The organism is Candidatus Bipolaricaulota bacterium (genome assembly GCA_035528115.1).
In the GTDB taxonomy this organism is placed as follows: domain Bacteria; phylum Patescibacteriota; class Patescibacteriia; order UBA11705; family DATKZF01; genus DATKZF01.
The window spans coordinates 1-57,671 of sequence record DATKZF010000001.1; the positions used below are offsets into that span (position 1 = coordinate 1).

Consider the following 57,671-nt stretch of genomic DNA (forward strand, 5'->3'; position numbering starts at 1 on the left):
CTCATGATTTTCCTTGGTCATCCACGGACTCCAAATCCGAAGAAGAATAACACTACAAGCAGATCCTCAACCCAGGACCGTTGGTAACCCCGACGGTCTTTTTCTATGGTAGCAAAAAAATTAAAAAATATTTCACATAACATCGGGATTAGAAGAAGTTTTGTTCGTAGAACAAAATTTGGAGAAATGCCGAGCTGAGGCATTTCTCTTCTAAGCGCTGTTATATGTCCCGAATGGAGCGAAGCGGAATGAGAGCGCAGCGTGGTCGAGCGTAACGAAGTGGAGCGAAGAAGTCGGACGAAGGCGGGCGTCAATCAATCGGAAAATCCAGCTGTTCTTTTGGAATTCCTAAAGATAAACCATATTCAACAACAGGTTTCCATGTAGATTTATCATCAAAATTGAACTCAAATTTTTTATCCTTAAAAATTGCAATAACATTTCGACCTTTCCAAAAGTGCATATACCATTTTTGTTTGATATTTTTGGAAAGTCGAACAATATCCTCTTTGGAAACCTGAACAGTATAAAGATGCCATCTGTCAGCTGGATTTTCTTCTTTTGATATTCTAAATTCAATAATTTTAAAATCGTTGAGAATTCTATTGTCCTCTAAACTTTCTTCAACGATTACTCCTTTATATTCACTCATAGTATCATTAAAATTATTGGTATTAATAAAATTATCTAATTAGCCCGCTGTAGTCCGATTACATATAACTCGTTTTTATGTGTTTAATAGTGTTGATAAAAACGAGTTATGGTCTTTTATGCGAATATTTGGTAATATGTAAATAAGCAATCTCACATAAATAATATCATTTCCCAAAACATTATGCAAAAATATTTGGATGATGTTAAAAACGAGCTGAGGCTGAGAAATTATAGCCTGAAAACCATTAAAAGCTATCTTTTGTGCCTGAAAGATTTTTTTAATTATCTCCAAAAAGATTTTGAGAAAGTGGATATTGATAGGATAAAAGAATATCTTTTAAGAAAGCAGGAAAAAGGTTATTCGCCCCAGACCATTAATCTACACCTCAATTCAATCAAATTTTTTTATCGCGATATCATTAAATCCCCGCAAAAGATTGACCTCAAGTTCGCCAAAAGGTCAAAAAAACTGCCGATTGTTTTATCGAGACAAGAGATTAATAAGCTGATAAATCCGATTTCCAATGCCAAGCACCGGCTGTTAATTTCATTATCATACGGCGCCGGATTGAGGGTGAGCGAAGCGATCAGCTTGAAAGTCAAGGATATGGATTTTGATAATTTAACCATCCACCTAAAGCAGGCAAAGGGAAGAAAAGACCGCATAACGATCTTTCCCGAGAAAATGAAAAATGATCTGCTGAATTTAACCGCCGGAAAAGGAAAAGACGACTTGGTTTTTGAAAGCGAAAGGGGAGGGAAGCTATCCGAACGCAGCGCGCAGAAAGTATTTGAAAACGCTTTGAAAAAATCAGAAATAAAAAAAGACGCCACTTTTCATTCTCTGCGTCACAGCTTTGCCACGCATCTTTTGGAAAACGGTGTCAGCATTCGCTACGTTCAGGAGCTTTTGGGACATCAAAATATCAGAACAACGCAGATTTACACTCAAGTAACTTCCACTAATTTGAGAAATATTAAAAGCCCGTTTGATTTTTGAAATTTCCGGATTTAATTTTAAAAACAGCCGAATTGGCTGTTTTTAGGTTATATTGATAATTGATTTATTGTATCGTCACCATCACATCATTGCTATAAACCCCGCAACTGCCGCCCAAATATTGGCAGACGCGGAAATGATAAGTTTTGCCGATTTCAAGGTCTGACCAAATGTCGGATTTGACCGTTTTGTCGGAAATGTAGTGATATTGATTGCCCGGATAAACGGGATTTGCCGTGTCTGCGAACACGACTTTGTAGCCGTTGTCGAAATTCAGATTGCCGCTGGTCGACCAGCTCAAATTCGCCTTGCCGTTCGAGGAAGATCCCGATAGGGAAATGGAGCCCGATTCTTGGACTTCATCGCCGGTGATGGTGACAGTCGCGTCATTGCTGTACGCGCCGCAACCCGAACCCGTGTATTCGCAGACGCGGAAATGATAAGTGCCGGCCGGCAAATTCATCCAGGTAAAAGATGAGCCGGAAACAAGCTGCGCGTCATTGCCCGGATACGTCGGATTGGCGGTAGAGCCTTTGACCACTTTGAATCCTTTGGCCGCGTCAAGTCCGCTGGTTGCCCAGGTCAGGCCCGCGCCGTTGCCGTCCGCCACCGCGGTTAAAGAAATCGAGCCGGTGGTCGTCGGTTTTTGCTCGGCAATGGTGACGGTCACGTCATTGCTGTACGCGCCGCAGCCCGAGCCCGTGTATTCGCAGACGCGGAAATGATAAGTGCCGGCGGAAAGATTGGTCCATGAATAACTTCTGGTATTTTTATCGGATAAATATTGAGCGTCATTGCCCGGATACGTCGGATTGGCGTTTGACCCTTTGGCCACTTTGAAACCTTTGCTGGCGTCAAGATCGCTCGTTGTCCAGCTGAGCTTGGCCGTGGTTCCATCGGCGGAACCGGTCAGAGAAATAGAGCCGGTTTTCGTTTCTTCTTTTACGATCGCGGCCGAAGCGTCATTGGTGTAATTTTCGCATTTGCCGTCGCTTTGATAAACGCAGACGCGAAAATGATACGTGCCTTCGCCAATGTCCGTCCATGTATATGTTCGCGCGTCGCTTTGGGTGATATATTTATTTTCGTCAGCCGGAAAGGCCGGATTTTCTTTCGAGCTTTTGACTATTTTAAAACCTTTGTCAGTGTCTTTGTCCGCGATCGTCCATGTTAATTTGACGCTATCGTCATTGACCGAGGTCGAGAGCTTGAATTCTCCGATTTCGTCTTTGGCTTCTTTATCGTAAGTTATGGTAATGGTTTGTTTTGTCTCTTCGCCGTCGAGCTCCGCGGTCAATTCTATTTCATTTTTTCCTTCGGAAAGGGAAACCTCATGCTCGAATTGCTCATCTTCATGAGAGACGGCGACGCCGGAGATTTTCAAGGTGGCGTCTTTATCGACTTCGCCTTTGATCAAATACGAGTCTTCATCAGTGGTCGTTTCCGCGTCGCTCGGCTCGGTGACTTTTAATTTGATATCATCTTCGAAAAATCCCAAGCTCAATTCTTTGGCCGAGTCCTCGTCCTTGTTCCAGCTGAACCAGTCGTTTTCCAAAAGCGCTTTTTTGTCCGCGTCTTTGGTTTCCACCATGTTCTCTTCCGACTTTGTTTTGTCAATGACGCAGAGTTTGCCCGACTCCACGTTTTTCATGTTCACCAAAAGACTGTCTTTGTAAACTTTCACTTTCACTTTGCTTTCAATGACCGTGATTTTGGTCAAATCTTTATTTTCATTGTAAGTGTTGAAAGCCGTGCCCAAAGCCGTGACCTCGTCGCCGTTGATGAAAACTTGGTAAATGGCCGTGCTGTCCGGATTGACGCGATGATAGGCGTTGCCCGCGATATGATTGATGATTATGTCCGCGGCGTTGAATTCTTGAACGGTTAAAGCCGAGTTTTCATCCAACCGCACCAAACTGCCGTCGGAGAAAGTCAATTCCAGCTTGCTGTTTGATTTGGTTCGAATTGAAGTTCCTTTTTCGACTTTTTGAGTGAAACTCAAATTTTGCCACGGCTGATCGGCCGCGGTCTGATATTCGGCTTCTCCGCGCAAATAATTGATCACCGCTTGGTATTCGGTAGCGGATTCCTCGTCGTTTGAAATGATATTGGTCTGGACCGCCGCCGGTTCTTTGGCGATCGACCAGATCACGAATCCGCCGACAAAGGCGACCACGACCAAAGCGATGTAGAAGATTTTTAATTTGTAAAACGGTTTTTTGTAGTAATTGTTTTCTTTCGAGGAATAAGATGAGTAGACTTTTGGCATATTTTTTTTATGTTAAGAAGTAATGAGTAATGGGTAATTGAAACCGGAAAATAGAACTTGGGGGCTACGAAACTACGAATATTCTACTAATCCTACTAAAACATGGCTCTTGGAGGCTACGAATATTATCGTTTCTCTGTTTTTCTGTCTCATATTCTTTTGTTTCATGATTCATGAAAAAAAGCTACTTCAACTTTTTTGACATATAGTTGCCCGCCAACCGATAGCCGAGCTTGCGATAATAAGCCCGCACGCCGATGCCGGAGATCACTGCCATTTTATCATATCCTAGCACTTTCGCAATTTTTTCAGCCTCGAAAATCAATTTTTTGCCCAAACCTAGGTGCTGAGCGGCTTTTTTTGACTTTTCATCGATCGGCACCATTTGCCCGTAAGTGTGGACTTCGCGGATTAGAGCCGCCTCGCTCAATTCTTTGATGAAATGCTCATTTTTTTCCGGCAGTCGCAATCTTAAAAAAGCGTACAAAGTTTTTTTGTTTGAAGAAGCGTATTGCAAAAAATATTCTTCTCCCTTTGAAGCTTTGTATTTTTTGACGAAATATTTGGCGTTTTTTACGGCTGAAGTTTTCTCCCGCGCTTCTCGGCAACGAATGCATTTGCAGGCCGCTCCGCGCTTTTTCATTTCTTCGATCAAATACTGACGCAAGTTGCTGATTCTATTGCCCGCCTCAATGCTTTCCGCCGGAATGTCCCTGATCAATCTGATGACGCGGACATATTCCGGAATCAGTTTTTTTATTTCGCACAAAAGATCAATTAATTGCGAGGTAGAATAAGGTTTGAATTTCCCTTTTTTCCACCAATCGTAAAGCAAAGAGCCTTTGACCACCACGCAAGGATAAATTTTAATCATGTCCGGCGCAAAATCCGGATTGGAAAAAATTTCCTTGAACACGCCAAGGTCTTTTTTTAAAGTCGAGCCGGGCAAGTTCGGCATCATGTGATAAACCACCTTAAAGCCCGCGTTTTTGAGCAGTTTGGTGGCTTCAATGATTTCTTTTCGGCCATGGCCGCGTTTATTTTTTTTTAAAACATCGTCGAAAACGGATTGAACGCCCATTTCCACTTTGGTGCAACCGAGTTCGCGAAATCTTTTTATTTCTTTTTCATCAATCAAGTCCGGCCGCGTTTCCAGTGTTAGACCAATGATGCGATGCTTGGCTTTTTCGTTTGATTTCTGCGCGTCCGCCAAGTCAGCGGAGACTTTGCCGTTGGCCGCGTCAAAACAGCGTCTGATAAATCGCGTTTGATAATTTTTTTTCAAACAAGACCAAGTGCCGCCCATGACGATCAATTCGATTTTGTCCGTTTCATGGCCGTTGTTTTCCAAAGCTTTGATTCGGACTTTGACTTGTCTAAACGGGTCGAACTTCACGGCAATGGCGCGCATGACCGCGGGTTCGTTAGATAAATAGCTTTTCGGCATGTCTTTTTCTTTCGGACAATAAGCGCATTCGCCCGGGCATTTTTCGGATTTGGTCAAAACCGCGACCGGCGCCACGCCGGAGAGCGTGCGAATGGCTCTTTTTTTCAAAAGAGCGAGCAGTGTTGAATCTTTGGAGAGTTCCTTTTTTACGAGGAGATTTTGATAATAATTCAAAACTTCGGCGTTGGTGAACAAGTCGCTGATTCGATGGTCGCGCGCGAATTTTCTTTTGATTTTGTTGAGTTTGGCGTGAGTTTTCGGTTTTTTCTCAAGCAAAATTCGCAATAAGTTGTTCAATAAATCTTTTGACATCAGGTTAATTTTATGGTAATTTTAGTTAAAAGTCAATAAAAGGTTACGAGATGTACCTGCCTGCCGGCCGGCAGGCAGGTGCATCTCGTAACTAAAATATGCAGGGATATAAAAACATTGCCTCGGAATTTTCAGCCACGCGTCAATATTTGTGGCCGGAATTATTGATTTTTAAAAAATACTTAAAGAACGGACAAAAAATTCTTGATTTGGGTTGCGGTAACGGGCGTTTGGTTAAATTGTTTGACGGTTTTAATGTCGATTACCTCGGCCTTGACGTCAATGAAGAATTGATCAAATTGGCCAAAGAACAAAATTCCGATAAAAATTTCGCGACAGCTGACATTTTAAGTTTTGACGCCAATGAAAAATTCGATCTGATTTTCATGGTCGCGGTGTTGAATCATTTCAATAAAGCCGAGAGAAAAATCGTTTTGGATAAAGTTTATTCAGCGCTAAAGCCCGGAGGTTATTTATTAATGACCAATTGGAACATGCTGAATTTGAAAAACAAAAAATCTTGGTGGCGCTCAAAACATGATCATGACGCGGTCATCACGAATTGGGGGGAAGCGGCCGAATTGGTTTATTATGTTTTTTCGAAAAGAACCGCGCGAGCCGAGTTGAAAGATTTTAATTTGGAGCTGAACTTGTATTTTTCAAAAGGCCAGCGAACCAATTTTTTATTCGGCAATAATTTGGTAACCGTCGCCAGAAAAGTGGAAGTCAAATCATTCGTGGAAAAAGAATCGCGGCAAACCGCGGCCGCGGCCACTTAAATTTTTGTCAATCCGGAATTTTCCTGCTAATATTTCATTATGGAAATCGATCTGAATAAAATAAAAAAAGTGTATTTGACCGGCATCGGCGGCATCGGCGTGTCCGCTCTGGCTCGTTATTTTTTGAATTTGAAAAAAGAAGTCGTCGGCTCGGATTTGGTGTCTTCGGAAATCACCGCGGAATTGGAGACAAGAGGAGTATCGATAAATTACGATCAAAAAGTTGAGAATATTTCCGCCGGCATTGATTTGTTGATTCATTCCGCCGCGGTCAAACAAGATAATCCGGAGCGGCAAAAAGCCATTGAGCTTAATATCCCTCAAATGGGCTACAATGAATTTTTGGGTCTGCTGTCTTTGCGATACAAAACGATCGCCGTTTCCGGCACCAACGGCAAGACCACGACCACGGCCATGTTATCCGGCGCTTTGCTGGCCGGAGGCCTGGATCCGACCGTGATTTTGGGTTCGCTTTCTCCGGCGTTGGACGGCAATTTTCGCGCCGGCCAATCCGACTTTTTGGTGGTCGAAGCCTGCGAGTATCGATCTCATTTTTTGACCTTAAATCCGTTTGCCATAGTTTTAACCAACATCGAAGAAGATCATCTGGATTATTTTCGCGATATCAATCATATCTTGTCCGTTTTTCAGCAGTATATCAATAAATTAAAAAACAAAGATGATATTCTGGTTATAAATAAAGACGATGAAAACCAAAAGAAATTGGCCATGCCCGAGTGCCAAGTCATTTCCTACGGGTTCAGCGAAGACGCGGACGTGGTCGCCAAAGATTGCAGAATCGAAGGAGGCAAGCAGGTTTTTCGCGTGGAGTTCAACGGCAATGATTTGGGAGATTTTGAATTGAAAGTGCCGGGCAGATTTAACATTTCCAACGCCTTGGCGGTCATCGCGCTTTGTCTGAAATTGAATCTGAGCATCATGAAGATAAAAGAGGCATTGGCCGGATTTTCAGGGACTTGGCGCCGTCTGGAAATCGTCGGTCGCGATCCATTGGTTATTTCCGATTACGCGCATCATCCGACGGCTGTTGAAGTTACGCGCCAGGCCGTGGAAGATTTTTATCCGGGGAAAAATAAAATAATAGTGTTTCAGCCGCATCAGCATAACCGAACCAAAAAGTTGTTCGACGATTTCGTGGCCAGCTTGTTGCCCAAAGACAGAAATGAAACCATTATCATCAATGAAATTTTCGATGTGACGGGCAGAGATGAATCTGACAATGACATCAGTTCCGAAGATCTGGTCGAAGCGGTCAATAAACGAAAAATTTCCGAATTTAAAGATGTTCTTTATTCCGGAGATTTGGAAACGACTTTGAAATTGATCAAGCAAAATATTGATGACGATTCCGTGGTTTTGATCATGGGCGCCGGGGATATTTATAAAATAGCCGGGCGCATTGCACATAACACGTAACACGTATCACATAACATGAATCATTGTTACGAATTACAATAACCCGGTAGGCCGATTAATATATGTTACAAATTACATTCACCTATAGCTTTAATCCTGAGTATCTTGTAATACGTAACAAATAACCTAAAAGCTAAATAGAATATTGTAATTCGTAACAAATAACATGAAAGCTAAATAGAATTTTGTAATTAGTAACAATGAAACAATATATTAATCACCGATCACATGAACAACATAAAAGAATTACTGCCGGATATAGAAATTTTGGAAAATGAGCCCATGTCGCGGCACACGACTTTTAAGGTCGGCGGACCGGCTGAGTATTTTTGCGAAGTCAATAATAAGGCGGATTTGCATAAAGTACTGTCGGCCGCGAAAAAAGCTCATTTGCCGTTTTTCATTTTCGGCGGCGGCTCCAATCTCTTGGTTTCCGACAGCGGCATCAAAGGTTTGGTGATAAAAATGACCGAAGGCGATATTGAAATTTTTGAAAATCAAGTCAGGGTTTTTGCGGGCAATAATCTGCGCGCCATGATCGGCCAAGCGATCTCGAGCGGTTTGGCCGGCTTGGAATTCGCGGCCAATATTCCGGGCACGGTCGGCGGAGCCATTAGAGGCAATGCCGGAGCTTACGGCCAAGGCGCGGGAGATTTCGTTTATCAAGTTGAGGCGTTGAACGTTGACGGCGCTGAAGTTTCTTTGGAATTGTTATCCAAAGGAGATTGCGAATTTTCTTATCGCGACAGTGTTTTTAAAAAAAGACCTGAATTGATTATCGCCGAAGGCGTTTTCAAATTGCTGTCCAGCCGAGGCGACATCAAGGAGCGGCAAGAGGCGGTCAAAAAAGAGTTGGCCGACCGTCTGGCCAAACAGCCGTATGAATGTCCGAGCGCCGGTTGCACTTTCAAAAATGCCATTTTTGACGATAAATTTGAAGAATTGAAAGCCTGGGAAGTTCACGGGAAACTGCCCGCCGCGCGCCTCATTCAGGAAGCCGGACTGATGGGCAGCTCGATCGGCGGAGCCAAAGTTTCCGAAAAACACGCCAACTTCATCTACAATAGCCAGGATGCCACGGCTCGTGATATAATGGAATTGATGGAGATGGTGAAGAAGGAAGTTAAGGAAAAATTCGGAGTCGAGCTTGAAGAAGAAGTGCAGAAAGTCGGGGAATTCATGGATCACGTATCACGTAACACATAGCACATAACACGTATCACATATCATGGAGCATTGTTATGAATTACATTTACCTATAGCTTTAATCCTGAGAATCTTGTAATTCCTGCCTGCCGGTCTTCGACTCCCGTTCGGCCACGAGCTCACGGCCGAGTGGCGAGGTCGCTCCCTTCGAGGGCCTGAGCGGCCCCTCAGGGCCGTCGAAGGCAGACTCGAGGAGCAGGCAGGCGTAACAAATAACCTAAAAGCCAAATAGGCGATTGTAATTCGTAACAGATAACCTAGAAGCTTAATAGCGGATTGTAATTCGTAACGTGAACGTATTTGTAATTATTCGTAATAAATACAACGCCAAGGCTAGCCAATTAGAATTAATAATTCGTAACGTGAACGTAAATGTATTTGTAATCATTCGTAATAAAAACATAAACAATAAACCAAGGCTAGCATAATAGCCGCAATAATTCGTAACGTATATGCATATCAATATCAAATCGACCCACATGGACTTAACCCCGGCGATCAAAGACTACGTTTTTGACAAAGTCGGTTCGCTCGATAAGTTTTTCGACCGCGTCGACCAGGCTGACGTGGAGGTGGGCAAAACCACCAATCACCACCAAAAAGGGGATGTGTTTTTTTGCGAAATAAATTTGAGCGTGCCGAAAACTTTGCTGAGAGCCAGAGAAGAGCTTGATGATTTGTATAAAGCCATCAATAAGGCCAAAGACAGAATGCAAAGAGAATTGAAAAAATATAAAGGGAAGATGAATGTTTAACAAATTATTCTTTTAAGACGCCGTGAGGCGTCTTTTTTTTGACAGCAGTAAATTTTAAATGATATTTTTGTTGTGTGATTCGAAGCTCGGAACTTGAAAGGGGGAGTGTCATGGAAGAGTCCATTAAGATTTCGATGTCCGATGACGTTGCCGATGGTCCCGGAGGTCAGAGCGTCAGCAAGCGTCTCTGTCGATTCTGGGATGACTTTTGCGATAGGGGGATTGAACACGCGGTTCGTTTCATCTATCCATTACAGTTTCTCTCCACGGACGAGCGAGCCCTGGCCGATTACATGATACGTCGGGTCAGAACGCCATACTCCATTTTGTTGGATCCGATGTTCATCGTCTATATGTCTGAACATTCGTCTGGCCAGTTTACTTGGCGTCCGTTCGACGGCGCGAGGAAAAAAGGAAAGAAGCTGGAATTGGAGATGATCTTTGAGTGTGACGTTGTAATGATAGCTATCATTTTGCAGGAGTTAGCGGTCCAGGTGTATTCCTTGAATTGCCGTTATGCGCCGCCAAAGGATGTTGAAAAATCCTTGGTTGCGATGGCCAGAGAAAGTCTGTACAGACGAAACGCAAAAGCGGCGATTGATGGAGAAGTGCTGGCCTGCATGGAGGCGGAGACCCCCTTGCTTAGGATCGCGCACAGCGGCCCGCGCATGGTTCTGTTTTTCGCAAACAGAGAAATCAAAAACGCCCTCGAGATGAATCACTATTTCGAGTGGCTCCGCAGCGAGAAATGGGTGTTCTAAAGCGGTCTCACATGACTGCTTTTTTGAATTACTTCGCTGTTTTTTGTTGAGATAGGAATCGATTGAATAATTCAATTTTTTTGTTATACTGGCAATTATATGGATGACATAATTATTATAGGCGCGAGCTTTGCGGGTCTGAGTCTGGCTCATCATTTACCCGAGGATTATAAAATTTTAATTATAGAGAGAAAAGCTTCGCTTCGTTCCAATTTTGAATCGACTGGATTGATCACGCAAGCGACCAGGGACCATTTGGCCGGTTTTGTTGACGTTGATAAATTCATACCGAATAAAATCACCACAATCGGCGTCTTCTCGCCGGATTATGATAAACATTTTTTTTCCAGCAATGACCGGCCTTGGATTTATTCGACGGACACGCCCTCGTTGATTTCCGAAATGGCTGAAACCGTTCCCGACAACGCGCGGATCGAAAAGGCCGCTGTTTTTTCTTCATTTTCGATCAAGAACGATTCAAAATATCCGGTTGAGGTGGAATATGAAAAGGACGGACAAAGATACAAGGTCGCGGCCAAATTTTTGGTCGGCGCCGATGGCGCGAATTCCAGAGTCGCCGCCGGAGACGCCCGTCTCTCGCAAAACAAGAAATTTTTAGCCGGCTTGGAAAAAGTATTTTACGGGAATATATGCTTCGGTCCTAATCCGCAAGCCACCGTTTATCATTTTTGGTTCGGCGCGTTTTCGTTGGGATATGGCGGCTGGCTGTCGCCGACAATCATCGACGGCCGTCCCGCTTTCCGAGTTGGCCTGGCCAAGCTGGAAAAAGATATCAAAGATTTGAAAAAGCTGGACGCTTTTATTGAGATTTTAAAAAATAAAGGAATTGTCAAAGCGGAAAGCGAGGCGATTTCCACTTTCGGCAGTTTGATTCCAATTGGCGGAGTTCTGCCTGAAATATTTACCGAACATGTTTTACTTTTGGGAGACGCGGCTGGATTTTGCGGCGCTTTCGCCGCCGATGGCATTAAGGGCGCCGTGTTATCGGGCAAGGTGGCGGCCAAGTTGTTGCCCCCGCATTTGAATGGCAATAAAACCAGTTTGTTGAAATTCAAAGATGAAATGCAAAAGTTTAATAAATTGATGACTTATTACAAGAAACAGAAATTTTATCGCTGGCTATGGAATAGAATGAAAAGGGATCGGACATTTCATTCAATGTATGATTTGATAGCCGAACATAAAGATGATTTTCTCGCCCACTTTTGCGACAGCAAAGACAATGCCAAAAGTCTTGCGAGAATAGCGATTACGCCGAAAAATTTCACCAAGGCCGCCAAATACGCTCTGTATGTGTTGATGGATATTATTTATTAAAAAAAGCGTTTTTTTTATCAAAAGCGGCACTACAGTTAAAATAAAAACATTGACTTTCTTTTTGACCATTGGTAGCATAAAATTAATTGTTCGCATGAAATAATTTGTAACCATTCCTGCCTGCTCCTCGAGTCTGAGTGACGAGGTTGTCAGACCTCCGTTCGGCCCGAGCTCACGGCCGAGGGCGGAGTCGAAGACCTGCCGGCAGGTGTAATAATATAACTCCAAGGCTAGCTAATTTAGAAGTAATTATTTGTAACGTGTATGAAGAAAATATTTTTAATTATTTCATTCTTGTTCATTTTAACCGCCTGCGGCAATCAGTCCGACAATGGCATGGCCGGCGCTACCGAGCGCGAGATTAAAGCCTGCGAATTGGTGAAAGAATTCGTGGTTTTCGAAAGTCCGGACACGGAAAATGTTTCTTGTGTGCAATGTTTTTTGAAAGATCCGACCGTCTATGTCCCCGCTGATACCGTTTGGGTCGCTTTGGATCCGAAGCCGTCCGCCGAGCATCCCAATTACGAAAATTATTTGCGAAACAAAGAATACAAAGAACAAAATAACATTGAAACGCCGGCCACGACATTATTGGTCGATCCCGACAATAATATTGTGCTGGACCCCAACATTGGCGGACAATTATCCATATTGTTTTTCGAAAAAACGGACAGCAGTTTTGTTCGCGTCACCGATGACAGCCGCTTGGTTGAGCTTTACGGAGAGGATATATTAAAATAGAACGTTTTATTGCAGGCGCTTATAGTGAAATATAAACTGAGTTATGATTTTTCCATTTTTTCGAGAACAATCAGCAGAAGAGCCAATGCCTTCAATGCCGAAAAAAGAGAATCCTTTGGCTGAACGTCAGCAAACTCACCAAGAGTTTTTGGATCAGGCGCTGGAAAGGGGTCAGACAGAGTACGTGCAATTTTTGCTGGATTGTCCGTGGGTTGAATTGAAGAAACAGTTAACGATCGGAGAATTCCAATTCAACGTTTCCAAAGTTTTGCGTTCGAAGCGAGCCAATCGTTTAATGACCGTGATATTATCGGATAAGGGAGACGGAAAATTGATACCCAGATTTGTTTACAAATCGAGTTCCAATAAATCGTGGTGCGCGGCAACGGGGCTGGAGGAAAAAGAAAAGTCTTACAGGTATAAAAAGGGAAAGCATGGCGCCACTTATGGATATGAAAATAAGCTCGTGCCCGAATTGCAAAAAGTTCTAGACGAGCTGGAGACCGAGCCCGAAGATATTTTTGCCGATATTATTGGAAGATTTCATTCAGATGATATCAGGAAAAGCATGGGCGATGACTTCAGCGACGATACCTACGAAAAGGAAATCGAAAATATTGAAATGGAAAGCTTGCGGCCGTTTCTAAAAGAAGGTTATTTGCCGGGCAGCTTAACAGCGGAGGATGCCGGCGATTATTTCGAATCCTTGGACGACGATTTCCCCGGCTCCTTTGTGCCTGATTTTAAAAAAATTCCCACGAGCGTGCGCGAATCAGATGATGTTACTTATGAAACGTATCCGGCGCTGCTCGAGGGGAGTTCGATTGAATGGGAGATGGCCTATAATAAAGAAGGCAGAGTTTGGATTGAGAGGATAGCGCTTCTTCCGATTGAGGTCAGCAGTTACGGCACTCAACGAAATGTTTTGGTGGTTGGTCTGCTTGGCCATAAGCCCTTTGATTACGCTTCACAGGCCGGCGGTCTGGAAAAAGGAGAATATGAGGAATTATCGGCTTCTCAAAAAGATGATCCGCGGCGAATCATCGATATTACTCCGCTTTTAAATAAACTTAAACCGATTCGTCAGTTTAAAAAACAGCTAAAGTTTGCGTGATGTTTTTTATTTGACATGGCGATTTTTTAACTCTAAAATATTATTAGAACAATAATAAAATTTATGGCTTTAGACGACAAGGATTTACAAAAAATAGGGGAGAAAATAGACGAAAGGCTTGATCAAGGTTTTGGTAGGTTTAGGCATGAGATAGTGGAAGTAATTGAGCAGAATATTAATCCCCAGTTTGACGAGCTAAGAGCTGGCGTCAGTGATTTGAAATCCGATGTCAGCGAGCTGAAATCCGATGTCAGCGAGTTGAAATCTGACGTGAATAATATAAAAGCTCAGATGGTTACTAAAGATTATCTCGATGATAAACTCGCTGATTTGCGTGGAGATTATGTTGTTTTAATGAGGAAAGAAGATAAGAAATTGACAAAATTGGTTGAAATATTGACTAGAAGAGAGTTGATTGACACAGCTGACGCGGATGAAGTGCTAACCTTGGAGCCGTTTCGAAAGGTATAAGATATTTTTTAATGCAAAAGAAGCCCCGCTCGGGACTTCTTTTTTTATCTCGATTCTTTATTTTTTCCTGAGCGACACTTCATCCGGATGCTCACTGCCGCAATCGAATTGAGACATGTCCGTCAAAAAATTCAAATTGGCTTTGCCGCTTTCAATTGCCAGCTCCGCTATTTGTTTGTCGTTTATTGCCACGGAAGCGGTGTTCGGAGACGACGGCTCAATCAGCGCATTGACTTCGCAGGTATGGCCGGCTCCGTAGACCGCGTCCCATCGGCCGGTTAATTCGCCTTGGTCGGTTAAAGCGATGATTAAATCCGCGGTAATATTTTCGTTGTCGATCGTGTAAGTATTGACGAAATTAAAATAAGTTTCCAGCAATTGTTTCACGCAGTCCGCATCTTGGCAATGTTCGCCGAAATAATTTTCCAATTTGGTTATGGGTTTGAATTCCGTTTTTTGCCAATCCAGCACGGCCGTATTGTAAATCGACCAGCCGCTCGGTCCTTTTTTATAACCTTCGGTCAAGATAATGATTTCATTTTCACGATCAAAATCGATATTGGTGAACATGACCGAAACGATGCCGATATTGTCCACGGTTTCGTTGTCGAATTGGTGAAATGCGGGAAAAGCTATTTCTTTGTAACCGGCGGTTTTCGGCGCCAGAACTTTGCCGTAAAATTCGCATTGAACGCAGCCTTGCGCTTTGTAAAACATCAGGATGGCGTCATTCCACGCCCCGAAGTCGCCGCTTTGCGGCAGGTATTCCAATTCCGCCCCGGCATCCAAATGTCCTGCCGCGATTTTGGATATATCGGACATGGCCTCCGTTGATTCGTCGGTCGCGGCCGAAAGATCCAAAGACGCGTTTTGAGTGAAATCATCGTTGAAATGTTCCGGTGATTCATTTTTCAATTCAATGGAATTCGTTTGATCTTGATCGCCGGCGTGTTTTATTTTGCCCGCGATTTTCCAAATCGAGTATCCGAAAATGGCCAAAGTGATAATGGCCGTTATGATTAAAGCCGTTGGAACGGATTTTTTTCTGATGTCTTTTAAAGCCATATATTTGTTATATTTATTGAATTTTAGCATTTTCTCGCCCAAAAGTAAAGTCTTTGACCGGGTGTTTGAAATTTGTCGGATAAAGTGTTAAGATGAAATAGATTTTAAAGCCGGCAAGGTTCCAAATCGGATCTGGCGACCGGCTGTCTTGATCAAATGATTTATGTCAATTTTCACGAAAATTTTAGGAGACCCGAATAAAAAAGTCATTGATGAATTGATGCCGATTGTTGACGCTGTCAATTCTTTCGGGGACGCGTTGTCCGTCTTGACCGATGATGAGCTGAAGAATAAAACTTCGTATTTCAAGGCTCTTTTGGCAAGCGGCAAAACGCTTGATGACATTTTACCCGAAGCTTTCGCCACCGTAAAAGAGACCGCTTGGCGGTCTTTGTCGCTGAGGCATTTCAACTCTCAGGTTATCGGCGGCATGGTGCTTCATCAGGGCAAGATCGCGGAAATGAAAACCGGAGAAGGAAAAACATTGGCGGCCACCTTGCCCGTGTATCTGAACGCATTGGTCGGCAAAGGCGTGCATGTCATTACGGTTAATGATTATTTGGCGAAAAGGGACACCGTTTGGATGGGGCAGGTTTATGATTTTTTGGGTCTTTCGGTCGGCTGCGTCCAGCATGACAGCGCTTTTTTATATGATGAGAATTTTTCCGGAGAAAAAGAAGCGGATGAACAAAGAGACGCCAAAGGCGCTTATAAAGTGCAAGAAAAATTTCTAAGACCCGTTTCCAGAAAAGACGCCTACGCGGCCGATATCGTTTACGGCACGAATAATGAATTCGGTTTCGATTATTTGCGCGACAACATGGTTTCCGATATCAAACAAAAAGTTCAGCGAGAACTTAATTATGCCATTATCGACGAAGTCGACTCCATTTTGATCGACGAAGCCAGAACGCCGTTGATTATTTCCGCGCCGGCCGAAGAATCCGCTGATCTATATAATAAATTCGCCAAGCTGGTGCCGAAATTGATTGAAAATCAAGATTACAACATTGATGAAAAAATGAGAGCGGCGACCTTGACCGAAGAAGGCATTGAGAAAATAGAAAAAATGCTGGGTCTCGGCAATGTTTGGACCGAAGGCGGCATAAGAATGGTGCATCATCTGGAAGAAGCGCTGAAAGCCATGGCGTTATTCAAAAATGATCGTGATTATGTGATAAAAGACGGGGAGATCGTGATTATAGATGAATTCACGGGCAGATTGATGGAAGGCCGCCGTTATTCCGAAGGTTTGCATCAAGCGATTGAAGCCAAGGAAGGGGTGGAGGTCAGAAAAGAAAGCCGAACTTTAGCCACCATCACTTTTCAGAATTATTTTCGAATGTATGAAAAATTGAGCGGCATGACCGGCACGGCCGAAACCGAAGCCGAAGAATTCGGTAAAATTTACAAGCTGGATGTTTTATCCATTCCGACCAATAAAAAAATGATCAGGCAAGACGATCCGGACCGAATTTTCGCCACGGAAGCGGGTAAATTCAAAGCCATCGTCAACGAAGCGAAAATGCTTCATGAAAAAGGCCAACCGGTTTTGATTGGCACTATTTCGATTGAAAAAAATGAAATATTGAGCGGCTTGTTGGCGGCCGCGGGCGTGCCTCATCAGGTTTTGAACGCCAAAAATCATGAAAAAGAAGCCAGCATCATCGCGCAGGCCGGTAAAAGCGGCGGTGTCACCGTGGCCACCAACATGGCCGGCCGCGGCGTGGATATTATTTTGGGCGGCGTTCCGTTCGATAAAGAGGAATATGAAAAGGTAAAAAATTCCGGTGGTCTTTTCGTGCTGGGCACGGAAAGGCATGAATCAAGGCGCATAGACAATCAGCTTCGAGGCCGAGCGGGCAGACAGGGCGATCCCGGAGCTTCTCAGTTTTACGTTTCCGCGGAAGATGATTTGATGAGAGTTTTTGGTTCCGAGCGGGTCAAATCCATTTTGCAAACGCTTAAAGTTCCCGAAGACATGCCCATTGAGAATAAATTTATCAGCCGCGCCTTGGAAAAAGCGCAGGTCAGAGTCGAAGGTTATCATTTCGACACTCGAAAACATTTGGTTGAATACGACGACGTGATGAATAAACAGCGCGATTTTATTTATCGCAAAAGAAATTACATCCTAGGCGAGTCGGTCGAGTCTCCGGAAAAGGTGAGAGAAATCGTTATTGAAATGATCGATGGCGAGATCGAACAATTGGTTTCTTTTCATACGGCCGGCGAGGCGCAAAGCGCGTGGGACATCAAGGAAATAGCCGAGACCGCCAAAACCATGTTCCCGACGACTCCGGATCTTTTCGAACAGCTCTCCGCCTTGGAAAAAACGGCGGGCGATCGCGAAAATGACGCTATGGCTCGCACGGCTATTATTGAATTTTTGCAGAAGTCGGCTAAAAAGCAATATGACGCTTTGATTGAAAGAATAAATGAGGCGGGCAAAGATGTTGAGATCAGCATGCCTGTCATTGAAAAAGAAATATTGGTCAGGAGTATTGATAATTTATGGGTGGATCATTTGGACGCTTTGGACGGTCTAAGAACCGGCATCGGATTGCGCGGCTACGGGCAAAGGGATCCATTGATCGAATATAAAAAAGAAAGTCGATCGATGTTCGAACAACTTCAAAACATGATCGGCCAGCAGGTGGCGCGCAGTATTTTCAAAGTCGGTCTGATAAAACCGGAAACGCCCGGCGTGATGCAATCGCCAAACGTTTCTTTGAGCGCTCCGTCCAAGGTCGCCGGCTCTTCGAATTCGACATTTTCCGCGGACAAAATGAACGATCCGTACAAAACCGCTCGACGCCAGCTATCAAACCCGGTCAAGCAAAAGACGCGCGACGCATCTGGCAACAAAGTCGGCCGAAACGATCCGTGCCCTTGCGGCAGCGGCAAAAAATTTAAGAAATGTTGCGGAGGATAATCGATTTACATTATGCGCATATTCGGGTTGCGCTCCGCGCAAGATTCGGCTATAATGTTTTCACCGTTTAATCAATTTATTTATTAAAAATTTCCGCGCTAATAAGTTAAATGCTATGTCCAAGATAAAAAGCAGAACAAAAATACGAATTTTCGTCGGTGTTATAATCATTCTCGCCATGTTTTTGGCGATTGTGGATTTTCCGGCTTTGGCGAACAATTCGATCGGACAATTTCATACCAAGGATTTTCATTTGGGTCTTGATTTGCAAGGCGGCACTCATTTGGTTTATGAGGCCGATGTTTCTGGTGTCGAAGCGGGCGAAGAAGGCGCCGCGATGGAAGGACTCAGAGACGTTATTGAAAGACGAGTCAATGATCTGGGCGTGTCCGAACCTTTGGTGCAAGTCAATCGTTCCGGAGAAAAATGGCGAGTGATCGTGGAATTGGCCGGCATAAAAGACGTTAAAGAGGCGATTGGCAGAATAGGCGACACGCCGCTTTTGGAATTCAAAGAACAAAACACGGAAAAGTCCAGAGATCTGACCGCGGAAGAAAAACAACAAATGGACGCCTACAATAAGGACGCGAAAGCCAGGGCGGACGAAGTTTTGCAAAAAGCTTTGGCCGGAGAAGACTTCAATGAATTGGTGAAAAATTATTCCGAAGATGAGGATACCAAAAATAATAACGGCGAAATCGGCTATGTTTCGGAGAACAGTTTTTACGCCGAATTTCATCCATTGGTCAAGGATTTGTCCGTCGGTGAGACGGCGCCATCCACAGTGGAAAATCCCGATGGCATAAATATCGTGAAAGTTTTGGACAAAAGAGACGGACCTAAGGAAGTGGACGCCGCTCATGTTTTGATTTGCTACAAAGACGCGCTTTATTGCGAGCAAGATATTTCAAAAGACGAGGCCAAAGCCAAAATTGAGGAAATAAAAGCGCAGGCCGCGCCGGAGAATTTTTCCCAGCTGGCCAAAGACAATTCCGATGATCTAGGTTCAAAAGAAAACGGCGGAGATCTCGGTTGGTTCAGCGAAGAAATGATGGTCGAGCCTTTTGCCAAAGCGGCTTTTAATCTGGCCGACGGTCAAATTTCCGATATTGTGGAAACCGACTATGGTTATCATCTTATTTATAAAAAAAGCGAACGCGTGGAGCCGGAATTCAAAATAGCCAGGATTTTAATAAAAACTCAAAGCGAATCGGATTATGTGCCGCCGATTGAGGAATGGGCGAATACCGGTTTGTCAGGCAAGCAGTTGAAGCGATCCAGCGTGCAGTTTGATCCCAATACCAACGCTCCGCAGGTGGGTCTGGAATTCAATGATGAAGGGAAGACTTTATTCGCAGAGATCACCAAACGCAACGTGGGCAACCCCGTGGCCATTTATTTGGATAATTCTCCAATCAGCGTGCCGCGAGTCAACGAAGCGATTAGCGACGGGCGAGCGGTGATTTCCGGCAATTTTTCCATCCAGGAAGCCAAACTTTTGTCCCAGCGGCTCAATGCCGGCGCTCTGCCGGTTCCCGTGCAATTGGTCAGCCAACAGACCGTGGGCGCGACGCTGGGCGGAGAATCATTGAATAAAAGTTTGTTTGCCGGCATGATCGGCCTTATCGCCGTGGCGTTGTTCATGATTCTTTTCTATAGACTGCCCGGACTTTTGGCGGTTATCGCGTTGCTTGTTTATGGAGTGCTGGTATTGTTTTTATTCAAATACATTCCGGTTACCTTGACCTTGTCGGGCATTGCCGGTTTCTTGCTGTCGATCGGCATGGCCGTGGACGCCAACGTGCTCATTTTTGAGCGCATGAAAGAAGAAGTCAGAGACGGCAAACCGCTCGATTTATCCATTCGAGAAGGATTCAAACGCGCGTGGTCTTCCATTCGCGACGGCAATTTATCAACCTTGATCACTTGTTTTATTCTTGCTTGGTTCGGCACCAGCATGATCAGAGGCTTTGCCATTACGCTCAGTGTCGGTATTTTGGTCAGCATGTTTTCGGCCATTGTGATTACCAGACAGTTCTTGAAGGTGTTCATTACGCCGAAAAATCAAAATAAATCCAAAGTGCTGTGGCTGTTCGGAGTTAAAAAAAGGAGCTGATAATTCACAAAATATTTATGAAACAACAGATAATTCAAAAACGAAAAATATACCTGTCGATATCAAGCGTTTTGGTGTTGCTCAGCATTTTGAGTTTGATCGCTTGGGGGCTCAAGCCGGGCATCGATTTTACGGGCGGCAGTTTGCTGGAAGCCAGATTCAATGGCATTGAAACACCAACGGGCCAAGACGTAAGAACCAAATTGGCTGAATTGAATCTCGAAGGAGATGTTATTGTTCAGCAATCGGGAGATAACGGTTTATTAATCAGAATGAAAGTCGATGATGAACAAAATCATCAGGCTGTTTTGGACAAATTGAAAGAATCTTATAATGTCGGCGACAGTCAAAACGTGGAAGAATTGAGATTCGAATCCATCGGACCGTCGATCGGAGCGGAATTGCAGAAAAAGGCGGTGCTGGCCGTACTGCTCGTTTTGGTCGCCATAGTATTGTATATAGCCTGGGCGTTTAGAAAAGTGTCTTGGCCGATCGCTTCCTGGAAATACGGCGTGATCGCCATCATCGCTTTGTTTCATGATATTTTAATCACTTTGGGCGTTTTTTCCGTGCTAGGACATTTCGCCAATATCGAAGTAGGCTTGCCTTTTGTCGCCGCGCTTTTGACCATTCTGGGTTATTCGGTCAATGACACCATTGTGGTTTTTGACCGCGTCAGGGAAAATCTGGCCAAATTCGGCAAAAGCGATTTTGAAAAGTTGGTCAATGACAGCGTTAACTCCACTTTTGTTCGATCATTGAATACCTCTATGACCACCTTGCTTGTTCTGTTGGTGATTTTCATTTTCGGCGGCATGTCAATCAAATATTTCGCTCTGGCTCTGATGATCGGCATTTTGTCCGGCACCTATTCATCGATTTTCATCGCCAGTCCGCTTTTGGTGGTTTGGCAGAAGTTGATGACCAGAAGAAATCAATAAAAATATTAAAAAATGGCGATTGGCGCTGTTTTTTAAGTTGATAAAGCTTTTATGAAAATACTTCTTGTTCAAATAAGAAAAGATAAAATGAAGGAGCATGAATATGATTGTTTTTTGGCCGGTTTGGGTTTGGAAAAAGAAGAACTTGTTTCTTATGACATGTTTGGAAAAAAGACAATATCGCCCGCGGACGTGAAAGGCTATGACGCCGTGATCATCGGAGGCAGCGGTGATTATTCCGCTTATAACGAGGAGGGACTTGAATTCTTGGGAGAATTGAAAGCCTTCATGAATCACTGTTTGACGGTGAATATTCCGGTTTTGGGTGTTTGTTTCGGCATGCAGCTGGCGGCCGCCGCCTTTGCCGGAGAAGTGATAGAAGATAACGAGCAAAAAGAGGCCGGAGTTTTTAAAATATTTTTGACGGAGCAAGGCAGTCAAAATTCCATTTTTGAAGGTCTGAGCGATTCTTTTGACGCCGTGATCGGACATATGGATTGCGTTAGTCGTTTACCGGAGAACGCGGTGTTATTGGCTTATTCTAAAAAGTGTCCGATTCAAGCTTTTACTTTCCCGAATAAAAATTTTTATATGTTTCAATTTCATTCCGAATTGTCAAAAGAAGGCATGTTGGAGCGATTGAGGTTTTATTTCAACAAGGGGTATGCGAAGCAGGAAGAAATAGACGATATTTCAAATAACGCGCCGCTTGTAACCGAACCGATGCGTATATTGAAAAATTTCAAGAAAATAGTCGAAGAAAATGCAAAAAAAAGGCCTTTATAAACGGGCTTTTTTCATTGGTAATTTTGATTGACTCATTCCTGAAAAATTGCTAAGTTGTATAATCAAAAGGATAATTGTGATTGTCGCTTTGCTCAATTGTCTAAATTTAGACAAAAAGTCGGTTTTGTGAATTTATCTGAAAGGGCTTGACACTAATCCTAAAAGATGATATTATATAATTATATTAATTTATAACATTACTTTAACTATTTAATTATAGTTGAGGCTTGTCCGGCTTTCATTATCATTTATGGTGGATTATAGCGTAAAAAATAAACAAGCGGTCAGACAGTTGCTTGATAATCTGTTTTCAGAGCTTCCCGGCAGAGAGAAGGATGTTTTGATTCGCAGAAATCAGTTGCTCAAAGAGCTGTCAAAAGGCGAAACTTTGAAAGAAATCGGCGATGAATACAACATCACCAGAGAAAGAGTTCGTCAAATTGAAAATGAAGGCATCAAAAAACTTTTGAAAGCCAGCGAAACCAAGAAAGAATTGATCCAAATGATCGAGGAAGATCTGTTGAATTATGTTGAAAGAAACGGCGGAGCCGTCTTGGAGCAATCTTTGCTGGACAATTTCGTGAATCAATTGGATTTGGAACAATACAATGAAAACGCGGTTTTGTTTGTTTACGACAAATTGATCGATACGATCGTTTATCGATCCGAAAACGGCGATTTTCACAGTCATTGGCATCAAGCGGATCTGAACGTCGATCACATTAGTGAATTATTGAATAATTTGATTTCTCATTTCGAAGAGAATAAAAAGCCGTTCACTTCGCAGGAATTGTTTGACCACTTGAGCAATCATGAATTGGTCGTTTCCAATGCCGCGCATTATGATAAGTATTTGTCAAAATACGCGGACGACGGCTTGAATCTGTCTTTCATTTTGCAAAGCTATTTGAATCTCAGCAAAAAAGTGAAGAACAATATTTTGGATCAATGGGGACTTGCCCATTGGCCTGAAATCAAGCCGAAAAAATTGTCGGAAAAAATCTATCTCGTTTTTTTGAGCTCCAATAAACCCCTGCACTTCAATGAAGTCGCGGAAAAAATCAATTCGGCCGGCTTTGACAGAAAAAATATTTGTTCGGCCACCGTGCATAATGAATTGATCGCCAATGAAGGCTACACTTTGGTGGGCCGAGGCATCTACGCGCTCAAGGCTTGGGGGTATCACACGGGAACGGTCGCGGACGTTATCGAGAAGATTCTGCAAGAAAGCGGACCGATGGAAAAGGACGCGATTTACGAAGCTGTGCTCAAGCAAAGATTGGTTAATAAATCGACGATTTACCTTTCGCTGATAAATAAAGACAAGTTTGTGAAAGGCGAAGGCAATAAATTCTTGCTGAAATAATGAAAATATAAAAATCGGGCGTTCAGCCCGGTTTTTTTGTTTTGAAAGTGCATAAACATGAGGAAAACTTTGGCGGTCGAATTATAAATATGTTATAATATCAGCATATATGAATTCCATACAATTCGGAGCATTAGAATTGGATTTGACCATTATCCAAAAATTGGCGCGAATGCCTCTTTACGAAAGTTTGTGGTATTTATTCATCCATGGCGGTTGGATTTTGTTTTTGATAATTTTTCTTTGGGGAATGAAAGAATTGTGGATGTATTGGCGCGAGACCGTTTTCGATTCCAAACAGTCGTATGTTTTTTTAGCCATTGATATTCCCAGGCTGATCGAGCAGTCGCCCAAAGCGGTGGAAAACATTTTCGCGGCCTTGGCCGGCGCGCATAACGATCCTAATTTGAAAGAGAAATACATTGACGGCTATTTTCAAGTGGGCTACAGCATGGAAATCGTCAGCATCGACGGCTTTGTCCAATACGTGGTCAGAACGCCGGTTAAGTTCAGGGAATTGGTGGAAGCGGCCATTTACGCTCAATATCCGGATGCCGAATTGACCGAAGTCAATGATTACGCGACTCCGGTGAAAGTGAAATTTCCGGATGAAGAATACAATCTTTGGGGCGCTGACATTCAGCTGGTTAAGCCGTATTATTATCCCATCAGAACATATCCGGAATTTGAGCATCAGATGACGCAGGAGTTAAAAGATCCGCTGGCCGCGCTTTTGGAAATAATGAATAGAATCGGCAAAGGAGAACAGCTTTGGTTTCAAATCTTGATCGTGCCAGTGCTCGGCAAAGATTGGGTCGCCCCGGCCATCAAGGAAATGAATAAGATTTTGGGGATTAAAACCGAAGTCAAACAAACTCTTTTGGACAAAGCGCTGACCGCGCCATTGACCATTTTGCAAGCTGCCGGTGAGATGCTCGTTGGCGGAGAAGCCGGAGAAAAAAAAGAAGAGAAAAGAGATCCCAATATAATGGCCTATTTGCCGCCGGATAAAAAAGCTCAAGTCGAAGGCATCGGCAGAAAGACAAGTAAAATTGCTTACAAGACGAAAATGAGATTTGTTTATTTCGGCAGAAAAGAAGTTTTTAAAAAAGGTTTGGCGGTTTCGGGCATGTTTGGAGCGCTCAAGCAATTCAATACCGAAGATTTGAATTCCATGAAGCCGAGAAAAGAAACCAAAACCGTGCCGCCTTATATTTTTCCGAAAAAAAGAATGGGCAAAAAACAAAACAGAATTTTGGAATTGTATAAAAGCCGATCCATGGATTCGTTCGGCGACGCGTTTTATATGAATATCGAGGAGTTGGCCAGTTTGTGGCATTTCCCGACCATTGAAACCAAAGCTCCGCTGGTTCAAAAAATAGATAGTAAAAAGGCCGGCGCGCCCATGAAATTGCCCACGGAAATGATGGAAGAGCGGCCGATTTTGGGCACGCCGATAATTTCCGGCAAAAAGAAACAAAAAGTTGGCAAGTCCAAGGCCAAGTTCGAACCTTTGATTGATTTTGCCACCGATGATTTCGAAAAGCGGTTTGCCGTGGATAAGACCGGACAGACGACCGCGGCCAGGAAAAAATTGATAAAAGAAAAATATAAAATAGAAGAAACCGAAAATGAAGAAGCAATTGATGAAAATATTTTTCAAAAAGAAACTCCGTCCGATCTGATCGATCAAAAATTTTCCATCAATGAAGAAAAAAATGAAGCGCCCGTAAAAAGAGACAAAAACGATTCGGACTTCGGCGCGCCGAATAATTTGCCCTTTGTGGAATAAATTAAATATGCCAAAACACAATCCGGACATCGCGGTTTTCGGTGAAACAAACTTTCGAAACGAAAGGCGTCGTTTTGGAATTAAGCAAGACGATCGGCGCCGGCACATGTATGTTGTCGGAAAAACCGGCGTGGGTAAATCCGTAATGTTGGAGAATTTGATCAATTTTGACGTTACCAACGGCCACGGTTTGGCGGTGGTGGATCCGCACGGCGAGCTGGCGGAAAAAGTGATTGATTTCATTCCCAACAACAGAATAAACGATGTCATATATTTGAATCCGGCTGACATTGATTACCCGATCGCTTTTAACGTTTTGGAAAAAGTGGAACCCAAATACAGATATTTGGTGGCTTCCGGTCTGATCGGCGTGTTTAAGAAAATTTGGGCGGACAGCTGGGGACCTCGTTTGGAATATTTGCTCAGAAACGCGCTCTTGGCCTTGCTTGATTATCCGGACAGCACTTTGCTCGGAGTCAATAGAATGCTGGTCGATAACGATTATCGAAAAAAAGTGGTGGCAAAAATTCAAGACCCGGTAGTCAAGGCTTTTTGGTTGAATGAATTCACCAAATACAATCAGCAGTTTTTGGTGGAAGCTATTTCGCCTATTCAAAATAAAGTCGGTCAATTTTTATCCACCTCGATTATCAGAAATATTGTCGGTCAGGTAAAATCCACCATCAATATCAGGAAGGCGATGGATGAAAATAAAATAATCATTCTCAACCTGTCCAAAGGACGAATCGGTGAAGACGCGTCAAGTTTGCTCGGCGCCATGTTCATCACCAAAATTCAATTGGCGGCCATGAGCCGCGTGGATATTCCCGAAGAAGAAAGAAACGATTTTTATTTGTACGTCGATGAGTTCCAGAATTTCGCCACCGAAAGTTTCGCCAACATTTTGTCCGAAGCCAGAAAATATCGTTTGAATTTAATCATCGCTCATCAATATATCGAACAGCTCGGAGAAATCGTCAAGCCCGCGGTTTTCGGCAACGTGGGCACGCTGGTGATCTTCAGAGTGGGCGCCATGGACGCCGAGGAATTGGTCATGGAATTTACTCCCACTTTTACGGAAGAAGATTTGGTGAATTTGCCGAAATACAACGTCTATTTGAAATTGATGATTGACGGTGTGTCTTCTGATCCGTTTTCGGCGACGACCTTGCCGCCGGTGGCCAAATCAACGGGTAACATTGAGCAGATTATCATAAATTCCAGGGAAAGATACGCCAAATCCCGCGAAGAAGTGGAAGAAAAAATAGCCCGTTGGAGTGGCGTGGAAACCGAAGCCATGCTACTTCGCGCTGAAAAAGATTTGAAAGAAAAGCAGACGGAAGGCGAGAGCGACGAAAAACCGTCTGATGGCGGCGCCATTGAAAAGAGCATTGATTTTTTAAGAAATTACCGCAAGAAAATAATGCCTGTGGAAGAAGCCGAGATTATGGAAGAAAAGGCGGAGGAAAAGGCGGAAGAAAAGGTTGAGGAAAAAGTCGTCAAAAAGGAAGTTTTGTCGGAAAAGAAAGCGGAAAGCGACGCCAAACCGGCTTATGAAGATATAGTCAAATGCGATTGGTGCGACCAGCGAACCAGAATCAATTTCAAACCGGATCCTTCAAAACCCGTTTTATGCAAAGAATGTTTGAAAGATTATCGTCGCATGCAAGCCAAAGGCATTGAGCCGCCGAAAAAATTGAACAAAAACGCGCCAACGACATCGCCCGCACCTCGAAAAATAGACGAGCCAAAGGCGGTCGTTGAAAACAAATTGAGTTTATCCGCGGTCATGAAGCAAAAGCCGGCGTCTTTTAACGCGACTCGAAATTCTCACAGCGGCGCCAAGGTCGTCAGGCCCGAGGCTACGGCCGCGATCAAACCAAGGCCGGTTGTCGCGGAAAAAAAGCCCAAAGAAACAGAGCTTAAAGCGGGGGAGGAGGTTAATTTATAATTTAATATTGCTGCACATTGTTACGAATTACAATATTCTATTTAGCTTTCAGGTTATTTGTTACGAATTACAATATTCTCAGGCTTAAAGATATAGGCGAATGTAATTTGTAACATCTGTCTATAGACCAAATGGAATTTTGTACTTCGTAACACATATTAATCGGCCTAATAGATAATTGTAATTCGTAACAAATCGCCAAAATAGCTATCTAGTGAATGTAATTCGTAATATCCATATACTTAATGAGAATAATAAAATTATGAAAAAAATGATTTTTGGAGGATTGACGGCGATTCTCTTTTTTTTATCGGCCAATTTTTCGGCCGCGCAGGTTTTGCCGGCGGATACTTTGCCTTGGCGCATAACTTCTTTTGACTCCGTTATCGATCTGCATGAAAACACTGATTTCACGGTGACGGAAAAAATTTCCGCCACGTTCAATGAACAGCGGCATGGAATTTTTCGATACATTCCATTGAAATATTCAACCGCCGGAATTTTTAATTATTTTTTGAAAATAAATTTGGAAGGGATTTATAAGCCCGATAATTCGGCCTGGAATTTCGAGCGAACGCAAAGCGGCAATTTTTGGGAATATAAAATCGGCAGTCCGGATGAATTGATCGGCGGTCAGCAAAGATTCGACATCATTTACGATGTTAGTCGCGGCATCAGGTTTTTCGATGATCATGACGAGTTGTATTGGAACGTGACCGGCAACGATTGGGAAGCGCCGATCGCCAAAGCCACGGCCACGGTGCTGTTGCCGAAACAAATATCCAAGCAAGACTTGAATTTCAAATGCTACACCGGTCTCGCCGGCGCCGTCGCCGAGGACTGCAATTATATTTTCGACGAAGACGCCAAGACGATCGCCTTCAGCACTTTCGATCAACCCAATGCCATGGATAATTATTTGACCGTCGCGATCTCATTTCCCAAAGGCTATCTGACCGAATATTCCAAATCGAAAAAGATCGGCATTTTTTTGGGCGACAATTATCCGATTTTCCTGCCGATTTTTGCTTTTATTTTAATGTATTTTTGGTGGTTGAAAAAAGGCAAAGACGAAAAACCGAATAAACCCGTGATCGCCCAGTATGAGGGCGCTGATTTGATGACGCCCAGCTTGGTGCCGGTGATTGAAAAGGAAAAAATGTTTTCTCCTCGAGATTTGCCGGCGGAATTGGTGCATTTGGCCACTTTGAGAATTTTAAAAATCAAAGAAATCAACGCGGAAAAAGGGGAGTATGAAATAATCAAAAATCGCGAGTGGGCGGATAACGCCAAAATCACCGCGTATCAAAAATTATTGCTCGATAAAATTTTCGCGGGAGGATCGGAAACGGTTAAGTTGGCTGATTTGAAAGAAAAATTCGATTACAAAGATTCAGCCGCGTATATCAAATCCGCCAAAGATTATATTGAAGAAAAAAAATATTACGTCAATCCCGTGGCGACCAAAGGGCTGTTTATTCTTTTGGGCATGTTTATTTTAGGCGCGGGCATCATTTTTGGCGCGGGCGCGCAAAATATGGCTCTGTTTCTGGGCTGTGTTGTCAGCGCGATAATCGTCATCGTCTTTGGGATTTTCATGCCGAAAAAATCAAAAGAAGGCATGGACATGCTTTGGCATGTCAAGGGATTGAAAGAATATATCAATGTGGCGGAAAAAGACAGAATCAAGGGCGAGGAAGCGGCCAATATTTTCAGTAAGGTTCTGCCGTTCGCCATGGTAATGGGCATGACTGAAAAATGGGTCACCGTGTTTGACGGTATTTTAAAACAGCCGCCGGAATGGCTGGAAGTCCAAAATCCGAATGTTTTCGCCATTCCTTATTTGTACACGGCGCTAAATGGCTTTGAGTCTCAAGCCAATAAAGGTTTTGCCCCTGCTTATCAAAGCGGCGGCTCATCGGGCTCGAGCGGTTTTTCGGGAGGTTCTTCAGGCGGAGGGTTTGGAGGAGGAGGTGGAGGAAGCTGGTAAATCCCAAATCATAATATGGAAAATATTCGTTTGCAAAAATACCTGGCCGATTGCGGCATTGCTTCTCGTCGGAGCGCCGAAGAATTGATTTTGCGTGGAAAAGTCAAAGTCAACGGAAAAACGGTTAAAGAACTTGGCGTCAAAGTTGATCTGAAAGATAAAGTTGAATTTAATGGCAAAATTGTAAAGCCCGAACAAAAGAAAATTTACATCATGCTCAATAAGCCAATCGGCTATTTATCGACTGTAAAAAAAGGCAAAGAAAAAGGCAAAACCGTTTTGGATTTGGTCAAAGTCAAAGAAAGATTATTTCCGATCGGCCGGCTGGATAAAGATTCGAGCGGACTTTTGATCTTAACCAATGATGGCGACTTGGCTTTGAAATTGACTCATCCCAGATTTGAAAAAGAAAAGGAATATTCGGTGACGGTTGATAAAGAAATCACCAAAAGTTTTATCGAGCAAATGAAAAAGGGGGTTAAAATAACGGAGGGCAAAACTTTGCCGGCCAAAGTTAAACAAACTGACTCAAAGAATTTTCAAATCGTTTTGCGAGAAGGCAAGAACAGGCAAATCAGGAGAATGTGCGAGAGTTTGGGCTATCGAGTCCGGAGTTTGAGCCGAATCAGAATCAATAAATTGAAACTGGCCGGATTGAAAAGCGGGGAATTCAGATATTTGAATGAAGAGGAGATTAAGAATCTCGTGTTATGAATATTGTTACGAATTACAAGATTCTAAGGCATATAGCTATAGATGAATGTAATTCGTAACAAATAACCTGAAAGCTAAATAGAATATTGTAATTCGTAACAATGCAACAATGAAGCAATGTGCTATAATTAAAATGAATATACAAATAAAAACACATGCTCTACAAACCATGCGGAGCGGCGCGAGAAGTGACCGGCTCCAGACATTTATTTGAAATAAATAAAAATAAAATACTGTTTGATTGCGGCTTGTTTCAGGGCGGCAAAAGGGGCGAAGCGGACAAGAAAAACCGTGAGTTTTTGTTTGATCCCAAGGAAATAAAAGCTTTGGTTTTAAGCCACGCGCACATAGATCACGCCGGCATCATTCCGCGATTGGTAAAATTAGGTTTTAAGGGATTCATTCATTCTACGGCCATCACCAAGGAATTGGTGGAGCTATTGTTGCTTGATTCAGTAAAAATTCAAAAACAAGACGCCAGATACAGCGGCCGGCACCTGAATAGAAAAATCGAGCCGCTCTATAATGAGGTTGATGTCAGAAAGGCCGTCAGTTTGTTCGTTGTTCATTCTTATCACGACGAGTTTAAGCCGATCAAAGGCGCGACCATCGAGTTTTTCGACGCCGGACATGTTTTGGGCTCGGCCATAACGTTGGCGAATTTCAACGAAGCGTCTCGAAATTTGAAATTGATCTACACCGGAGATTTGGGCAGAAAAAATTTGCCTATCTTAAATGATCCGGAACAAGTCGAGAAAGGAGATGTTTTGATCACCGAAACGACTTATGCCAGCCACTTGCATGAATCAAATCTTCAAGCCAAGCAAGAGATCGAATGGATCATCAATGACGTGGTCGGCCGCGGTGGAAAAATAATCGTGCCAGGATTTTCGCTCGAGCGCACTCAGGAACTGGTTTATATTTTGAATCAGCTGTATCAGGAGAAGAAAATTCCGCCGGTGCCCGTTTTTGTGGACAGTCCGCTGTCAACCAAGATTTCCAAAGTGTTTATGAGGCATCCGGAAGCCTATGACAAAGAAACCGCGCAGGAGTTTTTGCAAAAAAAGAAAAGTCCATTTTATTTCGACAGTTTGAAATATATTACGGACAAGGAGGACTCGCAAAAATTGAATTCATTCAAAAAATCCTGCATTATAATTTCCGCTTCTGGCATGTGCGAGGCGGGCAGGATCGTGCATCACTTGAAGTTCAATGTCAGCGACGCCAAAAATTTGATCCTGGTCGTCGGCTACATGGCCAAAGGCACCTTGGGCAGGCAATTGGTGGAAAAGCAAAATTATGTTTACATTTTGGGCGAAAAATATCCGCTGCGAGCGCAGGTGGTCGTGCTGAATTCATTTTCCGCTCACGCGGACAAGCCCGAGTTGCTTGAATTCGCCGGTAATATAAAGGGATTGAAAAAAATATTTTGCGTTCACGGCGAAGAAACGGAAAGTTTGGTGATGAGGGATAATCTGTATAATATCAATAAATTCACGGGTAAAGTCGAAGTCCCGAGATTGGGAGAAACTTTTATTTTGTGATATGAATTTCGTCGATCAAATTTATAAAAAAATAGTCAATATTGAAATTCAGGGCGCGACGAGTGTCTGCGAGGCCGTGCTTTTGGCGCTGAAAAAAGAGTCGGCTGACAAAAAAATGAAAACTTCCGCCGATTTGATAAGAAGTTTGCATCGGGTCGGCCATTATTTGAGCCGCGCCAGAGCGACCGAACCAATGGCCGAAAACGCGGTCAGGTTTGTCGAGCATCATTTGAGGCAAAATAGGGAAATGGAATTGAAAGAATTGAGAGTTTTAATAAAGCGCGGCATTGACGGATTTTTGTTTCGCTTGGCGACCAATAAAAAAAATATTCGCGATGTCGGCGAGCGGTTGATTGAAGACGAAGACAATGTCTTCACCCATTGCCATTCGTCAACGGTGATCGATGTTTTGGCCGAGGCGAAAAAGAACAAGAAGAAAATTCATGTTTTCAATACGGAAACCAGGCCTCTTTTTCAAGGCAGAATCACCTCAAAGGAATTGATTAAGAAAAAAATTGAAAACACGCAGGTCGTTGATTCGGCCGGACCGTTTTTCGTCAGTCAATACACAAAAGATTATGACATGGATGTTTTGTTGCTGGGTTGCGATGCTATTTCCCAAAGCGGTGACGCCGTGAATAAGATCGGTTCGCTCGGCTTGGCTTTGGCGGCCAAAGAAGCTGATATTCCCGTTTACATCGCCACGCAATCTTTAAAATTGGATCTTGACGCCAAATATTTGAAAAATTTGGAAATTGAAAAGCGTCCAAGCAAGGAGATTTGGCCCGGCGCGCCGGAAGGCGTTGAAATAATCAATTACGCTTTTGATATTATTCCGGCCAAATACATTACCGGTTTCATTACCGAACTCGGCGTCCTAAAGCCGAAGCGTTTGGCCAAAAGCGTCAAAGCGGCTTACCCGTTTTTAATATGATTAAGTTGATCATTTGGGATTTGCTTGGCGTGCTCTATGAAAACGGGGAAGTCAATCCGTTTGCTCGGGCAATCTTAGCTGAATTTGAAAAAAAGAGTATTGAAAACGTTTGCGTCAGCAATCTTTCACCGGACACGGTTCATCGACTCGCTGAGCAATTAAATATCAAACATGTTATAATATGCCAAGAAGAAGGTTTTTCTAAGAAAGAAACGCCGGTTTACGAAAAGGTCTTGTCCGATTTTAAAGTAAAAGCAAATGAGGTTTTATTTATTGACGATAATGAGAGCAATTTGGCGGCCGCGCGAAAAATAGGTATAAAAACGGCCGTTTTTAGAGGAAAAAAGGGCAATGCGGATTTTGCGATTGATGATTTGGTAGATGTTTGGGGGATACTTGCACATATCATGGATCATGCCTGCCCGCCGACCTGTCCGCCGTAGCTTCACCGGAGGCGGAAGCTTAAGAGCGAAGGCGGGGATCACGTATCATGGAGCATTGTTACGAATTAAAATCATCGAGTAGGCCGATTAATACATTTTACGAATTACATTCACTTATAGCTTTATGCCTAAGCATCTTGTAATACGTAACAAATTACCTAAAAGCTAAATAGAATCTTGTAATTCGTAACAATGAAACAATGGAGCAATGGAGCAATCTTCGCCTTGTAATCCCGGTTTCCGGTTTCAAATTACCCATTATCGATTACTAACCATAAAATATGTCCTCAATAAAATTCGTTGAAATCGGCTACAAACCAAAGGTTGAAAAGGAGCTGATCGCTACTTTTTACATGGAGCCGCATAAAGTTAAATTTCACGAAGCGGCGGACGCCGTGGCCGGCGAAAGCTCAATCGGGTCTTGGACGGAGCTGAAAACCTTGAGTCCGAAAACCGCAGTTCGTCTGAAGGCGCGGGTGTTTTATATCAACGAGAAAAAAAAGATCATCAAAATAGCTTATCCCATGGATTTGTTCGAGAAAGGCAGTATCCCGCAGTTGCTTTCAAGTCTGGGCGGTAACATTTTCGGCATGAAAGCCGTGAAAAATTTGCGTTGGCAAGATATTGAATTTCCAAAAAAATACATTGATTCTTTCATGGGACCGGCTTTCGGAATTGAAGGAATCAGAAAAATTTTAAAAGTGAAAAACAGAGTTCTTTTGGGCAGTATCATCAAGCCGAAAGTGGGTTTGTCCGCCTTGGCGCAAGCCAAATTATCCGCGGTCGTCTGGCTCAACGGCATTGACTTGATCAAAGACGATGAGAATTTGACGGACATGGCTTTCAATCGATTCGAAGATCGAGTGAAAAAAGTTTTTGAATGGAAGCGCAAAGTGGAAAAGGAAACCAAACAAGAAAAACTTTACGCCTGCAATATTACGGCCACGCCTGATGAAATGCTCAGACGCGCCAAGTTGGTTAAAAAATACGGAGGCAGGTGCGTAATGATCGATTTGGTCTCGGTCGGTTTGGACAATGTCCAGTATTTGCGAAAACAAAAATTAGGTTTGATAATTCACGGCCATCGAGCCGGTCACGCCATGTTCACTCGGTACAAAAAGCACGGCATGAGCATGCTTGTTTTGGCCAAGTTGTCCAGATTGGCCGGCATTGATCAATTGCACACGGGCACGGTTGTCGGTAAAATGGAAGGCAATGAAGAAGAGGTCATGACAGTCAATAATTTGCTTAAAGAAGATTGGGCCGCGTATAATGTCGTCAGAGAAGATTGGAGCAATATTAAGCCGGTGATGCCGATAGCGTCGGGCGGCTTGCATCCCGGGTTATTGCCGAAATTGATTGAGATATTGGGGCAGGATTTGATTGTTAATTTCGGCGCGGGCATTCACGGACATCCTGACGGCTCGGCTGCCGGCGCCAGAGCCTGCTATCAAGCGGCCGAAGCGATCAGTAAAGGCATTGATTTGAAAAAATACGCTGAGGATCATGTTGAATTGGCCAGAGCGTTGGAGTATTGGAAATCCTGACGGATGTTACGAATTACAAGATTCACTTTGGCTTACAAACGGTTGTTACGAATTACAAGATTCTAAGGCATATTTTCTAGCTATAGATGAATGTAATTCGTAACAAATAACCTAAAAGCTAAACAGAATATTGTAATTCGTAACAGATAACCTGAAAGCTAAATAGAAGATTGTAATTCGTAACATAAACGTATTCGTAATAAACGATTAACCAAAGACCAAGGCTAGCTTATTAGCCGTAATGATTTGTAACGTATTCGTAACAAATATAACGCCAAGGCTAGCTAATTTAGAAGCAATTATTTGTAACATGTAACGTATGGCTTTTTACCTAAAATGCAAAAAACTAGATTTCTCCACGGGCGACAAGCAAATCGTGGTGATCAATGATGAAGAAGCTGAAAGCTACGGCATTTATCCGGGAGATCGCTTGCTTTTGCAATGGAGCAAAAATAAAAAAGCGGCGGTGATCGCGGATACCACGGCCTCCAAAGTCAGGCCCGGCGAAATCGGTTTGTTTTCGGAAGTTTGGCGCAAATCCAATGTTGAATCGGGAGATATAGTGGAAGTGAATATCATGTCCAGACCTTTGTCCATTGAAACGATCAGAAAAAAGCTTTTGGGAAAACCCGTTACGTATGAAGAAATTTACGCGGTAATTAAGGATATTGTGGACGGCACGCTGGGTACCGTAGAGACCACCTATTACGCGGCTTCAAGTTTCGTCAAAGACTATTCGATAGACGAACTTTATTATGTGGCCAAGGCCATGGCCGAAACGGGCGAGCAAATGGAATTGAAAGAGCGGATGGTGGACAAACATTCGGTCGGCGGTTTGGCCGGCAACAGAGTGACCCCTCTGGTCGTGTCCATTGTGGCTTCCTTGGGTTTGTATATTCCCAAAACGTCTTCTCGGGCGATCACGTCTCCGGCCGGCACGGCCGACACCATGGAAGTGATTTGTCCCGTTTCTTTTTCAATGGCGGAAATAAAAAAAATAGTCAAAAAAACTCACGGCTGTTTTGTTTGGGGCGGCGGTCTTAATCTCGCGCCCGCCGATGATAAAATCATTAAAGTCTCCAGGCCGCTGGCGTTTGAGCCTTACGATAAAATGATTGTCAGCATTTTAGCCAAAAAGGTGGCCATGGGAGTTGATGATTTGGTTTTGGATATTCCGGTCGGTCCTTCGACCAAAGTGCCGGACATGGTTAAAGCCAACATGATTGAAAAAAAATTCATGGCCCTAGGCAAACGATTCGGCATGAAAATCAAAGCGGTGAAAACCAAAGCTTTGGAGCCGGTGGGCGACGGTATCGGGCCGGCCCTGGAAGCGCGCGATATTTTCCGCGTTTTGCAAAGGCATAAATTTCGACCGCTTGATTTGGAGAAAAAAGCCATTTTATTAGCGGGCGAGTTGCTCGAGCTCAATGGTTTCGCGAAAAAAGGCCATGGCAAAGCCATGGCCATGCAACAGCTTAAATCAAGCGCGGCCTGGGAGAAAATGAATGAAATCGTGGTGGCGCAAGGAGGCAAAGCCAACCAGCATTCCGAGGATTTCACTTCCGGAGCCAAGCGATATGAAATTCACGCGAAAAAGTCCGGCAAAGTGACGGCCATTGACAATAAAGCGATCAATGAAATTTGCATGAATTTGGGCGCTCCGAGCGACAAATTGGCCGGACTGCACCTCCATGTTCATTATGGCGCCAAGGTTAAAAAAGGCGATAAATTGTTCACCGTTTACGGCTCATCGGATGACAGGCTGAAATTGGGCGTTTTGGCCAGCCGGGAGGTGGAAATTTTCAAGATAAGCAAGAAATAATCGGCGCTGTTGCATTGCCGGATATTCTTTGATAATATATATTCATAAATAATAATTTCTATACTATGGAAAAAAATAAATCGAATTTTTGGATGGGATTTTTCGTGGGCTTGGCTTGCGTCAGTTTATTGTGTTTTTTGGGCTTGTTGATTTTCGTCTTCAGTCAGGGTGAAAACGTTAATTTGGCGGAGAAGGTTCAAGCGCAAGACGAACAGGATGTTGTCAGCGACATTAATCCGGTCGAGCAATATGCCGCGATTCCTCCATTGACGGCCGATGACTATGTCAAAGGCGATCCGAACGCCAAAGTCGTTTTAATCGAATATTCGGATTTTGAATGTCCTTATTGTTTAATGCATTCGCAAACCATGGAACAAATTGAAGATTTTTACGGCAATCAAATTGCCATCTCGTTCAGAAATTTTCCGCTGTCGTTTCATCCCGAGGCTCAAAAAGCGGCTGAAGCGGCTGAATGCGCGGGAGTTCAAGGCAAGTTTTGGGAAATGCATGACAAGCTTTTTGACATGAATGAGGCCGGAACACTTGGTTTGGATAATTTCAAGGCCGCGGCCAAAGAGTTGGGTTTGAACACGACAAAATTCAATCAATGCTTGGATGGCGGCGAAATGGCGGCCAGGATCGCAGAGCAGGCTTCCTTGGCGCAACAAGCCGGAGTATCCGGCACGCCGGCGACTTTCGTGAACGGAGATTTGGTCAGCGGAGCCAGGCCGTTAGAGGATTTTACGGATCAAGATGGAAATTTGGCGCCGGGATTTCAAACTATTATCGAAACTTATTTGGGTGAATAATTACAACGAAACATAAAAAGACCGCGAGAAGCGGTCTTTTTAAAATTAAAAAAGGTCAGCCGTGATGATAGCTGAACCTTAGGCGAATTCGCGAGTTTTGCCCGTGCCTTCGCACTTGGGGCAGGGGGCGTCCGTTTCGACCGTGCGCTCGCCGCGGCAGTTCGTGCAGACGAAAAGCACGGACGTCTTGTTGTTGCCATTGCCGCCGCAGGTCGGGCAGGGTTCGATTTTTTTCCCGGTTCCCAAGCAATCCGTGCAAGTGACTTCGCAGATCCTCGTCATGGCATTGTTCCTTTCCGCGGGTTGTTGTTTTGCCTCGAAAAGTTAATTTAGCACGATATTTGGAATTTGTAAAGAGTTGGCTTTTGGGAAATTTTAGATAAAAAAACGCTTAAAAATAAGCGAAAAAGGCTGTGGCGGAGAGGACAGGACTCGAACCTGCAAGTCCCTTGCGGGACGCACGCTTTCCAAGCGTGTGCCTTACCATTCGGCGCACCTCTCCGTATTTGAATTTTGTGAATTCATTCGTTACTCGCTTCGATTACTTTTATAGACTATCAAATCTTCTTCGAAAAATCAATTGTTTTGGCCAGGCTAGCCCGAAAACCTTTTTTATTCGGGTTTCTTTAAATTACGGCGATTGCTCAATGCTTGTAAAAATGATATTGTGCCGATAAGGCATGGCGAAAAGCGAGTGAAGGAAGTTTTGACCATTAGATAATTTGAAAATGAATTGTCGATAAAGTTTAAAAATAATAAAATTAAAATTATGGCCGACCAAACAATCAAACCAACCGGCTGTTGCGATCCGTTTAACCCCGAGCCGTGGGACAATAAAGAGATCGTCTGGGAAAATAAAATTTTTGTTAAAGACCATGTGACCAGTTTTTTTCATATTCCGCTGAATATGGGAAAGAAAATAATTAAAAATATGGCTTTGATTGAAAAAGCCGGAGCAAAATCTTCGTACCAGCTGATGCTCACCGATGAAAAATCGCTTTGGGGCGCTGATATTTACATTGATGTGGCCAAAGAAGTCCCCGAAGCGCAGATGGCTAAGCTTTCCGGCACGTTTTTGACAAAGGTTTTTGAAGGACCTTATCAGAATGCTGGTAAATGGGCGATGGAGATGAAAGAATATGTTAAGTCTGAAAATAAAGAATTGAAAAAGCTTTATTTTTCATATACCACTTGCCCGGCCTGCGCCAAAGCGTATGGGAAAAATTACGTGGTGCTTTTCGCGCAAATAGATTAATAAATTTTTTTATGAGTAAAATACTTTTAGGAGTAATCTGCGGTTTGGCTTTTGGGATAATCGATGTACTGATCATGATCCCGCTCAAATATGAAAGCAATCGAAAAAGAAATGAGGCGATGAGCTCCGCATTTATTGAACGATTTATGTTGGGTTTTTTGATTCCAAATATTGATTTGGGCATGCATGCGGCCTTGTCCGGATTCTTATTGGGCATTGGTTTAAGCGTTCCCACGGCTATTATTACCAGAGTTTACGCGCCAATAATCGCGATAGGAGCCGTGGGCGGCATAGTCATCGGTTTTGTGGTTAGCGCTGTGCTGTAATTGATGATTTATGTACAACCTTTATATTCTTCAATGTTCGGATAAAACTTTATACACGGGCATTGCCATTGATTTGGAAAAGAGAGTAATAGAGCACAACGAAAGCAAGCTCGGCGCCAAATACACTCGCGGCCGGAGGCCGGTTAATCTTGTATATTCAAAAAAATTCCGCGACCGCTCCGCCGCCTCCAAAGAAGAAGCGCGGGTGAAGAGATTGTCGAGGAAAGAGAAGTTGGCTATGGTTAAAACAATTTGTTAAAATAAAATGAATATGGTCAATGAAATGGCCGCAACAAAAATAGCTTTATTTAAAGGCTGAAAAATCCGCAAAACGCTTTATCAAAACGAGTGGTGGTTTTCGGTTATAGATGTGGTTGAAGCGCTTACGGATAGTGTAAAACCCCGTGTTTATTGGAATGCAATGAAAACAAGAGTGAAAAGCGATGATGGGATTGAGTTGTCTACAATTTGTAGACAACTGAAATTGGAATCCGCTGACGGTAAAAAGTACGAAACAGACTGCGCCAATACGGAAGGCATTTTTCGCATAATTCAGTCAATCCCGTCCCCCAAAGCCGAGCCATTAAACGCTGGCTCGCTAAAGTTGGTTATGAAAGAGTGGCAGAAATCGAAAATCCGGAGCTGGCCACCAAACGGACGAGAAGGCTTTACAAACTTAAAGGCTATTCCGACGATTGGATTGAAAAGAGAATGCGCGGCATCGCGATTCGGGAAGAGCTTACCGATGAGTGGCGGGAACGCGGCGCGCGGGAGCAAAAAGATTATGAAATTCTGACTGCTGAAATTTCCCAGGCGACCTTTGGCATGACACCAAACGAATATAAGAAACTTAAAGGATTGGAAAGGGAAAATTTGCGAGATCATATGGATGATTTTGAGCTGATTTTTACAATGCTCGGAGAAAGATCGACAACGGAAATTCATCGCGCAAAAGATTCTAAAGGAATAAAAAAATTAAAAGACGATGCCAATGCCGGCGGGCAAATAGCGGGAAACGCGAGAAAAGAATTGGAGAAAAAAATAAAAAGGCCGATTGCAACAAAAAATAATTATTTAAAGAAACCTGAAAATAAAAAATTATTATCGGGCGAGTAAAAAATCAACTATGCTTGAACAACAGCTGGAAAAATATTTTAAGCTTAATCAATTCCGTCCGGGGCAAAAAGAAATCATCGAAGCGATTTTGGACGGCAAAGACACGGTGGCCTTGATGCCCACCGGCGGCGGCAAGTCGTTGTGCTATCAATTGCCAGCCATTTTGCAGGATAAACTGACCATTATCATTTCGCCCCTGATCGCGTTGATGAAAGATCAAGTGGACGGCTTAAACGCTCGAGGCGTGGCCGCCACTTTTATCAACAGTTCGATTTCCGTGGCGGAAATACAGTCGCGAATGGAAAAAATTTTGGCGGGAGAGATAAAAATTTTATACGTGGCGCCGGAAAGACTGGACGCTCTGCGAGCCAATAAGTTTTTTTCCGATTTGACCGTCAGTCTTTTGGCTGTGGATGAGGCGCACTGTGTTTCCCAGTGGGGGCACGATTTTAGGCCCGATTATTTGCAAATAAAAGAGTATATTCGAAGTTTCAAATCGCGTCCGACAGTCGCCGCCTTTACCGCCACGGCCACGCCCGAAGTTAAGCAAGATATCATGGATAGGCTGGGCATGGTCTCGCCCGTAGTTTTTACCAGCGGATTTGATCGCCCGAATCTGAAATTTTTTGTCCAGAAAGACATTAAGCCCAAGCAAAGAGTGGATGAAGTTTTAAGATTGGTGAAATCAATCGAAGGCTCGGGCATTGTGTACGCATTGACCAGAAAAGAGACCGAAGCCATCGCCGATCATCTCAACCGCCACGGCATTGGCGCGGCCGCTTATCACGCGGGCATGGTAGGAGGTCGGCGGGAAAAAATTCAAGATGAATTCATGGAAAATAAACACAAAGTGATCGTGGCCACGATCGCTTTCGGCATGGGAGTGGATAAGGCCGATATTCGATTTGTCATTCACTCGGGCATGCCCAGAAACATGGAAGGCTACTATCAGGAGGCCGGCAGAGCGGGGCGGGACGGCGAACCGGCCTATTGCGTGCTTTTGCACAGCAAAAAGGATGTGACGGTTCACAACCATTTTATTTTTTTGGACAGGCATGGAATGCTCAGTCAAGGAAAAAGCTGGGAAGAAACGAATCAATTGATTAATCTTAAAAAAGATAAATTGGAAAAAATGGTTGAATACGCCACCGCTGACACATGCAGAAGAAAAATGATTCTTGAATATTTCAATGATCCGGCCGCGCGGCAATTGAATCACGATTGCCAAGGCTGCGACGTTTGCCTTGAGTGGGAGAAAAACAGCCGGCTGCCAGACGAAAAAGAGATTCCCGATCAAGTCGGGAATGACGGTAATTTGGTTGAATTGAGCGAGACCGTGGCTCAAACGATAAATTTGTATAAGCAAAATTATTCAATGGAGCAAATCGCCAAAGCGCGGTCACTCGGCGAGAGCACTATTTTCGGCCACCTTATAAAGTGGTATTTGGCCGGCGGCGAAATTGATTTGGACAACATGATCACGAGAGATGAAGAAAATTTGATATTATCCGCCATGGCCGCGGCTGATGATTATCGGTTTTTGTCCGCGATCAAGCGGCATTTGCCCGAGGAAATCGGTTATGAAAAGATAAAATTGGTGCTGGCCAAGATTAAAAGGATTGAGTTGCATTAAGATGGGCGATGGCTGGTTGTGTTGTTTTAGTTGACAAAAGTTTAATAAAGTCCTAAAATTAATAAATCGAATATTTATTCGCTAATTATTGCGAATTTTTTATTTTCAAATATGAACAATAACATCAGAAATGTGGCGATTATCGCTCACGTTGACCACGGGAAAACCACTCTCGTGGACGCTTTGCTTCGTCAAACCAAGGTAAAATTGAACAAAGACGTCGCTTCGTCCGATTTGATCATGGACAGCAATGATTTGGAAAAAGAGCGTGGCATCACCATTTTTTCCAAAAACGCTTCCGTGGTTTGGGACGGCGTTAAAATCAACATTATCGACACGCCCGGACACGCGGATTTCGGCGGGGAAGTCGAACGCGTTTTGAATATGGCCGACGGCTGTTTGCTTTTGATTGACGCGCAGGAAGGCCCCATGCCGCAGACCAGATTCGTTTTGAAAAAAGCTTTGGCCATGGGACATAAAATTATCGTGGTCATCAATAAAATCGACAAGCCGAACGCGCGCCCGAGTTTTGTTTTGGACAAGACCATTGATTTGTTCATTGAGCTGGGAGCCGATGATCAGGCTTTGAATTTCCCCATCGTTTACGCGGCCGCCAAAAAAGGCGTGGCCGGATTGGAACCCGAGCTTGATAAAATGACAGACATTACTCCCGTATTCGAATCCATTTTAAAAAATATTCCCGCGCCTACCGGCGACGCCGGCGAGCCTTTGCAGATTTTGGTTTCCAATATTATGGGCGACAATTTCAAAGGCAGAATCGCCATCGGCAGAGTGCATAACGGCATTGCCAAAACCGGACAAGAAATCATGCATATAAATAGACTGGGACAGATGAAAAAGCACAGACTGGTGTCTTTGATGACCTACGATGGTTTAGCTCGCGTGGAAGCGGATCAAGTGCCTGCGGGCGACATCGTGGCCATTGCCGGCATCCCGGAAATCACCATCGGTGAAACTTTGGCGGACGCGGAAAATCCGAAAGCATTGCCGCTTTTGAACATTGATCAACCCACGGTTAAAATGACTTTCATGGTTAATGATTCGCCGTTTGCCGGTCAAGAAGGTCAATTCACCACTTCAAGGCAGGTCAGAGAAAGGCTTTACAAAGAATTGGAAAATGACATGGCTTTGCGAGTCGAAGACACCGCTGACGGCAAATGGATCGTTTCCGGCCGCGGCGAGCTTCATTTATCCATTTTAATCGAAAGAATGCGCAGAGAAGGCTTTGAATTTCAGGTTTCTCGGCCGCAAGTGATTAATAAAAAAGAAAACGGCAAAACTTTGACTCCTTACGATCATTTGTTTATTGAAGTTCCTGAAACTCATTATGGTTTGGTGGTTCAAAAATTAAACAGCAGAAAAGGGGAATTGCAAGAAATGAAAATAATCGACGGCATCGCGCATCTTGAATACATTATTCCCACCAGAAGCCTTTTCGGTTATAGATCCGAGTTTTTAACCGATACGCGAGGGCTGGGTATTCTCAATTCCGCGTTTCATGATTATTTACCCGATCCGGGCAATTGGGCGGAGCGGGAACAGGGTTCGCTCGTGGCTCATGAAACGGGCACGACCAATCTTTACGGTTTGGTTAATATCCAATCGCGAGGAGTGTTGTTTTTCGGCCCGGGCGTGCAGATTTACATGGGGCAGGTGGTTGGGCAAAATACCCGCGGCGACGATATTAGAGTAAATGTTTGTAAAACAAAACAGCTGACCAATATGAGATCAAAGGGCGACGGCGCCACTGAGCATTTCAATGTCCCGAAAGAAATGAATGTGGAAGCGGCCATAGAATACATCGGCGATGATGAATTGGTGGAAATTACGCCTAAAAATGTTAGAATCAGAAAAGTTTATTTGGATGAATTATCGGCCAAGAGAGCCAGGTTCGCGGAGAAATCCGATCATGAATCATGAAGCATGGAACATGGAGCAAAATAACGCATATATAACGCCTCATCCGGGGCGTTTTGTTTTAGACAAAACAGGAGGGTTTCGTCTCGCGCATTTGGCGCTTCGTCGACCCACTTTTTGACGCCAAAAAGTGGGCAAAAAAGCGCTGGGGGAAAATGATTCGCAAAGCGTCGATTAAATGGCAAAGATCTCGCCATGGCTCAGCATTTTCCCCCAGACCCCCAGTGCTATTCATGATCAAATCGTCGATATTAGGATTTGTATTTTGATAAAGTTATTTATACGCCCAATTCGGGCGGTTTTGTTTTAGACAAAAATCGCGGTTTTTGGTATGATAATTCCAAGAATTGAGATGACCATTTATATAAAATAATTAATTTCATGTAAAAAATCTATGGAAAATGAAGGAATTTTGCAACAATCGCCGGAACAAATGTTCCATCAGGACAAAGTCGTAAACGGTATAAAGATGGAGGTTTTTTTCGATGATCAATATAAAAGCTTCGTGCTTTATTTCTCGGATTTGGAAATGAATCTTGAAAGAGGGGTCCATGATCAAATAATTTTTATAAAGGGCGGTGAGGCAGAGGCCAAGAATGTTTTTGACAAAGCTAAAGAGCTCGCGGAAGCGGAAAAGGATGGCGATATCGAACGGGTTTATAAGCAAGCGGAAGCCTTTGTTAAAGGGCTGGATGGAAAAGAGTAAATAGAAGGTTATGAAAAAGTTGAAAAAACAATTTCAAAAATCCGTTGATTTTCTCAAAACTAAAAATAAAATTTTGTTTTTGACCACTTCCAATCGCTGGTTCGGAGAAAAAGGGGGAGAAAAGCCGAAAAGTTTCAGATTGGGGGAAAAGATGGCGGAAAAAATAGGAAAAGACAAAGTCGAAATTGTTGACGTTCCCAAACTAAAAATTTATCCCTGCGAAGGCAATGTCTCCACTGAGCGGGGCAATACTTGCGGCCTGAAAGAAGCGGCGCTCAAAGACGTGGAGAAAAATCCGAGCGGCCACCATCGCTGCTGGGCCAGCATCAATAATCCTGATGATGAATTGTGGAAAGTGTCAAAGCCACTTTTGGAATGCGACGCAGTCGTTTTCTTCGGTTCAATCCGCTGGGGACAGCTGAATTCGTTTTACCAAAAATTAATTGAACGGCTCGATTGGCTGGAAAACAGGCACACGACCTTGGGCGAAGAAAATTTATTAAAAAACAAGGTGGCGGGTATAATCGCGCTGGGGCATAATTGGAACGTGGAAAACGCGGTTAAAACGCAGGAAAAAGTTTTAGAGTTTTACGGTTTTCAGGTCGCACCCGAGCTTTGTTGGTTTTGGCAGTTTACCAAAGACAGCTTTGATGAAAGCGATCAAACTTATAAAAAAGCGGCTGACTCGTTTGAGGAATTATTGAAAAATTTATAAAATCAGTTGCTGGATTTTAGCTTTTGTTGGAATGACAGGCCACAATGAGTCTGCATGGAATGGAAAGCCCGGATGAGTCTGAGAAAACTAATTATTATGCCGACCCTTTATCGTCATTCCCGCGAAAGCGGGAATCCACAAGAGTATCGTCGGCATCAGTATTGTTTATGCGCTCCTATTATGTTTACATGTTGGCCAATAAAAGAAATGGAACCCTTTACACAGGAGTTACCAATGATCTTGCCAGAAGACTCGATGAGCATAAGAACGATGTTAATGAATCATTTACGAAAAGGTATCAAGTCCACACATTGGTTTATTTTGAAGAACATGAGTGCATTGATGAAGCTATTTGGAGGGAGAAATGCATTAAAAAGTGGAGAAGAAAATGGAAGTTAGCATTAATTGAAAAAGAAAATCCTGATTGGAGGGACTTATCGAATGAATTAATTTAGGCCTGGATTCCCGCTTTCGCGGGAATGACAGGTCAGGTTAGTCTGTGCGGGAATGACAGGCCTAAATGAGCCTGCATGGAATGGAAAGCCCGGACGAGTCTGAGAAAACTAATTATTATGCCGACCCTTTATCGTCATTCCCGCGAAAGCGGGAATCCAGAAAACACAGTTTGAAATTAAACCAAACAAATACTTATGAAACATTTAATCTCACTCAAAGAAAATTCGAAAGAAGACATTTTGAAAATGATCGATCTGGCTCAAAAACTGAAACAAAAAAAGAACAACGGCGAATTGACGCGCTATCTGGAAGACAAGACTTTGATCATGCTTTTTCAGAAAACTTCCACCCGCACCCGTTTGTCCTTTGAATCTGCCATGACCGAGCTGGGCGGTCACGCGATTTTTCTTGACTCGCGCACCACGCAGTTTTCTTTGTGCGATTTTCGAGATGAGATTCAGGCGGTGATGCGATTTGGCGCGACCTTGATGTTTCGCGCGCAAAAGGCGGCTGACGTTATGACCGCGGCTTCTTTCAATAAAATTCCGGTCATTGACGCTTGCAGCGAGAAATATCATCCGGCTCAGGCGATCACTGACATGCTCACGATGATTGAAAAGAGCGGGGGACTTGAAAACATAAAAAAAGTGGTTTGGCTGGGAGTTGAAAATAACGTCATGAATACTTTGATGCTGGTTTGCGTGAAATTAGGCGTCAAATTCACCATTATAGCGCCGGAAGCTGATATTGACAGCGTTGATGAGGAGTTAAAGCGCCAAGCCGCGGAAACGAGCCTGGTCGAGCGGACGCTGGATTTGGCCGAGGGGTTAAAAGACGCGGATTTTGTCCACACCGACACTTGGATGAATATGGAGTTTTTTGACAACGGCCAAGTCAAACCGCAAATGCAAGCGGAATATGAAAGAAGAAAAGCCACGTTTTCTCCTTATCAAATCAACGCCGATTTAATAAATAAATACTGTCCTCAAGCCAAAATAATGCACTGCATGCCTTGCCACATCGGTTATGAAATTTCTCGCGACGCCATGGATCATCCAAACAGCGTTGTCTTTGATCAAGCGGAAAATAGGCTTCACGCTCAAAAAGGCATTTTAATGTGGCTTTTGGACAGGGAAGTTTAATTTATTTCAATACTTGCAAATTTATGTTCCAATTCCATTATCCGATTAGAATCAAATCATTGATGATCCCTTCGCTGTTCTGGCTGGCCTGGATGGTCAGCTGGATTTGGATTCCGGCTGAAGAGCTGATTTGGGCGCCGCTAAAATGGATATTCATTGTTGTTTTCGCGCCGATCGGCTTGATAATTTTGGGAACGATATTGGGATACAAAGTGGAATTCGATCAGCAAAAGTTAAAAGTCGGATTTTTTCCGTTGATTCGAAGAGTTGATGTGTCGAAATTAACGAGCATTAAAAAAGGTTCGGTTTATCCTTTGACTGTTTGGAAAACCACGGAGTTCGTGACCTTGGAATTTAAGCAAGGCAAGCCATTTTCTTTTCCGTGCAATGAGGCTGGGCAGATAGTTGATACGGTCAAAAGATTTATTACGCCCTAAAATTCAGGGTTGAAATAATGCTTGGAATTTGATAAGCTTTAATCTGAAATAAGGGCGTATGGCTCAGCTGGTTAGAGCGCTACCTTCACACGGTAGAGGTCTCTGGTTCGAATCCAGATACGCCCACCACGTCGTTCGCGAACGACGTGGCCCACCAATTTTCTCTCCGTGGAGCGAAAATTGCCCTGAGTGAGGAGCGCGGCGACGAATCGAAGGGCATTTTATATTATTTATGTAATCTCCATAAAGCTGCCATTACCGGCGGTTTTTATAATTTTAAAATGACGGCTTGTGAAGCTGTCATTCTTTGATGTGTCGAAATAGACTTGCGCAGGCCAGCGCCAGTGAAGGAATCAGGACGATGTAGGCCAAGATCAGCCAGATCGTCAGATCGGTCATGGCGAAAAGGTAGATCAAGAGCAGGCCTATCATTTCGCCCCAGGATTTGACTTTACCTACGGGAAACGCGCTGATTTTCGCGCGCTTTTTTAGTTTTTTTGCCGAGAGCAATTTGAACACTCGGCAAACGACCAGTCCGGATTCGATCAGCCAAAAGGCAATGATCAGCGGCAGCCAGACGGTCTTGCTGAAAAACAAGGTCAGCGGCACAAGAAAGCGGATCTTGTCGACCAGCGGGTCAAGGAACGCGCCAGCTTGAGTTTGTTTGTTGAAGATTCTGGCGAATTTTCCGTCCAAAAGATCGAGTGGCCAGATGACCGCGCCGATCAGCAGGCATGACATCAATACCTGGCTCCTAAAGTAAAGCCAAACTGCCACCATGAGCAGGGGCAGTTGAACGAGGGTGATGATGATGGGATGGATCTTGGCGCAGACCCGATTTCTCCGGATCGCATTGTCGATACCGGAACTCTCGGCGTAAAATACATCTTCGGATTTCGCTATCATTCGCATCCTCCGTGTGTATTTGTTCGGTTATTGAATTATAATGAGATGAGTTTCAAAAGTCAAACTTGCTTTTTGAATTTTTTGGAGAGATTTTTGTAGGTGTAATTCCACAAAAAGTAAATCACGCCGGACAATATTATGGTCAATAAACCGAAGGCGATGAGCACGGGCACGCTATAAGATGACAGCTCTCCTTGCAGGAGCAATTTACCGTCTTGAAACACCTCAAAGCCGGCGCCCATGATGGTGCCCAAGGAAATAAAAGAAACCACGACGCTGACGAGAAACAACATTTGCAGTTTATTCATGGCTTCGCGTTGATTTTGTCGATATAAAGAATTCAGATAACTGGTGTTGCTTTTTATGAAACCCGAGGTCATGTCGAAAAGATTTTTAATGTAAGCCGCTTCTTGATTGGATTTTTTCAGTTTGTTGGCAAAGTAGTTTTGCCATTTCCCGCGCGTGATGTTTTCCACTGTTTGATTTCTGGTTTTTAACACCACCATGATTTGGTCGATTCTGGCATTGATATTGGAAACGTTTTTCGAATATTCGGTCAGCTTGTCTATATACAATGGAATATCAACATTTTTTATGAAACGAGAGCTCAATATTTTTTCCGTGTCATCCCAGATCAAGCGGTGATTTTGAACGAGCCAGTACAAGTGGCGGTTGAGCTCGGACAAGAAAATCAATTCTTGCGACAGTTCATCGATGATATGCTCCGATATTTTACCCAATGCGTTTAAGATAACCAGGTTGTCCGAGTAGTATATTTCAAAGGTGCCGAAGTCGTAGTTTTTATCCAATTTTTCGTTTTCCGATTTGAGAAATTTCAAAATCGAAGCCTTGGTTTCTTTTTCCGTGCAGAGAAACAATCTTTTGGGCAATTTGGGCGTTCTGATGATTTCCAAACCGCCCGCTCCTCGGCTGAAAAGAAAAGCCAGGCAGGGAGACAGCGTGTTTTGATAAAAATCGACTATTTGTTTTTTGTCTTTTTTGAAATCTTTTATTTCCCTTTTTAAAAACAATAATCCGTCTTCTTGATACAAATATTCATAGCCTTTATCGGAGTGGGCGCAAACCACGGCCATGTCTTGCTTGGAAAGGTATAGATTGACCTTTTCCGGATTCAGCTTCTTTTTTAAAGCCGCGGCCATTTTAGAATCAAGCGCCGGATGGACGGCCGCGGAATCCAAAAAAGCCTTGAATTCATCAAGATGAATTCTGATTTTGGGAAACCAGCTGCCGATGTAAATGTTTTTTATTTTCATCTTTTTATTTGACAACGAATTTTTATTTTTGTATTGTTTATATTCATGGAGATGGAAGGGGAAATCATGAAACTGCCGCAAGATGCTCGTTGTTCTACGATGCACAGAGAGTTTGGAGCTCGACTGGCCGGCAAAGTCAATTGCAAATACCTCAATGACGATCGGACATGCCAAGCCATGTCCGGCAACCCTCTGTGCACATGTCTAGCCATGGCCAGAGACGTTTTAGACATCGACACTGCCAAAAGGTACTGGCAAGTGCCCCAAGGCGATTGAGCGACTCAGTCGTCTTTTAAAATTATTATTTATTTTTTCGAGACCAGAGACGTTTAAACCATGATTTTTTTGGCGCCGGATTAATCGGCTCATTGACTTGTGTTTTCATTGCTTGCAAAGGGTTGTCAAATATTCTAACTTCTCTGTCCGTGGTGGCGATGTTCGGGGCGTCTTGAGGCTTTTCCTTGATTGGCTCCTTGAAAAGTTTCGCCTTATACAGCTCGGGATCTTCAATGTTAACGGTTTTTTGTTCGGTGCTGTTTTCTCCGACTCTCCTGACTTTGGCGTCTCCGGTATCAGGATCAATGCTTGAAATTTCCCATTCGGGTGTTTTTTCCAAGTGACTCAGTCTGATAAAATCACCGACTTTAGCGCCAAGCGAATTTTTTTCAACAAAATTGCGCGGGACAGTTGGCTTATCAACATATCCTAATGGTCTCATAACTTGAACATCTTGCGGGCCTTTGGGGCGTAACGGTTGGGGAGTGGGGGTTTCAAAACTCATATGATTTCATTAAGAATAAATCCGTTTATATTTTACCATTTTTTTCAAGTTTGATAAATAAAAACTTGGGATAACTTTGAATCGGCCGACCGCATTGTATTTCTCAGCCATTTTGTTAAGATTATGCTATGTCAGACGTTGATGAAATAAAACAAAAAATAGACATTATCTCGCTGGTTGGCGAATATGTTCAGCTCACGCAAGCCGGTTCCAATTGGAAAGCGCGTTGTCCGTTTCATAATGAAAAAACGCCCAGTTTTTTGGTTTCTCAAGAAAAACAGATTTTTCACTGTTTCGGTTGCGGCAAGGGCGGAGACATTTTTACTTTTGTTCAGGAAATGGAAAATTTGGATTTCCCCGAGACCTTGCGGCTGTTGGCGAAAAAAGCGGGTGTGGAATTGAGAAATACGGATCCTCGCGTTCACAGCCAAAAGACCAGATTGCTGGATATTCATCGCTGGGCAACGGCGTATTTCATGAAATCCTTGGAAATTTCCAAGTCCGCCGAGCCGGCCAGGAAATATTTGGAAAAACGAGGCTTGTCCGCCGAGACGATAATGGATTTTAAAATCGGTTTCGCGCCGGACAGCTGGGACAAATTGCTTAATTTTTTGAAATCAAAAAATTACACCGAAAGCGAAATAGGTTTGGCCGGCTTGATCACCAGAAAAAATCAAGGCAGCGGCTGGTATGACCGTTTCCGAAACAGGGTGATTTTCCCGATCGCCGATGTTCACGGAGCCATTATCGGTCTTGGGGGCAGAATCATGGAGGCCGAGGGAGGCGCCAAATATTTGAACAGTCCGCAAACGCCGATTTACGATAAAAGTTCGGTTGTTTACGGCATGGACAAGGCCAAGCAGGAGATCAAGCAAGTAGACCAGGCGATTTTCGTTGAAGGTTACATGGATGTCATTTCTTCGCATCAAGCCGGAGTGAAAAACGTGGTGGCCACTTCGGGCACGGCTTTGACTCCCGGGCATTTGAAAATGGTCAAGCGATACACCAATAATGTGGCTTTTTGCTTTGATCAAGACGAAGCCGGGCAAAGAGCGGCCGCCAGATCCGTTGACATCGCTTTGGCCGAGGACATGAATATAAAAATTGTTCGGGTGCTTTTCGGCAAGGATCCCGATGAGTGCATTCAAAAAGATCTCGCCTTGTGGCATCAATCCATCGCCGAAGCCAAACCGTACATGGAATATTTTATGGAAGCGATTGACGGAAAATATGATTTGAACGATATCAATCAAAAAAAGGCGGCGGCCAAAGAACTGCTTACTCAGGTGGCGAAGATGACCTCAAAACTCGAACAGGATTTTTGGTTGAGAAAATTGTCCGATCTTTTGGGCGTTGACGTGGCGCTGCTTTGGGAATCCATGCCCGGCGCCAAAACTTTGACCAGAACCGAGCATGCCGGTTTTGTCGCGCAAAAATTGAGAATAGATGTTTATCAGACTCTTTTCGGACTGGTCGTGTCCAATCTTGATAATATCGAATATTTGGCGGAAAATTTGGAAGCCGGCATGATTTTCGATGAGAAATGGCGAAGATTTTACAATAATTTGATTTTGTTATATAATAAAGACAAGAAAACGGATCGAAATAATTTTGATCAATGGCTAAAGATTCAGGATAATGAGATTTTTAACCAAGGCTTTTTTGATAGCCTGTTTTTGCTTATTAAAAGAGAATTTGACGGTTTCTCTCTGGAAGATATTCAAACGGAAGTGATTTGCTTGGTGAAGAAAATAAAAAAAGATTTTTTTCAATATCGAATAAATGAAATATCCTCGGAAATAAAAAAAGCGGAAAGCGAAAAAGACGACGACGGCATTAATCAACTTTTTAAACAACTTCAATCTTTCATCCGGCAAAGATCACAATTGGACTAAGCGATAAAAATAATCAATCATTTGCCTTTGATAATTTATGCCAAGGACAGCAAAAAAGGCCACAATTAAAAGAGGTCGGCCCGCTCAAAAGAAACAGAGCCGTCCGACAAAAAAGAAAGCGGCCGCCAGACGCGCCGCTCATCATGTTAAAAAAGCCAAAGGGGAGAAAAAAAGACCCCAAAAAAACACCCGGGTCGTCATGCGGGGAAGACCCAAAAAAGCCACCCCGCCGAGTAAAGATGAAATAGATGAATTGGTTCAAAAGGGAAGAAAAAGAGGTTTTATCACGGAAAAAGAAGTGCTTAAACTTTTTCCGGAAATGGAAAGTTATCTGGAAGCTTATTTGGATTTTGAGGAAGAATTGGAGTCGAGCGGCGTTCAAATCGTCGAATTGAAAGGCGGCGTGCTGGCTTCTCCCGCTGAAAGGGAAAAAATCATTTCCAGCGCTGCCGGAGTCGGCATAGGATCGCCCGCGCAAAAATACGACATTCCGGAATTGACCGCTGATTCGATTCAAATGTATTTGAGAGAAATCGGGAAGATCGATTTGCTGACGGCTGAAGAAGAATTAGCCTTGGCCAAAAGAAAAGAAAGAAACGAGAGGGAAGCGGAAAAGCGTCTGATCGAAGCCAATTTAAGATTGGTCGTTTCCATCGCCAAAAAATTCGTGGGCAAAAGTTTGTCTTTGCTTGATTTGATTCAGGAGGGCAACATCGGGCTTTTTCGCGCGGTTGAAAAATTCGAGTATCGCAAGGGGTATAAATTTTCAACTTACGCGACTTGGTGGGTCAGGCAGGCGATCACCAGAGCTTTGGCCGATCAGTCGAGAACGATCAGAATTCCCGTGCACATGGTCGAAACGATCAATAAATTCCAGCAAGTCGAGCGACGTTTGATTCAGGATTTGGGCCGCGAGCCGCTGCCCGAAGAAATCGCCGCAGAAATGAGCGAGGACGTGAACAAAATCAGATATATCATGAAAATATCGCAAGAAACGATTTCGCTCGAAACTTCGGTCGGCGATGACGACGAAGACAGCACTCTTGAAGATTTCATTGAGGACGTGAAAAACGTCACGCCCGATCACGCGGCCGCTCTGCGCCTGTTGAAGGATTATGTCAGGGAAACGATCAAGGACTTGTCTCCGAGAGAACAAAAGATTTTGGAAATGAGATTCGGACTTGTTGACGGAGTGGCGCATACTTTGGAAGAAGTCGGACAGGAATTCGACGTCACCAGAGAAAGAATCAGGCAGATCGAAGCGAAATCTTTGGAGAAAATTCAGAACATGAAAGGAATAGAGAAATTAAGGGATTATTAATCAACTGCAAGAAATAATAAAATCCGTTCCATAAGGGACGGATTTTGTGTTATAATATAATCAAACAAATCGCAAAAAAGGAGAGATGCCATGATAAACGAAGATTTGATGGAGTGCCATTACTCTTTCGAGAGATTGGCCAGGGAAGGCAACATTGGTCAGATTCCGGACGAAACATTGAGGGTTTTTTTGGGGAGATTGAGTCATGCTCGAAAATCTCCTTTGCGAAATTTGGAAAGTCAAGATCAGGCTTGGCTTGACGCCGCGCTCTCGTTTTGGAGAGATTTTTTCAACGGGAGCAAGCGCCGGACGGCTTGATGAAAGGAGGAGGGAGGGGCGAGATGCGCGCATCTCGCCCTTTTAAAATTTCAATAATGTCGGATTTTATTTTTGAGGCTGATTGTTATCATTTTCTTTCTGTGCTTTGTTTTCCGCGATCGCTCCTTTAATGGTGGAAAAGATTTCTCCCATGTTCGGCAGGGCAGATTCATTTAAAGGTTTTCCCATAAATTCCGCCATTTGGCTGGCCAGCTGTCGGCTTTTCCCGCCGGTCTGAAAGCCTTTTTTCATTTGTCCCGGGTTGAGTTTTATTTGTTCATTTGAATTTGTCGTCAGATAAAGATCATAATAATTTTGGCGCTGGCCGTTGACGATTCTGGACATGGGCTGAAGAGTGACGGCCTTTACGTCCGCAAAGCTTAATATCCGGTCGGTTTTTTTAAGCATTGATTTGTGAAAAAGCATTATCTTTTGTTCGCCTTTGCTGATTTGAATGGTGGTGGTTTTAATGAAAATGACGAGCAAGACGCCGACGATGATGAAGGCGAGCGCGATCAGCGAGGTGTAGCCAAAGTCCGAGTTGATGAAAATGATAAAACCGATGAGCGTCAATAATAATCCGCCGAAATAGCCGGCGACGTTTTGGTCTTTGATGACCATTGCGTTTGAGTCTTGGGAGACGATTTTCATAAAAGCGAGGTTAATATTATATGTTTATATTGAATCATTTATTCGTCAATAAATCAAAGGAAGCCGTCATTTGGCGGGGGATATAAAAATACCAAAAAATTGATTTGAGGTGTACAATATAAAGAGCGATCAATTAATAAAATTAAAAATAAAAATTTATGGCGCAAAATCCCATGCCGTCATCGGGCGGCCAGTCGTCGAAAAAACAAAACACGGCCATGGCCGTGGTGGCTTACATTTTATTTTTCGTTCCGCTTTTAACCGGTGATGCCAAAAAGGATGACTTTGTGAAATATCACACGAAACAAGGCTTGGTTCTGTTTTTGCTCGCGGTTGCCCTGAATGTTATTAATTGGATAATGCCGTTTTTCGTCTGGTGGATGATCAATTCTCTTTTGAGCTTGGGCGTTTTGGTTTTGTTGATTATCGGCATAGTCAACGCCGTGAACGGCAAGAAAGAGCCTTTGCCGATCATCGGAGGTTTGGCTGATGTGTTTAAGTTTTAAATCCACTTTCGAACATATAAAAAACACCGAATTTTTCGGTGTTTTTATAATATAAGCTTCAATAATTCAAAACAAAAACAGAGGCGTTAACCTCTGTTTTGCAATGAATTATTTCTTCTTTTTGGTTGTTTTCTTTTCTTTGATCTTAACCGGTTTTTTAGCTTTCTCTTTTTTAACAACTTCTTTCTTTTCAACAGCCTTTTCTTTTTTGACAACCTTTTTGTTTTTGCAAGGAGTCGCAACAGCCGCCGGCTTTATCGCTTTTAGAATCTCGTCGAGTTTGGCATTTATTGTCTCAAGTTGCTTTTGAGTCTGGTCGCCGCCGCCGTCGCTTTTTTTGCCTTTACTGAAACAATCGCTGCAATAAACCGCTTTTTCTCCGGTGGGCTTAAAGGGCACTTCGCAGACTTTATTGCAAGTGGCGCAAACAGCCTTGTGCATTTGTTTATCGCGCGATTTGAATCCTTTTTGATCACCGGGTTCTCTGCCGCTGAAGCAGTCGGAACAAAAAATCGGCTTGCCTCCCATCGGTTTAAACGGCACTTCGCAATTTTTGCCGCATTCGCTGCAAATTGCTCTGTGCATTCCCTGACGCGAAGAATCCCGCCCCCCAAAGTCTTTTCTGTCTCTCTTGCGATCAAATCTACTATTTTGTTGATAATTTCCCATATTTTTAATTAAATATTAATTTCTCACTTATTCAAGTATATGCTTGTTTTTAATAAAAAGCAACGATTATTCAATTATCTCCAAAACTCTTTACTCTTTGATCCATAATTATGCTAGATCGAAAAAATTTCTTTTTCAAAACAATTCCGTTTAACGTGGTGCATCGGCTCAAGGCGACATAGGTCTGGCCGTGGACAAATGTGCCGCTGCCCAAATCAATAATCACTTTTTCAAATGTTTTGCCCTGACTTTTATGAATCGTAATCGCCCAGGCCAGCTTGATCGGGATTTGGGTGTAGGATCCCATAATATCTCTCTTGAATTCACCGTGGTCATAGACATAACGCGATATTTCCCAGGTGTGCTGGTCAACTTCAACGATTTTTCCATCGGTTTTTTCAACAATAACCACGATTTTTTCTTCTCCGGTTTCTTCATCGATGATATTATCGATTCCAATCACTTCTCCGATCGTGCCATTGACCCACCGCCGCTGCGAATCATTGCAAATAAACATCACTTGCGCGCCGACGCGCAGAGTCACCGTTTCGCTGTTCGGATATAAATTTGGGGCTATGGCGCCGGTTTTCTTCGCTTTAAAGATCGCTTCTTTTTGGTTTAATTTTCTTAATTGGGCGAAATTAATGGAATCGGCCATGGCGTTGGTGGTCACCAGATAAATGTATTTGTCTTTTTTGTTCGGAATAAAGCCCGGTGAAAAGCGGCTGTTTAATATGTTTAGATGATTATCGGTGACATTGTCCTCTCTGACCGCGTTTAAAATTTCTATGAATTTATTATCCTTTTGGCGATATATTTTTTTTAATTCAATAATTTTCAGTTTAAATTTTACAATGAATAAATTTCCCTGGCCTCCGGCGGTAAAAACATCGGCGTTAAAAAAGTATGGAGCGTCATATTCGGAATAAAATTTGTCTTTATCCGCGCCGGTCACCACCGGTGGCAGTTGATATAAATCGCCGAAGAAAATCATTTGCGCTCCGCCAAACGGTTCATTGTTTTTTCTCGCCCGCCGAAGCACGGTGTCAACCGCGTCCAGCAAATCGGCTCTCACCATGGAAATTTCATCGATCGCGATGGTTTTAATTCGATTGAGTTTTTGTTTCATTTTATCGCTAATATTCATTTTCCTGGCTTCATCAAGCTCGAATCCGGGCTTTAGGGTGAAAAAGGAATGAATTGTTTCGCCGTTTACGTTGATGGCGGAAATGCCGGTCGGCGCCAGCACAATGATTCTTTTTTTCGAATGCAGTCTGATGTGCTCGAGTAATGTCGATTTTCCCGTCCCGGCTTTGCCGGTAATAAAAAAATGCTCATTGGTTTCTTCAATTCCTTTAATGATTTGCTTGGCTTGTTTGGATAATTTGTTTATCATAATTTCGCGCCGTATACGTTCAATTCTAAACGAAAAACAACATTTTTTCAAGGACCGCGCGGCTTAAACTCAAAAAAAGTCACCGAAATTTAATTCGGTGACTTTTTTTGGCTCCGCGCCCGCCTGCCGATAGGCAGGGGCCGGACTTCCTCCTTCACCCCCTCGACTATGCTCGGGGCTTCGGAGGATAAACTTCTCGTCCGTCCGGATTAAAACAACGAAAAAACACCGAATTTCGTTTCGGTGTTTTTTCGTGGCTCCGCGGGCCGGACTCGAACCGGCGACCCACTGATTAACAGTCAGTTGCTCTAACCAACTGAGCTACCGCGGAATGATGTTAAATAGAATTTGTTTCCGATGTAACCCGCTCCATGACCGAGCCCCGCCCTGAGCGAGCCGAGCTTGCGAGGGGAGTCTAAGGGTACCGCGGAATGATTTTAAATAGAATTTGTTTCCGATAAAACCCTATCCATGACTGAGCCCGGCGGAATAAATTCAATTTTGTCCGATTATCCGACTTGAAGCTTGGCGGATAATTGTGACAAAAATATAATATCAAGGAAAAAGCGATTTGTCAATATATATGCCCGTTTAAATTTGGTCGGATTGTAAAAAAAATCGCGATATTATATAATATTCGCAGAATAACCATAATCAAATTTTATGCAAATGAAAAACAATAAAACCAAGAAAAAAGAAAACAAATCCCCATTAATCATTTTGCTGATTTTGATCTTACTGCTTTTATCCGCTGTTGTATTTTTACTGTTGAGAGGCCGGGAAGACGCTTGGATTTGCGAAAACGATCAATGGGTCAAACACGGCAATCCGACGGCCGACAAGCCGTCTTACGATTGCGGGATTTTGGAAAAGTTTCCGGTCGAGCCGGCATCCAATGAGATTCAAGTGTTTTCTCCCACAATAAATCAAGTGATTACCAGTCCTCTGGAGATTTCGGGCAAGGCGACCGGCAGTTGGTTTTTTGAAGCCAGTTTTCCAGTGGAATTGCTGGATGGCGACGGCAAGCTTTTGGCCAGCGGTATAGTGTCCACGCAGGACAGATGGATGACCAAGGATTTGGTGCCGTTCACGGGCAGTTTGGAATTCGATCCCGGGAAGGCTGACGGTGGCATGTTGGTTTTAAGGCGCGACAATCCTTCGGGGTTGCCGGAAAACGATAAGGCGATAATC

General features: G+C 43.4%; 51 protein-coding genes, 3 tRNA genes and 1 pseudogene (1 of these 55 running past the window's edge). 42 read left to right on the forward strand and 13 right to left on the reverse strand.

The window, feature by feature from the left end; all coding sequences use genetic code 11:
• Positions 1 to 310: 310 nt before the first annotated feature.
• The gene (locus VMX18_00005; GenBank protein ID HUT21776.1) at positions 311 to 652 is read right to left on the reverse strand and encodes a hypothetical protein; all 342 of its coding nucleotides are present in this window, start codon (positions 650 to 652) and stop codon (positions 311 to 313) included.
• 183 nt (positions 653 to 835) lie between these two features.
• Here VMX18_00005 and xerA point away from each other — a divergent pair, with 183 nt between their 5' ends.
• Positions 836 to 1,654, forward strand: a complete 819-nt coding sequence (xerA, locus tag VMX18_00010) for a site-specific tyrosine recombinase/integron integrase (GenBank protein ID HUT21777.1) — start codon at positions 836 to 838, stop codon at positions 1,652 to 1,654.
• A 64-nt stretch (positions 1,655 to 1,718) separates the two neighbouring features.
• Here the strand turns inward: xerA and VMX18_00015 are convergent, their stop codons facing one another.
• On the reverse strand, positions 1,719 to 3,923 hold the full coding sequence (locus VMX18_00015; GenBank protein HUT21778.1) for a FecR domain-containing protein: 2,205 nt from the start codon (positions 3,921 to 3,923) through the stop codon (positions 1,719 to 1,721).
• A 184-nt stretch (positions 3,924 to 4,107) separates the two neighbouring features.
• Positions 4,108 to 5,682: a tRNA uridine(34) 5-carboxymethylaminomethyl modification radical SAM/GNAT enzyme Elp3 gene (locus VMX18_00020; GenBank protein ID HUT21779.1), complete on the reverse strand. Its 1,575-nt coding sequence runs from the start codon at positions 5,680 to 5,682 to the stop codon at positions 4,108 to 4,110.
• Between the two features lie 98 nt (positions 5,683 to 5,780).
• Here VMX18_00020 and VMX18_00025 point away from each other — a divergent pair, with 98 nt between their 5' ends.
• The 9 genes from VMX18_00025 to VMX18_00065 all read left to right on the forward strand — a co-directional run bounded on the left by VMX18_00025 (position 5,781) and on the right by VMX18_00065 (position 14,284).
• Positions 5,781 to 6,461, forward strand: coding sequence for a class I SAM-dependent methyltransferase (locus tag VMX18_00025; protein HUT21780.1), 681 nt, complete (start codon positions 5,781 to 5,783; stop codon positions 6,459 to 6,461).
• Positions 6,462 to 6,500: 39 nt separating this feature from the next.
• Positions 6,501 to 7,898 carry a UDP-N-acetylmuramate--L-alanine ligase gene (gene murC / locus VMX18_00030; GenBank protein HUT21781.1) on the forward strand — a complete coding sequence of 466 codons (1,398 nt, stop codon included), beginning with the start codon at positions 6,501 to 6,503 and terminating at the stop codon, positions 7,896 to 7,898.
• A gap of 228 nt (positions 7,899 to 8,126) precedes the next feature.
• Positions 8,127 to 9,104: a UDP-N-acetylmuramate dehydrogenase gene (murB, locus tag VMX18_00035; protein ID HUT21782.1), complete on the forward strand. Its 978-nt coding sequence runs from the start codon at positions 8,127 to 8,129 to the stop codon at positions 9,102 to 9,104.
• Between the two features lie 452 nt (positions 9,105 to 9,556).
• The gene (gene raiA, locus VMX18_00040; GenBank protein HUT21783.1) at positions 9,557 to 9,859 is read left to right on the forward strand and encodes a ribosome-associated translation inhibitor RaiA; all 303 of its coding nucleotides are present in this window, start codon (positions 9,557 to 9,559) and stop codon (positions 9,857 to 9,859) included.
• A gap of 110 nt (positions 9,860 to 9,969) precedes the next feature.
• Positions 9,970 to 10,620, forward strand: a complete 651-nt coding sequence (locus VMX18_00045) for a hypothetical protein (GenBank protein ID HUT21784.1) — start codon at positions 9,970 to 9,972, stop codon at positions 10,618 to 10,620.
• Between the two features lie 99 nt (positions 10,621 to 10,719).
• The gene (locus VMX18_00050) at positions 10,720 to 11,958 is read left to right on the forward strand and encodes an FAD-dependent monooxygenase (protein ID HUT21785.1); all 1,239 of its coding nucleotides are present in this window, start codon (positions 10,720 to 10,722) and stop codon (positions 11,956 to 11,958) included.
• A gap of 264 nt (positions 11,959 to 12,222) precedes the next feature.
• A complete protein-coding gene (locus VMX18_00055; GenBank protein HUT21786.1) occupies positions 12,223 to 12,699 on the forward strand; it encodes a membrane lipoprotein lipid attachment site-containing protein in 477 nt (158 codons plus the stop codon).
• 43 nt (positions 12,700 to 12,742) lie between these two features.
• Complete coding sequence (locus VMX18_00060; protein HUT21787.1) at positions 12,743 to 13,813, forward strand: hypothetical protein; 1,071 nt, start codon at positions 12,743 to 12,745, stop codon at positions 13,811 to 13,813.
• Between the two features lie 63 nt (positions 13,814 to 13,876).
• A complete protein-coding gene (locus VMX18_00065; GenBank protein HUT21788.1) occupies positions 13,877 to 14,284 on the forward strand; it encodes a hypothetical protein in 408 nt (135 codons plus the stop codon).
• 57 nt (positions 14,285 to 14,341) lie between these two features.
• Here VMX18_00065 and VMX18_00070 read toward each other — a convergent pair whose 3' ends face one another.
• A complete protein-coding gene (locus tag VMX18_00070) occupies positions 14,342 to 15,349 on the reverse strand; it encodes a hypothetical protein (protein HUT21789.1) in 1,008 nt (335 codons plus the stop codon).
• A gap of 163 nt (positions 15,350 to 15,512) precedes the next feature.
• Here VMX18_00070 and secA point away from each other — a divergent pair, with 163 nt between their 5' ends.
• From secA to VMX18_00145, 15 genes are all read left to right on the forward strand, one after another.
• Positions 15,513 to 18,284: a preprotein translocase subunit SecA gene (gene secA, locus VMX18_00075; protein HUT21790.1), complete on the forward strand. Its 2,772-nt coding sequence runs from the start codon at positions 15,513 to 15,515 to the stop codon at positions 18,282 to 18,284.
• A gap of 115 nt (positions 18,285 to 18,399) precedes the next feature.
• Positions 18,400 to 20,400: a protein translocase subunit SecD gene (gene secD / locus VMX18_00080; protein ID HUT21791.1), complete on the forward strand. Its 2,001-nt coding sequence runs from the start codon at positions 18,400 to 18,402 to the stop codon at positions 20,398 to 20,400.
• A 17-nt stretch (positions 20,401 to 20,417) separates the two neighbouring features.
• The gene (gene secF, locus VMX18_00085) at positions 20,418 to 21,341 is read left to right on the forward strand and encodes a protein translocase subunit SecF (GenBank protein HUT21792.1); all 924 of its coding nucleotides are present in this window, start codon (positions 20,418 to 20,420) and stop codon (positions 21,339 to 21,341) included.
• A 51-nt stretch (positions 21,342 to 21,392) separates the two neighbouring features.
• On the forward strand, positions 21,393 to 22,127 hold the full coding sequence (locus VMX18_00090) for a gamma-glutamyl-gamma-aminobutyrate hydrolase family protein (GenBank protein HUT21793.1): 735 nt from the start codon (positions 21,393 to 21,395) through the stop codon (positions 22,125 to 22,127).
• 250 nt (positions 22,128 to 22,377) lie between these two features.
• Entirely contained in the window at positions 22,378 to 23,493 is a 1,116-nt protein-coding gene (locus VMX18_00095; GenBank protein ID HUT21794.1) for a sigma factor-like helix-turn-helix DNA-binding protein, read from the forward strand.
• Positions 23,494 to 23,602: 109 nt separating this feature from the next.
• On the forward strand, positions 23,603 to 25,285 hold the full coding sequence (locus VMX18_00100; protein HUT21795.1) for a hypothetical protein: 1,683 nt from the start codon (positions 23,603 to 23,605) through the stop codon (positions 25,283 to 25,285).
• A 7-nt stretch (positions 25,286 to 25,292) separates the two neighbouring features.
• A complete protein-coding gene (locus VMX18_00105) occupies positions 25,293 to 27,236 on the forward strand; it encodes a type IV secretion system DNA-binding domain-containing protein (GenBank protein ID HUT21796.1) in 1,944 nt (647 codons plus the stop codon).
• A 262-nt stretch (positions 27,237 to 27,498) separates the two neighbouring features.
• Positions 27,499 to 29,226, forward strand: a complete 1,728-nt coding sequence (locus VMX18_00110; GenBank protein ID HUT21797.1) for a DUF2207 domain-containing protein — start codon at positions 27,499 to 27,501, stop codon at positions 29,224 to 29,226.
• A 15-nt stretch (positions 29,227 to 29,241) separates the two neighbouring features.
• A complete protein-coding gene (locus VMX18_00115; protein HUT21798.1) occupies positions 29,242 to 29,940 on the forward strand; it encodes a pseudouridine synthase in 699 nt (232 codons plus the stop codon).
• Between the two features lie 155 nt (positions 29,941 to 30,095).
• Positions 30,096 to 31,484 (forward strand): MBL fold metallo-hydrolase, encoded by a 1,389-nt coding sequence (locus VMX18_00120; protein ID HUT21799.1) that lies wholly within the window; start codon positions 30,096 to 30,098, stop codon positions 31,482 to 31,484.
• A 1-nt stretch (position 31,485) separates the two neighbouring features.
• Positions 31,486 to 32,418 carry a translation initiation factor eIF-2B gene (locus tag VMX18_00125; GenBank protein HUT21800.1) on the forward strand — a complete coding sequence of 311 codons (933 nt, stop codon included), beginning with the start codon at positions 31,486 to 31,488 and terminating at the stop codon, positions 32,416 to 32,418.
• Entirely contained in the window at positions 32,415 to 32,861 is a 447-nt protein-coding gene (locus tag VMX18_00130; protein ID HUT21801.1) for an HAD-IA family hydrolase, read from the forward strand. Before VMX18_00125 ends, VMX18_00130 begins: the two co-directional genes overlap by 4 nt.
• Positions 32,862 to 33,142: 281 nt before the next feature.
• Complete coding sequence (gene rbcL / locus VMX18_00135) at positions 33,143 to 34,408, forward strand: type III ribulose-bisphosphate carboxylase (GenBank protein HUT21802.1); 1,266 nt, start codon at positions 33,143 to 33,145, stop codon at positions 34,406 to 34,408.
• A 319-nt stretch (positions 34,409 to 34,727) separates the two neighbouring features.
• Positions 34,728 to 36,230 (forward strand): AMP phosphorylase, encoded by a 1,503-nt coding sequence (locus VMX18_00140; protein HUT21803.1) that lies wholly within the window; start codon positions 34,728 to 34,730, stop codon positions 36,228 to 36,230.
• A 65-nt stretch (positions 36,231 to 36,295) separates the two neighbouring features.
• On the forward strand, positions 36,296 to 37,039 hold the full coding sequence (locus VMX18_00145; GenBank protein ID HUT21804.1) for a thioredoxin domain-containing protein: 744 nt from the start codon (positions 36,296 to 36,298) through the stop codon (positions 37,037 to 37,039).
• A 78-nt stretch (positions 37,040 to 37,117) separates the two neighbouring features.
• On the opposite strand, the gene VMX18_00150 is transcribed toward VMX18_00145, so the two are convergent.
• Positions 37,118 to 37,321: a hypothetical protein gene (locus VMX18_00150; protein HUT21805.1), complete on the reverse strand. Its 204-nt coding sequence runs from the start codon at positions 37,319 to 37,321 to the stop codon at positions 37,118 to 37,120.
• 132 nt (positions 37,322 to 37,453) lie between these two features.
• Positions 37,454 to 37,541, reverse strand: a tRNA-Ser gene (locus VMX18_00155).
• Between the two features lie 267 nt (positions 37,542 to 37,808).
• On the opposite strand from VMX18_00155, the gene VMX18_00160 reads away from it, so the two are divergent.
• From VMX18_00160 to VMX18_00215, 12 genes and pseudogenes are all read left to right on the forward strand, one after another.
• Entirely contained in the window at positions 37,809 to 38,294 is a 486-nt protein-coding gene (locus VMX18_00160) for a hydrolase (GenBank protein HUT21806.1), read from the forward strand.
• Between the two features lie 11 nt (positions 38,295 to 38,305).
• Positions 38,306 to 38,620: a hypothetical protein gene (locus tag VMX18_00165; protein ID HUT21807.1), complete on the forward strand. Its 315-nt coding sequence runs from the start codon at positions 38,306 to 38,308 to the stop codon at positions 38,618 to 38,620.
• 10 nt (positions 38,621 to 38,630) lie between these two features.
• Entirely contained in the window at positions 38,631 to 38,879 is a 249-nt protein-coding gene (locus VMX18_00170; GenBank protein ID HUT21808.1) for a GIY-YIG nuclease family protein, read from the forward strand.
• A 63-nt stretch (positions 38,880 to 38,942) separates the two neighbouring features.
• Positions 38,943 to 39,736: pseudogene (locus tag VMX18_00175) on the forward strand (Bro-N domain-containing protein).
• A gap of 10 nt (positions 39,737 to 39,746) precedes the next feature.
• Complete coding sequence (locus VMX18_00180) at positions 39,747 to 41,369, forward strand: RecQ family ATP-dependent DNA helicase (GenBank protein ID HUT21809.1); 1,623 nt, start codon at positions 39,747 to 39,749, stop codon at positions 41,367 to 41,369.
• Positions 41,370 to 41,480: 111 nt separating this feature from the next.
• Entirely contained in the window at positions 41,481 to 43,310 is a 1,830-nt protein-coding gene (typA, locus tag VMX18_00185) for a translational GTPase TypA (protein ID HUT21810.1), read from the forward strand.
• 391 nt (positions 43,311 to 43,701) lie between these two features.
• Positions 43,702 to 44,013, forward strand: coding sequence for a hypothetical protein (locus tag VMX18_00190; GenBank protein ID HUT21811.1), 312 nt, complete (start codon positions 43,702 to 43,704; stop codon positions 44,011 to 44,013).
• A 10-nt stretch (positions 44,014 to 44,023) separates the two neighbouring features.
• On the forward strand, positions 44,024 to 44,728 hold the full coding sequence (locus tag VMX18_00195) for a hypothetical protein (GenBank protein ID HUT21812.1): 705 nt from the start codon (positions 44,024 to 44,026) through the stop codon (positions 44,726 to 44,728).
• Between the two features lie 188 nt (positions 44,729 to 44,916).
• The gene (locus tag VMX18_00200; GenBank protein HUT21813.1) at positions 44,917 to 45,183 is read left to right on the forward strand and encodes a GIY-YIG nuclease family protein; all 267 of its coding nucleotides are present in this window, start codon (positions 44,917 to 44,919) and stop codon (positions 45,181 to 45,183) included.
• Between the two features lie 195 nt (positions 45,184 to 45,378).
• Positions 45,379 to 46,326: an ornithine carbamoyltransferase gene (locus VMX18_00205; protein HUT21814.1), complete on the forward strand. Its 948-nt coding sequence runs from the start codon at positions 45,379 to 45,381 to the stop codon at positions 46,324 to 46,326.
• A gap of 23 nt (positions 46,327 to 46,349) precedes the next feature.
• Entirely contained in the window at positions 46,350 to 46,763 is a 414-nt protein-coding gene (locus VMX18_00210; GenBank protein ID HUT21815.1) for a hypothetical protein, read from the forward strand.
• 52 nt (positions 46,764 to 46,815) lie between these two features.
• A tRNA-Val gene (locus tag VMX18_00215) sits at positions 46,816 to 46,892 on the forward strand.
• Positions 46,893 to 47,063: 171 nt separating this feature from the next.
• Here the strand turns inward: VMX18_00215 and VMX18_00220 are convergent.
• Together VMX18_00220 and VMX18_00225 are read right to left on the reverse strand one after the other, a co-directional pair.
• A complete protein-coding gene (locus VMX18_00220) occupies positions 47,064 to 47,675 on the reverse strand; it encodes a CDP-alcohol phosphatidyltransferase family protein (protein ID HUT21816.1) in 612 nt (203 codons plus the stop codon).
• Between the two features lie 53 nt (positions 47,676 to 47,728).
• Complete coding sequence (locus VMX18_00225) at positions 47,729 to 48,943, reverse strand: hypothetical protein (GenBank protein ID HUT21817.1); 1,215 nt, start codon at positions 48,941 to 48,943, stop codon at positions 47,729 to 47,731.
• Positions 48,944 to 48,988: 45 nt separating this feature from the next.
• Between VMX18_00225 and VMX18_00230 the strand changes: the two genes are divergently transcribed.
• On the forward strand, positions 48,989 to 49,219 hold the full coding sequence (locus VMX18_00230) for a hypothetical protein (GenBank protein ID HUT21818.1): 231 nt from the start codon (positions 48,989 to 48,991) through the stop codon (positions 49,217 to 49,219).
• Between the two features lie 25 nt (positions 49,220 to 49,244).
• On the opposite strand, the gene VMX18_00235 is transcribed toward VMX18_00230, so the two are convergent.
• Positions 49,245 to 49,724 (reverse strand): hypothetical protein, encoded by a 480-nt coding sequence (locus VMX18_00235; GenBank protein HUT21819.1) that lies wholly within the window; start codon positions 49,722 to 49,724, stop codon positions 49,245 to 49,247.
• Positions 49,725 to 49,852: 128 nt separating this feature from the next.
• On the opposite strand from VMX18_00235, the gene dnaG reads away from it, so the two are divergent.
• Positions 49,853 to 51,619, forward strand: a complete 1,767-nt coding sequence (gene dnaG / locus VMX18_00240; protein HUT21820.1) for a DNA primase — start codon at positions 49,853 to 49,855, stop codon at positions 51,617 to 51,619.
• A 37-nt stretch (positions 51,620 to 51,656) separates the two neighbouring features.
• Complete coding sequence (locus VMX18_00245) at positions 51,657 to 52,940, forward strand: sigma-70 family RNA polymerase sigma factor (GenBank protein HUT21821.1); 1,284 nt, start codon at positions 51,657 to 51,659, stop codon at positions 52,938 to 52,940.
• Positions 52,941 to 53,324: 384 nt separating this feature from the next.
• On the opposite strand, the gene VMX18_00250 is transcribed toward VMX18_00245, so the two are convergent.
• A complete protein-coding gene (locus VMX18_00250) occupies positions 53,325 to 53,909 on the reverse strand; it encodes a hypothetical protein (protein HUT21822.1) in 585 nt (194 codons plus the stop codon).
• Between the two features lie 158 nt (positions 53,910 to 54,067).
• On the opposite strand from VMX18_00250, the gene VMX18_00255 reads away from it, so the two are divergent.
• The gene (locus tag VMX18_00255; GenBank protein ID HUT21823.1) at positions 54,068 to 54,415 is read left to right on the forward strand and encodes a hypothetical protein; all 348 of its coding nucleotides are present in this window, start codon (positions 54,068 to 54,070) and stop codon (positions 54,413 to 54,415) included.
• Between the two features lie 108 nt (positions 54,416 to 54,523).
• Here the strand turns inward: VMX18_00255 and VMX18_00260 are convergent, their stop codons facing one another.
• The 3 genes from VMX18_00260 to VMX18_00270 all read right to left on the reverse strand — a co-directional run bounded on the left by VMX18_00260 (position 54,524) and on the right by VMX18_00270 (position 56,811).
• A complete protein-coding gene (locus tag VMX18_00260) occupies positions 54,524 to 55,084 on the reverse strand; it encodes a CxxC-x17-CxxC domain-containing protein (protein ID HUT21824.1) in 561 nt (186 codons plus the stop codon).
• 70 nt (positions 55,085 to 55,154) lie between these two features.
• The gene (locus VMX18_00265) at positions 55,155 to 56,480 is read right to left on the reverse strand and encodes a DEAD/DEAH box helicase (protein HUT21825.1); all 1,326 of its coding nucleotides are present in this window, start codon (positions 56,478 to 56,480) and stop codon (positions 55,155 to 55,157) included.
• Between the two features lie 254 nt (positions 56,481 to 56,734).
• Positions 56,735 to 56,811: transfer RNA gene (locus VMX18_00270), tRNA-Asn, on the reverse strand.
• Positions 56,812 to 57,143: 332 nt separating this feature from the next.
• Here VMX18_00270 and VMX18_00275 point away from each other — a divergent pair.
• A protein-coding gene (locus tag VMX18_00275) for a GerMN domain-containing protein (GenBank protein HUT21826.1) crosses the window boundary here: on the forward strand, positions 57,144 to 57,671 show its 5' portion. It continues 426 nt past the right edge of the window; the window shows 528 of its 954 coding nt (coding positions 1–528); it begins with the start codon at positions 57,144 to 57,146; its stop codon lies off the right edge, out of view.

Excerpts from the sequence above, each read along its gene's own strand:
- VMX18_00130 (HUT21801.1), top strand. The coding sequence starts at position 32,415 with ATGATTAAGTTGATCATTTGGGATTTGCTTGGCGTGCTCTATGAAAAC.
- rbcL (HUT21802.1), top strand. The coding sequence starts at position 33,143 with ATGTCCTCAATAAAATTCGTTGAAATCGGCTACAAACCAAAGGTTGAA.
- VMX18_00060 (HUT21787.1), top strand. The coding sequence starts at position 12,743 with ATGATTTTTCCATTTTTTCGAGAACAATCAGCAGAAGAGCCAATGCCT.
- VMX18_00005 (HUT21776.1), bottom strand. The coding sequence starts at position 652 with ATGAGTGAATATAAAGGAGTAATCGTTGAAGAAAGTTTAGAGGACAAT.
- VMX18_00250 (HUT21822.1), bottom strand. The coding sequence starts at position 53,909 with ATGAAAATCGTCTCCCAAGACTCAAACGCAATGGTCATCAAAGACCAA.
- VMX18_00265 (HUT21825.1), bottom strand. The coding sequence starts at position 56,480 with ATGATAAACAAATTATCCAAACAAGCCAAGCAAATCATTAAAGGAATT.
- VMX18_00245 (HUT21821.1), top strand. The coding sequence starts at position 51,657 with ATGCCAAGGACAGCAAAAAAGGCCACAATTAAAAGAGGTCGGCCCGCT.
- VMX18_00165 (HUT21807.1), top strand. The coding sequence starts at position 38,306 with ATGAGTAAAATACTTTTAGGAGTAATCTGCGGTTTGGCTTTTGGGATA.
- VMX18_00230 (HUT21818.1), top strand. The coding sequence starts at position 48,989 with ATGGAGATGGAAGGGGAAATCATGAAACTGCCGCAAGATGCTCGTTGT.
- VMX18_00195 (HUT21812.1), top strand. The coding sequence starts at position 44,024 with ATGAAAAAGTTGAAAAAACAATTTCAAAAATCCGTTGATTTTCTCAAA.
- VMX18_00050 (HUT21785.1), top strand. The coding sequence starts at position 10,720 with ATGGATGACATAATTATTATAGGCGCGAGCTTTGCGGGTCTGAGTCTG.
- xerA (HUT21777.1), top strand. The coding sequence starts at position 836 with ATGCAAAAATATTTGGATGATGTTAAAAACGAGCTGAGGCTGAGAAAT.
- VMX18_00045 (HUT21784.1), top strand. The coding sequence starts at position 9,970 with ATGGAAGAGTCCATTAAGATTTCGATGTCCGATGACGTTGCCGATGGT.
- murC (HUT21781.1), top strand. The coding sequence starts at position 6,501 with ATGGAAATCGATCTGAATAAAATAAAAAAAGTGTATTTGACCGGCATC.
- typA (HUT21810.1), top strand. The coding sequence starts at position 41,481 with ATGAACAATAACATCAGAAATGTGGCGATTATCGCTCACGTTGACCAC.
- VMX18_00070 (HUT21789.1), bottom strand. The coding sequence starts at position 15,349 with ATGGCTTTAAAAGACATCAGAAAAAAATCCGTTCCAACGGCTTTAATC.
- VMX18_00260 (HUT21824.1), bottom strand. The coding sequence starts at position 55,084 with ATGGGAAATTATCAACAAAATAGTAGATTTGATCGCAAGAGAGACAGA.
- VMX18_00190 (HUT21811.1), top strand. The coding sequence starts at position 43,702 with ATGGAAAATGAAGGAATTTTGCAACAATCGCCGGAACAAATGTTCCAT.
- VMX18_00140 (HUT21803.1), top strand. The coding sequence starts at position 34,728 with ATGGCTTTTTACCTAAAATGCAAAAAACTAGATTTCTCCACGGGCGAC.
- VMX18_00180 (HUT21809.1), top strand. The coding sequence starts at position 39,747 with ATGCTTGAACAACAGCTGGAAAAATATTTTAAGCTTAATCAATTCCGT.
- secA (HUT21790.1), top strand. The coding sequence starts at position 15,513 with ATGTCAATTTTCACGAAAATTTTAGGAGACCCGAATAAAAAAGTCATT.
- murB (HUT21782.1), top strand. The coding sequence starts at position 8,127 with ATGAACAACATAAAAGAATTACTGCCGGATATAGAAATTTTGGAAAAT.
- secD (HUT21791.1), top strand. The coding sequence starts at position 18,400 with ATGTCCAAGATAAAAAGCAGAACAAAAATACGAATTTTCGTCGGTGTT.
- dnaG (HUT21820.1), top strand. The coding sequence starts at position 49,853 with ATGTCAGACGTTGATGAAATAAAACAAAAAATAGACATTATCTCGCTG.
- VMX18_00125 (HUT21800.1), top strand. The coding sequence starts at position 31,486 with ATGAATTTCGTCGATCAAATTTATAAAAAAATAGTCAATATTGAAATT.
- VMX18_00015 (HUT21778.1), bottom strand. The coding sequence starts at position 3,923 with ATGCCAAAAGTCTACTCATCTTATTCCTCGAAAGAAAACAATTACTAC.
- secF (HUT21792.1), top strand. The coding sequence starts at position 20,418 with ATGAAACAACAGATAATTCAAAAACGAAAAATATACCTGTCGATATCA.
- VMX18_00150 (HUT21805.1), bottom strand. The coding sequence starts at position 37,321 with ATGACGAGGATCTGCGAAGTCACTTGCACGGATTGCTTGGGAACCGGG.
- VMX18_00120 (HUT21799.1), top strand. The coding sequence starts at position 30,096 with ATGCTCTACAAACCATGCGGAGCGGCGCGAGAAGTGACCGGCTCCAGA.
- VMX18_00020 (HUT21779.1), bottom strand. The coding sequence starts at position 5,682 with ATGTCAAAAGATTTATTGAACAACTTATTGCGAATTTTGCTTGAGAAA.
- VMX18_00220 (HUT21816.1), bottom strand. The coding sequence starts at position 47,675 with ATGCGAATGATAGCGAAATCCGAAGATGTATTTTACGCCGAGAGTTCC.
- VMX18_00210 (HUT21815.1), top strand. The coding sequence starts at position 46,350 with ATGTTCCAATTCCATTATCCGATTAGAATCAAATCATTGATGATCCCT.
- VMX18_00100 (HUT21795.1), top strand. The coding sequence starts at position 23,603 with ATGAATTCCATACAATTCGGAGCATTAGAATTGGATTTGACCATTATC.
- raiA (HUT21783.1), top strand. The coding sequence starts at position 9,557 with ATGCATATCAATATCAAATCGACCCACATGGACTTAACCCCGGCGATC.
- VMX18_00025 (HUT21780.1), top strand. The coding sequence starts at position 5,781 with ATGCAGGGATATAAAAACATTGCCTCGGAATTTTCAGCCACGCGTCAA.
- VMX18_00055 (HUT21786.1), top strand. The coding sequence starts at position 12,223 with ATGAAGAAAATATTTTTAATTATTTCATTCTTGTTCATTTTAACCGCC.
- VMX18_00090 (HUT21793.1), top strand. The coding sequence starts at position 21,393 with ATGAAAATACTTCTTGTTCAAATAAGAAAAGATAAAATGAAGGAGCAT.
- VMX18_00225 (HUT21817.1), bottom strand. The coding sequence starts at position 48,943 with ATGAAAATAAAAAACATTTACATCGGCAGCTGGTTTCCCAAAATCAGA.
- VMX18_00145 (HUT21804.1), top strand. The coding sequence starts at position 36,296 with ATGGAAAAAAATAAATCGAATTTTTGGATGGGATTTTTCGTGGGCTTG.
- VMX18_00095 (HUT21794.1), top strand. The coding sequence starts at position 22,378 with ATGGTGGATTATAGCGTAAAAAATAAACAAGCGGTCAGACAGTTGCTT.
- VMX18_00065 (HUT21788.1), top strand. The coding sequence starts at position 13,877 with ATGGCTTTAGACGACAAGGATTTACAAAAAATAGGGGAGAAAATAGAC.
- VMX18_00115 (HUT21798.1), top strand. The coding sequence starts at position 29,242 with ATGGAAAATATTCGTTTGCAAAAATACCTGGCCGATTGCGGCATTGCT.
- VMX18_00255 (HUT21823.1), top strand. The coding sequence starts at position 54,068 with ATGGCGCAAAATCCCATGCCGTCATCGGGCGGCCAGTCGTCGAAAAAA.
- VMX18_00235 (HUT21819.1), bottom strand. The coding sequence starts at position 49,724 with ATGAGTTTTGAAACCCCCACTCCCCAACCGTTACGCCCCAAAGGCCCG.
- VMX18_00105 (HUT21796.1), top strand. The coding sequence starts at position 25,293 with ATGCCAAAACACAATCCGGACATCGCGGTTTTCGGTGAAACAAACTTT.
- VMX18_00200 (HUT21813.1), top strand. The coding sequence starts at position 44,917 with ATGTTGGCCAATAAAAGAAATGGAACCCTTTACACAGGAGTTACCAAT.
- VMX18_00160 (HUT21806.1), top strand. The coding sequence starts at position 37,809 with ATGGCCGACCAAACAATCAAACCAACCGGCTGTTGCGATCCGTTTAAC.
- VMX18_00170 (HUT21808.1), top strand. The coding sequence starts at position 38,631 with ATGTACAACCTTTATATTCTTCAATGTTCGGATAAAACTTTATACACG.
- VMX18_00110 (HUT21797.1), top strand. The coding sequence starts at position 27,499 with ATGAAAAAAATGATTTTTGGAGGATTGACGGCGATTCTCTTTTTTTTA.
- VMX18_00205 (HUT21814.1), top strand. The coding sequence starts at position 45,379 with ATGAAACATTTAATCTCACTCAAAGAAAATTCGAAAGAAGACATTTTG.